42 protein-coding genes and 1 pseudogene are annotated in these 57671 nt (G+C 63.6%); 17 read left to right on the forward strand and 26 right to left on the reverse strand.

The window, feature by feature from the left end; translation table 11 throughout:
• The first annotated feature begins 114 nt into the window (after positions 1–114).
• Positions 115–1869 carry an NAD(P)/FAD-dependent oxidoreductase gene (locus RCO31_RS30565; protein WP_308972114.1) on the forward strand — a complete coding sequence of 585 codons (1755 nt, stop codon included), beginning with the start codon at positions 115–117 and terminating at the stop codon, positions 1867–1869.
• A 250-nt stretch (positions 1870–2119) separates the two neighbouring features.
• On the opposite strand, the gene RCO31_RS30570 is transcribed toward RCO31_RS30565, so the two are convergent.
• From RCO31_RS30570 to RCO31_RS30595, 6 genes are all read right to left on the reverse strand, one after another.
• Positions 2120–2965, reverse strand: coding sequence for a TIM barrel protein (locus tag RCO31_RS30570; RefSeq protein WP_308972115.1), 846 nt, complete (start codon positions 2963–2965; stop codon positions 2120–2122).
• Positions 2966–3018: 53 nt separating this feature from the next.
• On the reverse strand, positions 3019–4002 hold the full coding sequence (locus RCO31_RS30575; RefSeq protein ID WP_308972116.1) for a tripartite tricarboxylate transporter substrate binding protein: 984 nt from the start codon (positions 4000–4002) through the stop codon (positions 3019–3021).
• 44 nt (positions 4003–4046) lie between these two features.
• On the reverse strand, positions 4047–5543 hold the full coding sequence (locus tag RCO31_RS30580) for a tripartite tricarboxylate transporter permease (protein WP_308972118.1): 1497 nt from the start codon (positions 5541–5543) through the stop codon (positions 4047–4049).
• A gap of 13 nt (positions 5544–5556) precedes the next feature.
• Positions 5557–6042 (reverse strand): tripartite tricarboxylate transporter TctB family protein, encoded by a 486-nt coding sequence (locus tag RCO31_RS30585; protein WP_308972119.1) that lies wholly within the window; start codon positions 6040–6042, stop codon positions 5557–5559.
• Positions 6043–6266: 224 nt separating this feature from the next.
• Positions 6267–7241, reverse strand: coding sequence for a peptidyl-alpha-hydroxyglycine alpha-amidating lyase family protein (locus RCO31_RS30590; protein ID WP_308972120.1), 975 nt, complete (start codon positions 7239–7241; stop codon positions 6267–6269).
• 56 nt (positions 7242–7297) lie between these two features.
• A complete protein-coding gene (locus RCO31_RS30595) occupies positions 7298–8461 on the reverse strand; it encodes a CoA transferase (RefSeq protein ID WP_308972122.1) in 1164 nt (387 codons plus the stop codon).
• 236 nt (positions 8462–8697) lie between these two features.
• On the opposite strand from RCO31_RS30595, the gene RCO31_RS30600 reads away from it, so the two are divergent.
• Positions 8698–9567 carry an LssY C-terminal domain-containing protein gene (locus RCO31_RS30600; protein WP_308972123.1) on the forward strand — a complete coding sequence of 290 codons (870 nt, stop codon included), beginning with the start codon at positions 8698–8700 and terminating at the stop codon, positions 9565–9567.
• Between the two features lie 3 nt (positions 9568–9570).
• On the opposite strand, the gene RCO31_RS30605 is transcribed toward RCO31_RS30600, so the two are convergent.
• Positions 9571–10719 (reverse strand): FAD-dependent monooxygenase, encoded by a 1149-nt coding sequence (locus RCO31_RS30605; RefSeq protein ID WP_308972124.1) that lies wholly within the window; start codon positions 10717–10719, stop codon positions 9571–9573.
• Positions 10720–11002: 283 nt separating this feature from the next.
• Between RCO31_RS30605 and RCO31_RS30610 the strand changes: the two genes are divergently transcribed.
• The 4 genes from RCO31_RS30610 (at position 11003) to RCO31_RS30625 (ending at position 14430) form a co-directional block, all read left to right on the forward strand.
• On the forward strand, positions 11003–11986 hold the full coding sequence (locus tag RCO31_RS30610) for a tripartite tricarboxylate transporter substrate binding protein (RefSeq protein ID WP_308972125.1): 984 nt from the start codon (positions 11003–11005) through the stop codon (positions 11984–11986).
• 76 nt (positions 11987–12062) lie between these two features.
• A complete protein-coding gene (locus tag RCO31_RS30615) occupies positions 12063–12398 on the forward strand; it encodes a carboxymuconolactone decarboxylase family protein (protein WP_308972126.1) in 336 nt (111 codons plus the stop codon).
• Between the two features lie 27 nt (positions 12399–12425).
• Positions 12426–13373, forward strand: a complete 948-nt coding sequence (locus tag RCO31_RS30620) for an NAD(P)-dependent oxidoreductase (RefSeq protein ID WP_308972127.1) — start codon at positions 12426–12428, stop codon at positions 13371–13373.
• Between the two features lie 91 nt (positions 13374–13464).
• Positions 13465–14430, forward strand: coding sequence for a tripartite tricarboxylate transporter substrate-binding protein (locus RCO31_RS30625; protein ID WP_308972128.1), 966 nt, complete (start codon positions 13465–13467; stop codon positions 14428–14430).
• A gap of 207 nt (positions 14431–14637) precedes the next feature.
• Here RCO31_RS30625 and RCO31_RS30630 read toward each other — a convergent pair whose 3' ends face one another.
• The 5 genes from RCO31_RS30630 to RCO31_RS30650 all read right to left on the reverse strand — a co-directional run bounded on the left by RCO31_RS30630 (position 14638) and on the right by RCO31_RS30650 (position 19733).
• The gene (locus tag RCO31_RS30630) at positions 14638–15324 is read right to left on the reverse strand and encodes a cyclase family protein (RefSeq protein ID WP_308972129.1); all 687 of its coding nucleotides are present in this window, start codon (positions 15322–15324) and stop codon (positions 14638–14640) included.
• Between the two features lie 207 nt (positions 15325–15531).
• Positions 15532–16041 carry a nucleoside deaminase gene (locus tag RCO31_RS30635; RefSeq protein WP_308972130.1) on the reverse strand — a complete coding sequence of 170 codons (510 nt, stop codon included), beginning with the start codon at positions 16039–16041 and terminating at the stop codon, positions 15532–15534.
• A 152-nt stretch (positions 16042–16193) separates the two neighbouring features.
• Positions 16194–16985 (reverse strand): transporter, encoded by a 792-nt coding sequence (locus RCO31_RS30640; protein WP_308972131.1) that lies wholly within the window; start codon positions 16983–16985, stop codon positions 16194–16196.
• Between the two features lie 280 nt (positions 16986–17265).
• Complete coding sequence (locus RCO31_RS30645) at positions 17266–18627, reverse strand: LLM class flavin-dependent oxidoreductase (RefSeq protein WP_308972132.1); 1362 nt, start codon at positions 18625–18627, stop codon at positions 17266–17268.
• Between the two features lie 26 nt (positions 18628–18653).
• Positions 18654–19733, reverse strand: coding sequence for an LLM class flavin-dependent oxidoreductase (locus RCO31_RS30650; protein WP_308972133.1), 1080 nt, complete (start codon positions 19731–19733; stop codon positions 18654–18656).
• Between the two features lie 238 nt (positions 19734–19971).
• On the opposite strand from RCO31_RS30650, the gene RCO31_RS30655 reads away from it, so the two are divergent.
• The 5 genes from RCO31_RS30655 (at position 19972) to RCO31_RS30675 (ending at position 23645) form a co-directional block, all read left to right on the forward strand.
• Positions 19972–20202: a hypothetical protein gene (locus tag RCO31_RS30655; protein WP_308972134.1), complete on the forward strand. Its 231-nt coding sequence runs from the start codon at positions 19972–19974 to the stop codon at positions 20200–20202.
• 765 nt (positions 20203–20967) lie between these two features.
• On the forward strand, positions 20968–21105 hold the full coding sequence (locus RCO31_RS30660; RefSeq protein WP_374991555.1) for a DUF4089 domain-containing protein: 138 nt from the start codon (positions 20968–20970) through the stop codon (positions 21103–21105).
• Positions 21106–21109: 4 nt separating this feature from the next.
• Positions 21110–22501, forward strand: coding sequence for an AtzE family amidohydrolase (locus RCO31_RS30665; protein WP_308972136.1), 1392 nt, complete (start codon positions 21110–21112; stop codon positions 22499–22501).
• 8 nt (positions 22502–22509) lie between these two features.
• Positions 22510–22908, forward strand: a complete 399-nt coding sequence (hpxZ, locus tag RCO31_RS30670) for an oxalurate catabolism protein HpxZ (RefSeq protein ID WP_308972137.1) — start codon at positions 22510–22512, stop codon at positions 22906–22908.
• On the forward strand, positions 22905–23645 hold the full coding sequence (locus RCO31_RS30675) for a GntR family transcriptional regulator (protein WP_308972138.1): 741 nt from the start codon (positions 22905–22907) through the stop codon (positions 23643–23645). The genes hpxZ and RCO31_RS30675 overlap by 4 nt, the downstream gene beginning before the upstream one ends.
• Before the next feature lie 8 nt (positions 23646–23653).
• Here the strand turns inward: RCO31_RS30675 and RCO31_RS30680 are convergent, their stop codons facing one another.
• The 5 genes from RCO31_RS30680 to RCO31_RS30700 form a co-directional block, all read right to left on the reverse strand.
• Positions 23654–24526, reverse strand: coding sequence for a metallophosphoesterase (locus tag RCO31_RS30680; RefSeq protein ID WP_308972139.1), 873 nt, complete (start codon positions 24524–24526; stop codon positions 23654–23656).
• Between the two features lie 70 nt (positions 24527–24596).
• Positions 24597–25889, reverse strand: coding sequence for an extracellular solute-binding protein (locus RCO31_RS30685; RefSeq protein WP_308972140.1), 1293 nt, complete (start codon positions 25887–25889; stop codon positions 24597–24599).
• Positions 25890–25911: 22 nt separating this feature from the next.
• Positions 25912–26736 (reverse strand): carbohydrate ABC transporter permease, encoded by an 825-nt coding sequence (locus RCO31_RS30690; RefSeq protein ID WP_308972141.1) that lies wholly within the window; start codon positions 26734–26736, stop codon positions 25912–25914.
• A 27-nt stretch (positions 26737–26763) separates the two neighbouring features.
• Positions 26764–27711, reverse strand: a complete 948-nt coding sequence (locus tag RCO31_RS30695; RefSeq protein ID WP_308972142.1) for a sugar ABC transporter permease — start codon at positions 27709–27711, stop codon at positions 26764–26766.
• Positions 27704–28885, reverse strand: a complete 1182-nt coding sequence (locus RCO31_RS30700; RefSeq protein WP_308972143.1) for an ABC transporter ATP-binding protein — start codon at positions 28883–28885, stop codon at positions 27704–27706. Before RCO31_RS30700 ends, RCO31_RS30695 begins: the two co-directional genes overlap by 8 nt.
• A 136-nt stretch (positions 28886–29021) precedes the next feature.
• Here RCO31_RS30700 and RCO31_RS30705 point away from each other — a divergent pair, with 136 nt between their 5' ends.
• Together RCO31_RS30705 and RCO31_RS30710 are read left to right on the forward strand one after the other, a co-directional pair.
• Positions 29022–29768 carry an HAD hydrolase-like protein gene (locus tag RCO31_RS30705; RefSeq protein WP_308972144.1) on the forward strand — a complete coding sequence of 249 codons (747 nt, stop codon included), beginning with the start codon at positions 29022–29024 and terminating at the stop codon, positions 29766–29768.
• A gap of 3 nt (positions 29769–29771) precedes the next feature.
• Complete coding sequence (locus RCO31_RS30710) at positions 29772–30695, forward strand: MurR/RpiR family transcriptional regulator (protein ID WP_308972145.1); 924 nt, start codon at positions 29772–29774, stop codon at positions 30693–30695.
• Between the two features lie 179 nt (positions 30696–30874).
• On the opposite strand, the gene RCO31_RS30715 is transcribed toward RCO31_RS30710, so the two are convergent.
• The 6 genes and pseudogenes from RCO31_RS30715 to RCO31_RS30735 form a co-directional block, all read right to left on the reverse strand.
• On the reverse strand, positions 30875–37717 hold the full coding sequence (locus tag RCO31_RS30715; RefSeq protein WP_308972146.1) for a choice-of-anchor I family protein: 6843 nt from the start codon (positions 37715–37717) through the stop codon (positions 30875–30877).
• A 278-nt stretch (positions 37718–37995) separates the two neighbouring features.
• The gene (locus tag RCO31_RS30720; protein ID WP_308972147.1) at positions 37996–39339 is read right to left on the reverse strand and encodes an HlyD family type I secretion periplasmic adaptor subunit; all 1344 of its coding nucleotides are present in this window, start codon (positions 39337–39339) and stop codon (positions 37996–37998) included.
• A 12-nt stretch (positions 39340–39351) separates the two neighbouring features.
• Positions 39352–41046 (reverse strand): type I secretion system permease/ATPase, encoded by a 1695-nt coding sequence (locus tag RCO31_RS30725; RefSeq protein ID WP_308972148.1) that lies wholly within the window; start codon positions 41044–41046, stop codon positions 39352–39354.
• Positions 41047–41298: 252 nt separating this feature from the next.
• Positions 41299–41667, reverse strand: coding sequence for a response regulator (locus tag RCO31_RS34805; RefSeq protein ID WP_374991556.1), 369 nt, complete (start codon positions 41665–41667; stop codon positions 41299–41301).
• A 30-nt stretch (positions 41668–41697) separates the two neighbouring features.
• A pseudogene (locus tag RCO31_RS30730) lies at positions 41698–43176 on the reverse strand (sensor histidine kinase); the annotation flags it as partial.
• A gap of 26 nt (positions 43177–43202) precedes the next feature.
• Positions 43203–48953: a HAMP domain-containing protein gene (locus RCO31_RS30735; RefSeq protein ID WP_308972150.1), complete on the reverse strand. Its 5751-nt coding sequence runs from the start codon at positions 48951–48953 to the stop codon at positions 43203–43205.
• Here RCO31_RS30735 and RCO31_RS30740 point away from each other — a divergent pair.
• Positions 48952–49365, forward strand: coding sequence for a hypothetical protein (locus RCO31_RS30740; RefSeq protein WP_308972151.1), 414 nt, complete (start codon positions 48952–48954; stop codon positions 49363–49365). The two genes, RCO31_RS30735 and RCO31_RS30740, sit on opposite strands and share 2 nt — an antisense overlap.
• Positions 49366–49800: 435 nt before the next feature.
• Here the strand turns inward: RCO31_RS30740 and RCO31_RS30745 are convergent, their stop codons facing one another.
• Positions 49801–51144 carry an HlyD family type I secretion periplasmic adaptor subunit gene (locus tag RCO31_RS30745; RefSeq protein ID WP_308972152.1) on the reverse strand — a complete coding sequence of 448 codons (1344 nt, stop codon included), beginning with the start codon at positions 51142–51144 and terminating at the stop codon, positions 49801–49803.
• The gene (locus RCO31_RS30750) at positions 51141–52880 is read right to left on the reverse strand and encodes a type I secretion system permease/ATPase (RefSeq protein WP_308972153.1); all 1740 of its coding nucleotides are present in this window, start codon (positions 52878–52880) and stop codon (positions 51141–51143) included. Before RCO31_RS30750 ends, RCO31_RS30745 begins: the two co-directional genes overlap by 4 nt.
• A 168-nt stretch (positions 52881–53048) precedes the next feature.
• Between RCO31_RS30750 and RCO31_RS30755 the strand changes: the two genes are divergently transcribed.
• Genes RCO31_RS30755 through RCO31_RS30765 form a run of 3 tightly spaced genes read left to right on the forward strand, consistent with a single transcriptional unit; the run spans position 53049 to position 56307 of the window.
• The gene (locus tag RCO31_RS30755) at positions 53049–53651 is read left to right on the forward strand and encodes a FecR domain-containing protein (protein ID WP_308972154.1); all 603 of its coding nucleotides are present in this window, start codon (positions 53049–53051) and stop codon (positions 53649–53651) included.
• Between the two features lie 12 nt (positions 53652–53663).
• Complete coding sequence (locus RCO31_RS30760) at positions 53664–54368, forward strand: Crp/Fnr family transcriptional regulator (protein WP_308972155.1); 705 nt, start codon at positions 53664–53666, stop codon at positions 54366–54368.
• Positions 54361–56307, forward strand: a complete 1947-nt coding sequence (locus RCO31_RS30765; protein WP_308972156.1) for an adenylate/guanylate cyclase domain-containing protein — start codon at positions 54361–54363, stop codon at positions 56305–56307. The genes RCO31_RS30760 and RCO31_RS30765 overlap by 8 nt, the downstream gene beginning before the upstream one ends.
• A gap of 33 nt (positions 56308–56340) precedes the next feature.
• On the opposite strand, the gene RCO31_RS30770 is transcribed toward RCO31_RS30765, so the two are convergent.
• Positions 56341–57291: a histidine kinase dimerization/phosphoacceptor domain -containing protein gene (locus tag RCO31_RS30770; RefSeq protein ID WP_308972166.1), complete on the reverse strand. Its 951-nt coding sequence runs from the start codon at positions 57289–57291 to the stop codon at positions 56341–56343.
• Positions 57292–57671: the final 380 nt, after the last annotated feature.

The raw sequence follows: 57671 nt of genomic DNA on the forward strand, positions 1-57671 counted from the left end.
GTGTCGTTTATGGATCAGAAATTCGCACGATGGACTCGCGGCAACGATGGCGCGAATTTCTGATCCACGACACTAGTATGCCTTTAACAGGTTGAGACGGGAGGAAGCGACGGCATGGATACCCTGATCAGCGATGCCTCAGCCGAGGCGACAGCGGAAGCCTGGCTGGGCAACTTCGCGGCCGCCCTGACATCGGCCGACAGCGCCGCCATCGCCGCGCTTTTCGCGAAGGAGTGCTTCTGGCGCGATATCCTCGCCTTCACCTGGGATCTGCACACGACCGCAGGTGCCGCGACGATCGCCGAACGTCTGGCACCGACGCTGAAGGCCGCAGCACCACGCAACATTCAGCTTGCCGCAAGCCGCACGCCGCCGCGCACCGTCACGCGCGCGGGGACGAGCTGTCTCGAAGTTATCTTCACTTTCGAAACCGCGGTCGGGCCCTGCAACGGTGTCGTGCGCCTTGTCACCGAGGATGGCGAACCCCGCGCCTGGACGCTGATGACCGCGCTCGATGAAATCCGCGGCCACGAGGATCCGGCCAACGGCAGGCGCTGGCAGGATGTCGACTGGAAACGCAATTTCGGCGGCGAGAACTGGGCCGACCGCCGCCGGCAGTCGGCAGCCTTTGCGGACCGCGATCCCGCCGTGCTGGTGGTCGGCGCCGCGCAGGCGGGGCTGATGATCGCGGCGCGGCTTTCGCTGCTCGGCGTCGACACGCTGCTGATCGACCGCGAGCAGCGCCTGGGCGACTCCTGGCGCCGGCGCTATCACGCCCTCACCCTGCACAACGAGACGCGGGTGAACCATTTTCCCTACATGCCGTTCCCGCGCTCCTGGCCGGTGTTCATTCCGAAGGACATGCTGGCCAACTGGTTCGAGCTCTACAGCGAGGCGATGGAGCTCAATGTCTGGATCGGCACCGAGCTCGTCGCCGCCGACTATGACGAGGCGGCAAAGCGCTGGACCGTGAGGCTCAAACAGAAGGACGGCAGCGAGCGCATCATGCATCCGAGGCACGTCGTGCTCTGCAACGGCGTCAGCACGATCCCCAAGCGACCCAAACTGCCGGGCCTGGACGCGTTCAAGGGCGTCGTGAGCCATTCCGGTCAGCATGGCAGCGGCCTCGACTGGAAGGGCAAGCGCGCGCTGGTGCTGGGCACGGGCACGTCGGGCCACGACGTCGCGCAGGATCTGGCGGTTTCCGGTGCGCATGTTTCGATCATCCAGAACGGCCCAACGCTGATCGTCAGCCTCAAGGAGGCGCAGTCGCCCTATGCGCTGTACGATGAGGACATACCGTTCGAGGATTGCGACCTGCTCGCCATGTCGTTCCCCTTCCCGATCTACCGGCGGTCGCACCAGCAGATTACAAAGAGAAACGCCGAGGCCGACCGCGCACTGCTGGAAGGCCTGAAAAAGCGCGGCTTCAAGCTGACCTCCGGCCCGGACGGCACCGGCTGGCAGATCATGTATCAGAACCGCGGCGGCGGTTATTACTTCGACGCCGGCTGCTCGCAGATGATCGTCGACGGCCACGTCGGCCTGATCCAGTTCGAAGACATCGAAAGCTTCTGCGCCGAGGGCGTACGCCTGAAGAACGGCAGCGTGCAGCCGGCCGACCTGATCGTGCTGGCGACGGGCTATCTCGGCCAGAAGGAGTCCATGCGTCCCATCTTCGGCGACGCGATCACCGACCGCATCGGCTCGGTCTGGGGCTTCGACCAGGAGGGCGAGCTGGCCGGCATGTGGCGGCCGACGGGCCACCCCGGCCTCTGGTTCTTCGGCGGCGGGCTGGCGCAATGCCGGATCTTTTCCAAGGTGCTGGCTCTGCAGATCAAGGCGAGAGAACTCGGCGTGGCGCCTTAGCAAGGCGAGGCCAATCGCTCTGCGCAAGAGCTCGCCATACGCTCGGCATGTTCCCTCTCCCGGGGGAGAGGGTTAGGGTGAGGGCGTTCGGCAGTCGAGATGCGAAGACCCATACTTCAACACGCACAGCAGAAGACGGGTGTGTGGAATCTAGTACCGCACAATCGCCGCCTGTGCCCCCTCACCCCAACCCTCTCCCCAAACGGGGAGAGGGGGTGCGCCGAGTGCGTGGCTGCTCGTTGCGATAGCCTCAGGCAAGCCCGAAGGTCTCGACCGCGCGCCGCAGCGCGCGGACCGATCGCCGCGTGGTCGCAAGCGGCTCTGCGAAGGCATGCGTCTCGATGGTCAGGGTGACGGGCGACTCGTGGCCCGGCAGCGTCGCCGCCAAGAGCGGCGCGAGCGGGATCTCTCCCTCGCCAAACGCGACGAAACCGCGCGCCGCATCGGAATAGTCCTTGATGTGCAGGATGTCGGTGAAGGGTAGCAACCGCGCGAGATCGGCGGCCGATGGCGGCTTGGCCTTCCGATAGGCATTGGCGATGTCGGGCAGCGCCCTGAGACGCGGATGGCGATACGACGTCACCAGGGCCTCGAGTTCGGCGAAGCCTGCAATGTTGCACACGGCCTCGTTCTCGACATGCACTTTCATGTCGAACCTGTCCGCAAGCGCCAGCAGATCCTCGACGGGCTGGCGCAGGTCATCCAGCGCGAAGCCGTCATAGGTGAGATAGCTGAAGACGCGGAGATTGCGCGCGCCAAGGATCTCCGCGGCCTCAAAGGCCTGGATGTAGACCTCGCGCGGCGCGCGCTCGCCAAGATCGAAGGCGAACTGAACGTCGCCGGCGCGTGAGGTCTTGCCGGGCGGCGTCCATTTCAGCAGCGGCGTGCAGATGCACGACACCGAGAGCCCGGCGGCGCGCACGCGCTGCGCGGCATCGGCCAGCTCGCTGCGTGACAGCGCCAGCACGTTGCGGCCGTCGATGACGCGCAGATCGATCGTGCCGATGCCCTCCTCGCGCGCAAAGGCAAGCCCTTGATCGAGCGAGGGCGAGACTTCATCCGTGATCAGGCAGATCGTCAAATCCGAGCGGCGCATCGCGTCCTTTCCTTACATTCGGCGGTCTCCGAGACTGGGCTCAGCAGACGCCATCACATCGGCGGCCGGTTCTTGGCCCACTCGGTATACTTCTTTGCCTTGGCGTGCGTTTCGGCGAAGTACTTGTCGTATTCGTCGCCGACCATGATCTTGATGGCGAGGCCCTGCTCCTCGAGCTTCTTCACGTGCTCGGGATCTTCCATCGCCTTCTTGAGGACGTCGCGCAGCTTGGTCACGAGCGGCGCCGGCATCCCTTTCGGACCGGCGATCCCGCGTGTCGAGCTCGAGATCACGGTCGGAAAGCCGAGTTCTTTCATGGTCGGCACGTCGGGCAAGAATTTGGATCGCGTGTCATCCATCACCGCCAGCGCCCGCACCTCACCCGACTGCACCCGCTTGAAGATGCTGCCGACATTGTCGAACGCGACATCGACGTTGCCGGCCATGATCTCCTTGAACTGCGTGGCCCCGCCGTCCAGGTGCACAAGCCGGAATTTTGCGCCCGGTGCGGCTTCCTCGGTCATCAGGATCGCCAGGTGATCGTCCGACAGAATGCCGGTGGTGGCCGTGCGGATCGTTCCCGGCGATTTCTTGGCCGCGTCGATAAGGTCCTGCACGGTCTTGTAGGGGCTGTCGGCCCTGACCCAGATCGTTCCAGGATCCAGCACCTGGTTGATGATCGGTGTGAAGTCCTTCTCGGTGAAAATCGCCTTGCGCTCCGGATCGAGGATCACCGTGTTCGTCGCGGGCAGATTGATGACGCCGATGTAGTAGCCGTCGGGCCGTTGGCGCACCAGCTCCGTCCACCCGATCTGGCCACCGGCACCGCCGCGGTTGACGATCACGATCGGCTGCCCCACCGCCTTCTCGGCAATGGAGGCGACAATACGCGCGGCGACGTCGCTCGATCCTCCGGCCGGATAGGCGACCATCAGCTGGATCGGCTTGTTGGGAAAGTCCTGCTGCGCGCTGGCAGCTCCTGTCACCGCGGCAAGCATGATGGCCGCAACAGAGAGGCATTTCGTGAGTCTGGGCATTTCCTCATCCTCCTCTTATGCTTTGAAGTCTTCTGTTCGTCCGGTTAGCTGGTCGATGCCTCCTGGAGTTCGCGCGGCTGCAGCCGTAGCGCCGAGGCCACGAGCACGATCGCGGCCAGCACCAGCAGCGTGAGGCAGAGCGGGCGCGTCAAGAAAATGGAGAAGTCGCCCGCCGACATCTCCAGCGATGTTCTGAGGGACTTCTCGAGGAAAGGTCCGAGAATCAATCCCAGGACCAGCGGTGCGATCGGCATATCGATCCTGCGCATGCCATAGCCGATGATGCCGCAGACGATCATGACGCCGATATGGAACACGTTCTGCTCCAGGCTGTAGGCGCCGATCAAGCAAAACACGAGTGTGCCGGCGCACACGTAAGGATAAGGCAGATGCAGAATGCGCGCCCACAGGCCGACGAAAGGCAGGTTCAGAACCAGCAGCAGGATATTGCCGAGAAAGAAGCTCGCGATCACGGCCCAGACGAGATCCGGACGCTCCTGGAACAAGAACGGTCCCGGCGTGAGCCCGTTGACGATGAACGCGCCCATCAGCACGGCGATGGTCGGCGAGCTCGGAATGCCCAGCGTCAGCAACGGAATCATGGCGGCATTGGCGTAGGCGTTGTTGGCGCTCTCGGGCGCCGCCACGCCTTCAATGGCGCCGTGCCCGAAACGCTCCGGCGTCTTCGAGAGGCGCTTCTCGAAGACATACGCCACGAACGTCGGAATGATCGACCCGACACCCGGAATGAGCCCGAGGAAAAAGCCGATGCCCGTGCCGCGTCCGATGGCGCCGACGGAACGGCGCCACTCCGCGCGCGAGGGCAGCAATGACGCGAGGTCGGCCTTGATGATCTGACGACGTGGCTGCTGGATGCCAAGCAGGATCTCGGCGACGCCGAACAGGCCCATCACGACAGGGATGAAGCCGACGCCGTCATAGAGGCTCGGAATGCCGAGCGTGAAGCGCGGGGCTCCGCGCACGGGATCGATGCCGACCATGGCAATGAGAAGCCCGAGGATCGCCATGATGAGGCCGGCGAGCACCGAACCACCGCCGAGGCCGGTGATGAGGCACAGGCCAACCAGCATCAGCGCGAAGAATTCCGGCGGACCGAACTTCAATGCGATCTGCGCGAGCGGCGGCGCGACGATGATCAGCGCAATGGTCGCAACCATTCCGCCGACAAATGAGCCAATCGCTGCGATGCCGAGCGCGGTGCCGCCGCGGCCCTGTTTGGCCATCTCGTGCCCGTCGATACAGGTGATCACGGATGCCGCTTCACCCGGCACGTTGATCAGCACCGAGGTCACCGTGCCTCCATACATCGCGCCATAGTAGATGGCGGCAAGCATGATGAGGGCGCCGGTCGGATCGAGATTGAACGTCAGCGGTATCAGGATTGCGGTTCCGGCGGCAGGCCCGAGGCCGGGCAGCACGCCGATGAGCGTGCCGAGCATGCAGCCGACGAACGCAAAGGCGAGGTTCTGAAAGCTCAGCGCCGCCGTCAGACCTGCCATCAGATGCGCGAGCGTGTCCATTACGTGCCCTGTCTCACACCCCGAATGCGTCGATCGGCAACGGCACCTTGAGCCAGTGATAGAAGACGTGGAACACGCCGAAGCTGCCCGCGAGCGCCGTCAGCACGATTGCGACCGGTGACCGTGCGCCGAGAATGAGCAGCACCCCGATGATGAATGCCAGCATGGTCAGCCGATACCCGAGCGGCTCGAACAGCGCCGCCGCGGCCGCCAGAGCAATGACCACGCCGATGGCCCGCAGCGCATTCCGCCGGTCCAGTGCAAAACCGATAGCGCTGCTCTCGTCCGCTTTCGCCAGTGTCACTTGCACCAGCATCGCAGCGGAGAGGACGGCGCCGATGAGGCTGAGCCAGAACGGAAAGAAGCCGGGACCCGGACCCAAGGCATCTGTCAGCGAATAGCCAAGGGACGTCACCAGCGCAGGCACGAAGATGCCAAGGAGGCACAGGCAGGCGACTTGCCAGCCCCACTTAAGAGCCTTGCTGCCGCTGGTCGGCATGGCCTCCTCCCTCGCCGCCGGCTATCGAGCATTCTTGGATCGCGGCTCTGTCAGGTCGGCCGCTTGCTTGGCGCGTTGACACTCGTTCTAGCAGGCACTGTCGATCATCTCGCAAACCCGATGGGATTACCAGCCCCACACTCGGTACGGCCGCCGCTGTGCGCATTTGCCAGCCTGCATCAGAGCTGCGGCTCAGCTCATTCAACAGTGTCTCGCGCAGTCTTCTATTGCGGCTGCCGGACGAGTTTCCGCAGGCTGCGAAGGCCAGGTGGCGGCGGCTGATCGGGGTGTTCGCTTTTCCAGACCGTGAATGAGACTTCGCCGACATAGAGGTCGCCGTGGGAATCGATGGCGACACCATGCGGCGCCCTGAACGGATCCATCGCCGGGCCAAGCTGCGCATTATCGACCCGGCCCAGCAGCGTTCCGTCATGGGCCAGCACGCTCAGGCGGGGCCCGATGTTCGGAACATCCCTGTTGACGGGCATGCCGGGACCGAGTTCACCGACATAACACACCGGACGCTTGCCGCGGGTCATGCACAGTCCGCACGGACGATGCAGGTTGTTCCATTGGGTTTCGTAGCGGCCCGCGCCGTTGAACACTTGAATGCGATGGTTCTCGCGATCGGCCACATAGACCCAGCCGTCATCGTCGCAGGTGATGTTGTGCACGATGTTGAACTCACCCGGCCCGGTGCCGGGTGCGCCCCAGGACATGATGTGCCTGCCGTTCGGTGCGTATTTGTGAACGCGCGCATTGCCATAACCGTCGGAGACGAAGATGTCGCCTGACGGCGACAGTGCCGTGTGCGTGCAGCGGTTGAAGGGAAGGCCGCTCATATAGGGCGTGGGCTTGTCCGGAAGGCCGATCTCCAGCAGCACCTTGCCCTCGGGCGTGCACTGGCGCACCGTGTGATCGCCGTCATCGGTGCAGTAGAGCGTGTCGTCGGGACCGATATGCAGACCATGCGCGCGCTTGAACAGCCCCTCTCCCCACGACCGCAGGAACCGCCCTTCCCTGTCGAACACGATCATCGGATGCTCGCCGCGATTGAAGACGTAGACGCGGTCCTTGCTGTCGACCGCCACCGCGGCTGCGTCAGTCAGCGCCCAGCCGTCGGGCAACTTCCCCCAGTCCTTGTCCATGACGTAGCTGTAGGCGGTGCGGGTGGGCGCGTCGGTTTCGATGGATGCCATGGGTTTAGCCTTACTCCGGTGCGAGGGTTCGCTTTCGTCGCAGGTTGAGAGCTCACTCAGTTCTCAAGGCCGAGCTCGCGGTTGAGCTCATCCGTGTGCTGCCCGATCGTCGGCGCGTGCAATGCATCGGGGTATTCGATGCCATCGAAACGAACCGGCTGGCGCACCTCGATGTAGCCGCCTTCGGTCGGATGCTCGCGCTTCTTGAAGAAACCGCCGGCGTTCAGGTGCGGATCGTCCAGCACGTCGCCGATCTCGCTGGCCCGCATCGCCGGCACATGGGCCTCTTTCAGGATCTTCAGCCATTCCGCCGTGGTCTTCTCCGGCAGGATCGCTTCGGCCACCTCGTACATCTGCGTCATGTTCTTGCGCCGGGTCGGCTTGTCGATGAAGCGCTCCTCTTCAAGCACCTCCGGATGGCCGGCCGCCTTGAAGAAGCGCACCCATCGATCGTCCACATAGGGGGCGATCGAGATGTAGCCGTCCTTCGTCTTCATCGGCTGCCGCACCGGATCGAGCTGGCGCGCGTAACCCCATGTACCGGTCGGCGGCACAAACGTGGCGTCGCAAAGATGCTCGACCATGTTGAAGCTGGTGATCGACTCGAACATCGGCACTTCGACATGCTGGCCCTCGCCGTCCCGGTTCCGGGCGATCAGCGCGGCCATGGTCGCGTAGACGGCATGAAGGCCGGACACCTTGTCGGCAAACAGCATCGGCACGTAGCGGGGGCGTGGGTTGCCGTCGACGCGCGGCAGCAGCGACACCGCGCCCGATGCAGCCTGGATGACATCGTCATAGGCCTGCAGGCCGGCATACGGCCCGCCGAGCGCAAAGCCGGTGCAGTGAACATAGATGATATCCGGCCGGATCTCCTTCACGGCTTCATAGCCAAGCCCGAGACGATCGATCGCCTCCGGGCGGATGTTGTGAATGAAGACATCGCTGGTCTCGAGCAGCCGCCGCACCGCGCGCCTGCCCTTCTCGCTCTTCATGTCCCATGAGGCCGACCGCTTGCCGCGGTTCAGCCGCAGATAGACCGGCCCCATCATCGGCGTCTTCGGCGGCGTGCCGACGTTGCGAATGGAGTCACCTTCTTCCGGCTCGACCTTGATGACGTCGGCGCCGAGATCCGCGAGAATCTGCGTGCAGTACGGCCCAAAGACCACTGTCGACATGTCGGTGATGCGGACACCGGCCAGTGGAAGCTTCCTTGTCATTTCCTTCTCCGAAGTCTCGGGATTCATTGGCCCTTTTTGCCAGGGCTCGCTCGATTATGGTGTGGCACGCGACCATTCTTCGTCGAAGTGCTTTCCGTCGGAGGGCCACGATGCGAACGCTAGCGCCGAATGCGATATCGGTCTACGGCTTTGGGTCGTTATCGGACGACAGCACGCGAGGAACGCGGGTCGCGATCGCGACGTCGCCGGTGCGAAGTTAAGGATGTCGGCGTTCCATGAGCCTTCTCGCCCGCTGGATTCAACGCATCCTCACGTTCCTGATCGCCGCGGCGACACTGTGGATCATTGTCACCCAGGTGTACGATCGCATCGAGCAGCGGCTCCCTGTCTTCGCCGCGGTGTTGCTCACGTACGTCCTCGCCGCCTATGTGATCCTGCCACTCATCATTCATGCGAGCGTGGCTCTACTGCGCCGCAACCGCATTCCGAGAGTGACGCGTGCGGCGGACGGCCTTCCCGCGGATCCGGTCAATGTCATCCTGATCGGATCCCAGGAGCAGCTCCGGTCGGCATTCGCGGCGGCAGGATGGCAGGTCGCGGACGTGCTGACACTTCGCTCTGCGGCAAAGATGGTCGTCAGCTTCGTCCTCAACCGTTCCTATCCAACCGCCCCGTTCAGCGCGCTCTTTCTGTTCGGCCGCAGGCAGGACACCGGCTTCCAGGAGGACATAGGCGACAGCCCGCGCAAGCGACATCACGTCCGTTTCTGGGCAGCCGACACTGATCCCGAATCCGGAATCGGAGATCTCGCATACTGGACACGGAAGCGGCGCATCGATCCGACGACGTCGCACATCTGGATCGGCGCAGGCACAACCGATACCGGCTTCGGCCTGCAATCCATGACATGGCAACTGTCACATCGGGTGGACCGCCATGCCGATTCCGAGCGCGAGCATATCGCGGCCACGCTTCGTGCCGTCAACTGCATCACGGACGAACGCTATATCGACGCAGGCGAGCCGGTGGGAACCCACTTCATTACCGACGGCCGCATCTTCCGCGCCCGGCTCATTCCTCAGTCGGCGCGCTCGGTGCCAGGCCGAGAAGGTGTAACGACAGCGCGGCCAGAACCGCGAACATGACGTTTACGACGCGACCCCGGGTGCCGCTCCGCTCGCGGCAACGGGCGTCTGCCAGACATCGTATCCGTAGACCCATCCGGGATCGATCGCGCGCTTTCCCCACGTGTTTTCGCGGGACGTGAGCTGCAGGCGGGCGGTCCGTTCGAGCCGCGTCGCCTCGTAGCGCCGGAATGCCGCTTCAACGTCGTTCACGTTGTCCAGGCAGCGCGCGAGAATGGCGGCGTCCTCCAGTGCACTGGCGCCGCCCTGCGCCATGTAGGGCGTCATCGGATGACAAGCATCTCCAAGCAGGACGATCGGTCCGAACGCCCAGCGCGGAAGCGGGTCGCGTTCGAACAGCGCCCACTTGTGAACCTGAGGGCTCGCTGCCAACACGCGCTGGACGTCGTCGTGGAATCCAGCGAACGCCAGACGAACCTCCTCCATGTCGCCGGCCGCGGACCAGGATTCCACGTCCCAGGATGGATCCGGCACGCTGGTGACGAAGTAGGTCTCGTCACCCGACGCCGTCACTGGGTACGTCACGATGTGGCGATCAGGCCCCCACCACTTGGTGCAGTTATCAAGGGCGAAATCGCGCATCAGCGCGGTTGGAAAGACCGTCCGGTGTGCGACCCGGCCGGTAAACCTCGGCCTCTCCGGCCCCAGGAGAACCTCGCGAACGATCGAATGCACGCCATCAGCGCCGATCACGGCGTCGACGGTCGCACGTGTTTGGTCTGCGAAGCGAAGATCAATGCTCGCACCGTTGCGATCGAGGCCCGTCAGTTTCTTGTTGAACGCGATCAAGTGCGCCGGCACGGCAGAGAACAAGGCTGCATGCAGATCAGCACGATGCATGAGCAGATATGGCGCACCGTATCTGCTCTCCGCATCGGCAAAATTCAGTTCCGACAGACGCTCCCCCGTATCCCAGACACGATTGTCCCAGGACCGTGGTTGAAACGCGCGCTGCCGAAGGCCCTGCTCCAGCCCAAGCGAGCGCAGAACACGGATCGCATTCGGGCTCATCTGAATGCCCGCGCCAACGCGCTGAAACTGCGTGGCCTGCTCGTAGACCTCGACGTTGGCGCCGGCGCGGTGGAGAAATGCAGCGAGGGCCAGTCCGCCGATGCCGGCGCCGATGATCGCGATGGTTGGTTTCGCCGTCATGACGGATGTCCCCTGGGAGAGGCCTTCCGCGATCTTACTCAAATCTCTGCTTGCGCATAGCCGGCCAGCGTTCGCCGGCAAAATCGCTTTCCCCTTGTTCTGAACGGTGTCCTCGCCGATGATGGCTCCAACAAGACGAGGGAGGAGCGCCACGATGCCCGTGTTGCATGGGATACTAGTGCTCCGTTTCCGAAGCTCGCATCACTTCGCGGCACATTCCCGTGCGAACTTCGGAAACATGAGGAGCGCTAGCAACTTTATGTTTCCAGTGCGGTTTTCGAATTTGAAGTTCCTAATTGGCAGGAATTTCAAATTCACCGCACTAGTGGCCGCGCTGCTGCTGGCCGGCGTCCTGCCATCATGGGCACAAGCGTATCCGAGCCGTCCGATTCATCTGATTGTCGGGTTCGCTGCAGGCGGCTCGAATGACATCGTCGCGCGCATCGTCGGGCAGAAGGCCGGCGAACTGCTTGGCACGACGATCGTGATCGAAAATCGCGCCGGCGCGAACGGGGCGACCGCATCGGCGGCCGTCGCACGTGGAACTCCGGACGGTTACACACTGATCCTCGGCAGCGCGAGCCAGTTTGCGATCAGCCCGCACACACAACCCGACATGGGGATCGATCCGCTAAAAGACTTCGTGCCGATCGGCACGGTGGCGATGGCGCCGGAAGTCCTCGCCGTCAATCCGAACGTGAGCGCCAGGTCACTCGCTGAGCTTGTCGCGCTCGCCAAGAGCAAGGAGCTGTCGCTCGCCTCGTCCGGCGCTGGAGGCCTGCCGCATCTTTCGATCGAGCTGTTCCGCAAGCTCGGCGGAGAAGTGAATATCCTGCATGTACCCTACCGCGGCGGGGCGCCAGCCGCGACCGACACGGCGGCGGGGCATGTCCACGGGATCATCATGGACCTGCCGGTGCTGCAGCCGCTGATCGTCGACGGCAAGCTGCGCGCGATCGCGGTGACGAACAAGGTGCGCTCCGGGAGCCTGCCGGACGTGCCGACCTCGGTTGAGCAAGGCATGACCGGACTGGTGTCAGTGAACTGGTTCGCCGTCATGGCACCGGCCGGGACGTCCGAGGACATCGCGGACCGCGTGCAGCGCGCATTCACGTCGGCCGCGAAATCCCCCGACATCGTCGCGAAGCTCGCAGCGACCGGAATCGAACCGATGACGCAGGAGTCACGAGCGGAATTCGTGAAGTTTCTGCGCGACGAGAACGCGCGGTGGGGCGAGATCGCGCGCAACGCGGGCTTCACAAGGTAGCGCCGACAACGGACGACGCGACATCCGCCGGCGCTCTCAAGCGTCTCAGCCAGGTATCACAACAGGAGAGAAGATCATGGCAAAAGCACCTCCTTCCGCCAAGCGCGACCGCATCAAGAACTTCGTTCCGGCGCTCGTGCAGTACACCGACGACGTTGTTTACGGAGACCTCTGGGAACGGCCCGGACTGTCGAAGCGCGACCGCAGCCTGGTGACGGTCGCAGCGCTCATCGCGACATATCGGCCCGAACAGCTCACCTCACACCTCGATCGCGCGATCAAGAACGGCGTGACCCGGGAGGAGATCGCCGAGGTCATCACACATCTTGCATTCTATGCCGGCTGGCCTTCCGCCATGTCGGCGGCACAACTCGCCTATACGCAGCTGGTCGAGAACGAACAGGGCAAATAACCAACAAAAAAGGAAAGCGAGGACAGCATGACCAGTCAACAACGGGTCGGTTTCGTCGGACTCGGCACGATGGGCTCGCGCATGGCGGCCAACCTGCAGAAGGGAGGTTACCAGCTCATCGTCAACGATCTGCGCAAGGACACCGCGGATTCCTTGATTGCGGGAGGTGCCCTCTGGGCCGAAACGCCGCAAGCTGTTGCCGAACAGGCGAATGTATTCTTCACGTCGCTGCCTGAACCGGCCGACGTGGAAAATGCCGCGCTCGGACCGAAAGGACTTCTCGCCGGCGTGAAGCCAGGCTCCGCCTTCTTCGACCTGTCGACCAACTCACCGATCACAGTGAACAAGCTCGCGGCTGCATTCACCGAGAAGGGCGCGCATATGCTCGACGCGCCTGTGAGCGGAGGCCCGCGCGGCGCCGAGACACGCAAGATGGCGATTTGGGTCGGCGGCGACGAGCGTGTCTACAACGCGCACAAGTCCGTGCTGGACGCGATGGGCGATCAGGCCCGATACATCGGGCCGATCGGCACGGCGACGATCGCGAAGCTTGTGCACAACATGTCCGGCTACGCAATGGTATGCGCATACGCCGAGACCTTCAGCCTCGGCGTCAAGGCCGGCATGGACCCGCTCGACCTCTGGCAGGCAGTCCGGCAGGGCGCGGGCGGTCGCCGCCTCACCTTCGATGGCCTGCTCGATCAGTTTCTGCCGGGGAAATACGATCCGCCGTCATTCGCCTTGCGTCTCGCTCACAAGGACGTGGCGCTTGCAAACGGGCTCGGGCGAGAGCTCGGGATGCCGATGCGGATGTGTAACCTCGTTTTCGCAGAGATGACCGAAGCTTTGAACCGCGGTTGGGCCAATCGCGACTCGCGGTCCGTCATGCTGCTTCAACAGGAGCGCGCCGGCATCAACATTGCAGTCGAACCAGAGCGACTGCGCTCGGCAACGACCCCCGCGAAAGAAAGGTAAGCACCGGCACAGTGCCGGATCTTTCCCTTGTCTGGCGCGCCATCCTCGCCGATGATGGCCGCAACAAGACCATGTCAGGGAGAGCGCCACGATGCCCGTTGTGCATGGGATTCTCGCGGCCGTGCTGTTGCTGGCCGGCGTCGCGCCATCATGGGCGCAAACCTACCCACACCGGCAGGTGCGCGTTGTCGTCGGCTTTCCGGCCGGGGGGCCGACCGACATCATCGCGCGGCTCGTCGCGCAGAAACTCTCCGACAGCCTTGGTCAACAGTTCGTGGTCGAAAACATGGGCGGTGCCGGCGGCAACAATGCGGCCGGACATGTCGCGCGCGTCACGCCCGACGGCTATACGGTGATGGCAATCAGCACGGGCTTCATGGTGAACCCGAGCCTCTATGCCAAGGTGCCCTACGATCCGATCAAGGATTTTGCAGCCGTCAGCCTGGTGGCGGTTTCACCCAACGTCGTGGTGGTCAACCCGCAGGTCCCGGCGAAGACCCTGCCGGAGCTTGTGCAGCTGATCCGCAACAATCCTGGCAAGTACAGTTACGCAGGTCCCGGCATCGGTTCTACCCCGCATCTCGGCGCCGAGCTGTTTCGCCTGACCTACAAGCTCGACCTCGTTCACGTGCCTTTCACCGGCGCCACACCGGCCGTGCAGTCGACCGTCGGCGGCCACACGCCGATCGCCTTCACCGCACTGCCCTCCTCCTTCGCGGCGATCCAGAGCGGTCAGGTCCGCGCGATCGGCCTTGCGGCCGACAAGCGTGCGCCGGCCATTCCCGACGTCGCGACCTTCGCCGAACAGGGCGTGAAGGATCAGGAGGCCGACACGCTGACAGGAATTGTCGCGCCTGCCGGCACGCCGAAAGAGATCGTCGCGCTGCTCTCGCGCGAGATCGCCAAGGCCGCAGCGCAACCCGACGTCAGGGAGCGGCTCGCCGCATTGGGCTTCTCGCCGGTCGCCAACACCCCCGACGAGTTCACCGCCCGCATCAAAGTGGAGATGGAGAAATGGGGCAAGGTGGTGCGCGACGCCAATCTGAGAATCGAATGACCTGCACCGTCATTGCGAGCGAAGCGAAGCAATCCAGCTGCGCGCAAAGCGCGCCAATTCATAAGAGCGGTACCAGCACACGCTCTGTGGTCATATTTGGTGCGCCTGCCGGCGCACGCTGGATTGCTTCGCTTAGCTCGCAATGACGGAGGAAACTTCAGCCTTCGCTTATTGGTGAACGTCGGCAAACCAGCGGCAATCCAAACATTATAGCCCAAAAACAGCGACGGCGCGGATCGGCGAGCCGGTCCCGTCGCGCCACTTCATCGGCAGGCCGATGAAGGTGAACTGGCCCTGGCCGAGCAACGCTTCCAGATTGCACAGGCTCTCGATGTGGGTGATGTCGAGTTCGAGACAGGCCTTGTGAACGAGCGTGTTCACGGTGCCCTCAGGGCCGGGCCGCATCGAGTCGATGCCGAAATGCACGACGCCTTGCCTTGCCAACCATTCGGTGGCCGCGACATTCACGCCCGAATTGTCGGTCGCATATTCCTTGCGCGGGAACGTGCGCTCATGGTGGCCGGTGCAGAGCAGAACGGTGCCACCCTTCGGCACCACCAGGCCGGCTTTCTCGACCGCTCGTTCGAGGTCGGACGGCGCGATCTCGGCGCGCGGCGCGATGTGGCGCAGGTCCAGACAGATCCCCGGCACGATGCAATTCTCGAGCGGATACTCATTGATCGGCATGCCGGCCTTGCCGAAATGTCGTGGCGCGTCGATGTGGGTCCCGGCATGGTCCGGCATCGAGATGAACATCGACTGCATGCCATGCACATTGCCGGATTCGGCAAATGAGTCCTCGTGGCTCTTCCAGACACCGTGGATCACGGGCGGCTGCCCCGGATAGGTCGGCGTGCGATGGTAAAGCTCACGACTGAGATCAACGATTTTCACGTTTGGTCCACCCGCGTTGTTGGTGAATTGGTCAAGGTGTCCTTGTAGATGACGCCGTCTTTCATGATGATCTTGCAGCTATTGGCCGGATCGTCCGCCTTGGCTCGCTGAACCGATGAAGCTCTCCGCGCCAGAAAGCCTGCATTATAGGCCGAAGGTCGACCGGCGAAAGGCCCAAAGCCCAAATCGACCGATGCTTAGAGCCGCTCAGTTTGTAGCCCAGCTTTCGAGGATAGAGACCGCTTCGTCAGACCGGTGCTGTTCGGCAGGTTGCTGTCGATCCTGTATCAGCTTGCCCGCTTCGGAACGGACGAATTCAACGTCGATCGGATGACGTTTGGAGACAGGCAGGTCGCCGATGACTGCTCCGGCGGCATCCATTCCGGCCGCGTAATAGAGTTTCGAAATGCCCGCAATCGCCATCGTGGCAACGCACATCGCACACGGTTCACATGATGAATAGAGATCGCACCCGGAAAGGTCGACGCATTCCAACCGCCGGCACGCATCCCTGATCGCCTCGGTCTCGCCGTGGGAGGTCGGGTCATGGTTGGCTTTGGAGTGATTGACGCCTTCGCCGACGATCTCGCCATTTCGGACCACGAGGGCTCCAAAAGGCTCGGTCCCCGGTTTCGAAAGTGCGAGGGCCGAAAGCGCGAGGGCCCTTTGCATAAACTTGTCTTCGTACATGGCAGGCTCCTTGGCGGCTTCCGGCAAAAATCCGTCGTATCTCCAGTGCCGGACCAGATGAGTTTTTTTGCGCCGGACTCAAAGTTAAGAGCCTCGATGCTTTCGCGAAACCGCACATCCACGTGATGACAAGCAGACCTATGCATGCGCGCTCGCGGCCGATGGATAACCAAACCCTGTCATTTGAAGATGAAACTGATGCTGACAAGAGCGCCGAAACCGTGTGGACCGCTGTCGGGCGACGCCGCCCAGTAGCGGACGCCGGCCGCGAGACTAACCGGTTGCTTGCCGAGCGTGGTCAGCTTCGACACCTGCGCGAGAATCGGCACCGACCACTCCCCCGCGACCCAATCGTAGGTCGATTGCGTGTTCAACGTATAGGTCCATCCGCCTGACGCTGCGTAAGCGACAAACGGCTGCAGGAACGTATTGCTCACATCGCTACGTCCGGCATCACCCGCATACGACCAGATGTGATTGGTGAGAATCCCGACGGTCCACGGCCCCGTCTGTTGCAGGGCAACAAGTGTCGGCCCCGCACCCCATTGACCAGTCGTCAGCAGCGGATCAGTCCCTGTGCGATATTGCAGAGCTGGCCCGATTCCCCATGTAAAACCGTTCACGGTCTGCGGCACGAAGAAGAAGCTTTGCAACGTATCGCCCAGGCCGAACTGCGATCCAGCCCTTGGGAGGACGTTGTTCTGGCCGATGATTGGGACAATCGTGCGCACCACCAGGGTCAGATTGTCATTCAGCTTGAACGGTATGACGGGTTGCAGATTCGTTGTGGCCCGCCAACCGTCGCGCGCCGGGCCGATCCGGAAGTCGAAATTGGTCTGGATCGGGACGACCGTCAGCGAGGCGATCGGGTTAGAGAGTTGCTTCTGGATGTCGTCCTCCTGAGCGAATGCCGTTGACGTCGTGAACGACACCAGAATCGCAAGCAGGAGGTTGACGAGACGCAAGCGCATGATTGCCCCCATCCCCGACTCGAGAACACGAAAGATGATGTCCGGCTGGGATGGGCCGGTCAATCAATCGATCAGCTTCCTCGCGAGCACGAAGTCGCAGAAGGCCTCGACCCATTCGTTCGCGCCAAGCGCGCGCAAAACCAGCGAGCCCTTCGGCCGGAGAGAGCACGGGGGCGACGACGCGTGTCTGATGCACGCCGGGCTGTTCGACAATTGCAAACGCTTGTCGTTGCCATAGCCGTTCGGAGAACGGCTTCGCCTCGCTCGCCAATGACAGCACCTACTCCGCCGCCATCCCTCTCCGCGTCGCGACCGGATGCGGCGGTCGCTTCAGGCCGAGATTGTCGCGGAAGGTCTTGCCCGCATACTCGGCCTGCGCAAGGCCGCGGCGCTGCAGCTCCGGGATGAGCAGGCTCAGCGTGTCCTCCAGCCCCTTGGGATAGATCGGCGAACGAAGCAGGAAGCCGTCGGCGACCTCGCTCTCGAACAGGTCCTGCAGCTCGTCGGCGATGGTCGAAGGGCTGCCGACCATAAACTGGTGGCCGTAGGTCTCGGTATACTGGATCGCAAGCTCACGGAAATTCAGATGGTCGCGCTCAGCCACGTCCATCATCAGTTCGAGCCGGGACCACACCGGCTGGCTGCGCAATGAATCCGGCAGCGGCTTGTCCAGCGGCAGATGCGAGAGATCGGTGCCGGCGAGCGACGACATGTATTGCACGGCGAATTCGATATCGATCAGCGAGCGCAGGTACGCGCGCTTCTCCCTCGCTTCGGCGTCCGTCGGCGCAACGACGATCATCGCGCCGGGCAGGATCGCGAGTTCATCGGGAGAACGGCCATACTTCGCCATGCGCCCCTTGACGTCCTGGTAGAAGGCGCGACCCTGGACCTTGTCCGGCTGGGCGGTGAACAGGGCGTCGCCGGTTTCGGCGGCGAGCTCCTTGCCCCGCTCGGACGCGCCCGCAACGAACATCACCGGATAGCCTTGCGGGCATCGCTCGACGTTCAGCGGACCGCGCACGCTAAAGTTCTCGGACTTGTGGTTGAGGATGTGCATCTTCGACGGATCGAGAAAACGCCCCGCCTTCTGGTCGCGCAGAAACGCATCGTCCTCCCAGGAATCCCACAGCCCTTTGACGATGCGCACGAATTCCTCGGCGCGGCTGTAACGATCGCCCTTGTCCGGATGCGCGTCATGGCCGTAGTTCTGCGCCGAGGTCGGATTGCCGGTGGTGACGATGTTCCAGCTGGCGCGGCCGGCGCTCAGGTGATCGAGCGAGGCGAACACGCGCGCCACCGTATAGGGATCACTGTAGGTGGTGGACATCGAACCGACCAGGCCGATGTGCTTCGTCCCCGGGATCATCGCCGCCAGCATCGTGGTCGGCTCAAGGTAGTAGTCCTGGGCGGCGTGCTCCAGCAGATAGGGGTAATTCAGGTAGGTGACGGTGGGTGAATCGGCGAGAAACAGGAAATGCAGCCTCGCCTGCTCGGAAATTCCGGCGATGTGGGTGTAGTAATCGAGCCCGGACGCGCCTTTCAACGTCTCGACCGAAACGTCCCGATGCCGCCAGCCGGCGATGCAGCCGGGCAGTCCGCGCACGACGGCGCCGAGGATCATTTTGCGCTGACGTGACATATCAATCTCCGGGGTTAGGGCTTCGACTAGGCTGCCAGCCGCCCGGGATTCCGCTCAACCAGCAGCGGGCGGATCAGGCGGCCGAAGCGCTCGGCCTCCTCGTCATGCAGATAGCCCGACAGGCAGAACGAGTGGCAGCCGGCGTCGATGAACTGCTGCAGGGTCGCGGCGCATTGCTGCGGATCGCCGACCACGGCGATGCCCGCGCCCGGCCGCACCCTCGTGATGCCCGTCCACAGATGCGGCATGATCAGGTCGCCATACTCCCGGGCCAGTTCCTGCACGCGCTGGTTCGCAACCGAGCGCGTATAGAGCGTCTTGATCTCGGTCTTCTGCTTGTCGCTCGCATCCTTCACCAGCGTTTCGGCGGCTTCCCACGCATCCGCCTCGCGTTCGCGGCAGATCACCTGCAGCCGCATGCCGAAGCCGATGTCGTCGGCGCGGCCGTGCGCCTTCGCAAGATTACGGATCTCGACGATGTTCTGAGCAATCCGTTCCGGCGTATCACCCCAGAACAGATGCACATCGGAATGCTTTGCGGAGAGCTCCCACGCCTGTCGAGAGCCGCCGCCGAGATAGAACTTCGGATATGGCCGCTGCAGGATGCGCGGACGGATCTGCGCCTTGGTCAACTTGTGGAACCTGCCGTCGAAATCGACTGCGCCGCTGTGGGTCCACAGCGTCTTGAGGATCGTGACCTCCTCTTCCATCAGGTCGTAGCGCTCTTCCTTGGCGTAGCGGATGCCCTCGCCCTCGACCTCGCTCTCGTTCTGGCCGGCGATCAAATTGACGCAGATGCGGCCACCCGACATCTGGTCAAAGGTCGAGATCATCTTCGCCAGCAGCACCGGATTGATGTAGCCCGGCCGCGCAGCGATCAGCGGCTTGATCTTCGAGGACCGCGCGGCCATGAACGCGCCGGTAATCCAGGCCTCCCAGCAGACGGTGCCGACAGGGATCAGCAGATATTCGAAGGCCGCCGCTTCGGCCGCCCGCACGACGCGGTCGCAGAGCTCCGGCGAGCCGGGGATTTGAGCGGGCGACAGGCCGTAAGCCGTCGTGTCGCCGTGCGTCGGCAAATACCAACCGAATTCGAGCGGGCGCATTCGTCGCCTCCCTTGGCTGTCATTTGCGCGCAACGACAGTCAGCGACCATAGCTGCTTCGCCGTCCCCGTCGCAAACGTCACCTGTGCGTGATGAGGATTGAACCGGACCGGGTGGTCTGGCGACTAATCTCGCGAAGGGCGTCGCTGACCGGCTGCATCTTCAGGAATTTTGCAGGAAAAGCCGACCGGACCAGCCGCGATCCCGCGGCGACCGGTGCTTATCGAAGAGCCTCAAAGATGATGAACGACGACATGAACGATCTCGCGCCGGCGCTGTTGGTGGCCGTCATCGTCGCCTTCGGCCTCGTCGCATTCGAGTTCCGCTCGGCCTACCTCTCGCTGCCGACCCATGCGACAGAGGTGAAGGCCAGGAAAATCAAGGTCGAGAAGGCGACAGTTGAGAAGCCGAAGGCCGGCGAAACCAACCCGAAACTGGCGATGAACGACCGCCTTCACGGGGTTCGTTGAATTTTACCTGCGCGACGCCCCCGAGCGGCGCAGTCTTGACCGCCATTGCGGGGCAAGACCGTTCTTTCGAACGGCCAACCCCGCAATAACGGTAGCTTTTGGCACGAGCTATCGCCCTCAGCCGTCGACAGAGCCGGCGACCATCCAGTCTTCCAGCTCGAGATCGTCCTCCGCCGGACATATCGCCCAGCATCGCAGCCGCCTGAAAGCCTGTGCCGGCTGCAAAACGGATGTGAACGAAACGTGCCGCGACGAGCGGCCGTTCGGCGAAAGGCTCCTTACGCCCTTGGCGTTGTCCATGGGATCACAGTCCTAATACGGTCAGATTTCACGATGGGACGGGCCGAGGCCCTGACCCCAACTCCAGAACTTCAGGGGCCCTCTGTCCAGATCGAAAACTGTGGTTCCAGGCAGCTATTTCCCTTGACGCCGCTTGACAGTTGGGCCGTGCCTCTGTCTGCTATTTGCCTATTATTTAGGCAAATTGGCACTCGTTGCATGCAATTCGCCATTGTCGACTTCACAAGCCATGCTCGCGGGTGTTCCGCCGAAATCGATGGCCTTTCAAAGGACTAGAGTCCCCTGCCCGGCTTGCCGGGACCCGTGGCACGATCCTTGCGAATTCGTTAACGGGCCGATCTCGCAAGACAATGCAACGACGCCGTCCCGCGCCGAAACCTTGCTGATCGTCTCCGAGACAAGGAACGCCTCATGACCACCGATAATGCCGATGCACTGATGAACGCCGTCGCCGCAGGCGCGCACATGTTGGACCTCACACTCGATCCAGCATGGCTGCCGTCCGTGCGCGCCAATCTTGAAGTGTCACTGCGCCTCGGCAAGCTCGTCGACGAATTTCCCCTGCCCGACGATCATGAACCGGCCAGCCACTTCAAAGCCTGAGAGCATGGCCATCACCCAGCTGACAGCGACGGAGATCGCAGGAGCGGTCGCAAGCGGCCGCTTGAGCGCCTCGACGGTCATCGCAGACGCGCTCGCGCGCATCGGCGAACGCAATCCCGCCCTCAACGCCTTCACCGATGTCACGGCCGAGCGTGCAATCAGCCGCGCCGAGACCGTCGACGCCGCGATCGCAAGCAAGAAACCCGTTGGCCCGCTCGCCGGCGTGCCGTTCGCGGTCAAGAACCTGTTCGACATCCAGGGCCTGCCAACGCGCGCCGGATCGAAGATCAACCGGGAACTCGCGCCTGCCACACGCGATGCCGTGCTGATCGAACGGCTGGAGGCTGCGGGCGCCATTCTGGTCGGGGCGCTGAACATGGGCGAATACGCCTATGATTTCACCGGCGAGAATGTGCACGACGGCCCCTCCCGCAATCCGCACGACCTGACGCGCATGACCGGCGGCTCATCGGGCGGCTCAGGCGGCGCGGTCGCAGGTGACCTCGTGCCGCTGTCGCTCGGCTCCGACACCAACGGCTCGATCCGCGTGCCGGCGTCGTTCTGCGGCGTGTTCGGGCTGAAGCCTACCTATGGCCGGCTGCCGCGGACCGGCTCGTTTCCGTTCGTGTTTTCGCTCGACCACCTCGGACCGCTGGCGCGCTCCCCGCGCGACCTCGCGCTCTGCTACGACGCCATGCAGGGTTTCGACGCAGGCGACGGCGCCTGCGTCGAGCGTCCGGCTGAGCCGGTGACACAACAGTTGAGCAAAGGCCTCAGCGGGCTTCGTGTCGGCGTCGCCGGCGGATACTTCCGCAAGGGACTTTCGAGCGAAGGCGCCGAGGCGGTTGCGCGGGTCGCGAAAGCGCTCGGCCCCCACCGGGAGCTCGAGCTGCCCGAAGTCGCACGGGCGCGCGCCGCCGCCTATGTCATCAGCACCACCGAAGGCGGATCGCTGCATCTCGACCGGCTGCGCAAGCGTCCGCAGGATTTCGATCCGGCGACCCGCGACCGGCTGATCGCAGGCGCGATGGTGCCCGCGCCGCTCGTGGATAAGGCGCAGAAATTCCGTCGCTGGTATCGGGCGCGAATGCTGGAGCTGTTCCAGTCGGTCGACGCGATCATCGCCCCCGCGACGCCCTGCGTCGCCCCAAAGCTCGGCGAGCAGACCTTGACCCTCGATGGCGTGGCGATGCCGTTGCGAGCCAATGTCGGCGTCTACACCCAGCCGATCTCGTTCATCGGACTTCCCGTCGTCGCCGTTCCGGTGCCGCTATCGCCGCTGCCGATCGGCGTGCAGATCATCGCAGCACCTTGGCGCGAGGATGTCGTGCTCAGGCTGGCGCAACACCTCGCTGAGACGGGGATAGCCGCCGCTCCACGTCCGCCGAGCCGTTGAGACCGCCCATGCAGATCAATCTTCCCGATGTCGTCGCCGAAGTCAGCGCTGCGTTCGCGCGCTACGAGAAGGCTCTGGTGACGAATGATACCGTGGTGCTGGACGAGCTGTTTCGGACTGCCGATGAGACCGTGCGCTTCGGCATTGCCGAGAACCTGTTCGGCATCGAGGCGATCCGCGCCTTTCGCAGCCAGCGCCCGGCGATCAATCTGGCGCGCGAGGTCATCCGCACCAACATCACGACCTATGGCCGGGACTTCGCGACCACGGCAATCACATTCCACCGGGAGTCGGCGCCCGGCAAAGTCGGGCGCCAGATGCAGTCCTGGGTCCGCTTTCCGGAAGGCTGGCGCATCGTCGCGGCTCACGTCAGCGTCATCCCGACGCCCGCCGACGAACGCCAATGACGACGGATACGACCAGCTACGCGCCCGGCAAGGCGGCAACGCCGGAGGAGCGCAAGGCCTGGTCATCGACGTCGGCGGGACGCGTTGTGACCGCGCGCAAGATCACCCGCGCTGAGGAACTGCGGCTGATACTTGCCGACGAGATCGTCAGTGGCCAGCTCGCACCCGGCGCACCGCTCGACGAGAGCGAGCTCGCGCGCCGCTTTCGGGTGTCGCGCACGCCGGTCCGCGAGGCTCTGCGGCAGCTGGTCGCAAGCGGCCTGGTCGATGCACGCGCCCATCGCGGGGCGATCGTCGCTCATCCAGACCCGGAGCGTCTGGCGGGCATGTTCGAGGCGATGGCCGAGCTTGAAGCCCTTTGCGCAGGCATGGCCGCCGAACGCATGACGGTTTCGGAGCGGCACGCGCTGCAATCGCTGCACGACCAGCTTCGCGCCATCAGCTATCTCGGGGATCCGCAACGTTTCCACGAGGTCACTGAAGCGTTCCATAATGCAATCTACGCTGGCGCACGCAACGCCTATCTGGCGGAGCTCGCGCTCGCCACTCGCAAGCGCGTGCAACCGTTTCGCCGCGCGCAATTTCGCAATATCGGGCGCCTGGCCAAATCGCATGCCGAACACAACCGCGTCGTGCTGGCCGTCATGCAGGGCGACCGAGCCGCGGCGAGCGCCGGCATGCGCGCGCATATCGATACCGTGCGCAGGGAATACGCGACCTATGCGGGGAAGGCTTGAAAGCCGCCCTATGCGTTGCTCGCGAACTTCGCGGTCGGGTCGACCTTCATGTCCGAGAACGCATTCAGTACCGGCCGCCACTGCGGTTTGACCTTCGGCCACGGCAAGGTCACCGAAACACGATCGAGCCCGCGGACGGTCCAACGGAATTCATCGCCGTCGATCTCGATAACGGCCGTGCTGGCCGCAGGCTCGCCAGTGGTGAAGGTCTCGGTCAGCGATTGCAAGGTCAGGTGCGCAGTGCCGTCGACCATGGTTAGCGTGTTCCAGTGCACATGGCCTGCGAGTGCGATCAAAGGACACGGCGCCCTTGCCATCACGCTCCGGATTTCGGCATTCTCCGCATAGGTGGCGTGGCCCGGATTGCGTTCGAAGTAATAGTTTCCGGTCTGCGCATGGCCCGACAGTGGCACATGGCTGATGAGCAGCGTCGGGCGGTCGTCGTCGTTCAGCACCTTTTCCAGAGCATCGAGATCGCCATCCTTGAGAAACAGCCCGCGCTCGGCGGTCAGCGAGACGTCCGGCTGCCAGAACACAAGGCGATGCTCGCCGATGATAGCCGACCGCGTATGCATCGGCGCATCGAGGATCACTGCATTCTGATCCGCGGACAGTAGCGCCAGATCGTGATTGCCGATCACGTGATGTCGCGGCTTGTTGCCGAGACGGTGGAAACCATTCGCCACCTGCCGTTGCAGCGCCACGTCACGCTCGGCGGTTTCGTCCGAGATGCGATCGCCGAGATCAATCACAGCGTCGAAACTTCCGGCGTTGACGCCGTCAATGAAGTCGTCCAGCAGGCCGAGCGCCGCCGTGCCGCGCTTAGTGAACGTGTCGCGGCCATGGTGGATGTCGGCAACGACGGCGATGCGAGTGACCATCATAATCTCCGGATCGATGCGGCGCCGACCGGCGCCGCATTCATGAACTTATTCAACCGCGTGGAGCGTCTCAACCCTGACGCTTCGGCAGCATCGCCTGCACGGACTTGCCCATGCTGGCGAGTGTTGCATCCGGCTCGCCGCGCTTGGCGACCACCGTCTGAATGTGATCGTTGATCACATCGGTAATGCGCAGCGCGTTCTGGCCCGGGAACGCGTACCAGCCGGTGATCACGTCCTGCTGCTTGATCGAGACAAGGTGGTTCGGGTTGTCGCGATAGAATTTCGCCAGCAGGTCCTCCCGCTCGGCCGGGATCGTCGTCGCCGGCATATAACCGGTCGCGTTCACCATCATCGTCGCGCCGATCGGACCGCAGGCGAACTTGATGAACTCCCAGGCAGCCTTCTGCTTGGCAGCATCCTTGGTGAACATCATCGCGACGTTGCCGCCGGCCGGCAGCCGCGCGTTCGGCGACGACAGCGGGAAGCGCCCGCAAACCAGGCGGAAACGGCCACCGATCTCGCGATTGTAGCGCGTGAGCTGCGCCGTCGATTGCATGGAGATGCCCATGCGGCCGCCGAACATATCCTGGAACATGGTGTCCGGCTTGATGTCGGGCATCTTCGCCTCGTCCACCATGCGCCGCAGCAGTCGGATCGACGTCACACCCGGCTCCTCGGTGAAGGCGGCCTTGGTCTCGGTCGGATCGAGCATCGAGCCGCCGTGCGACAACACCAGCGCCTGCCAGGACCAGTTTCCGGTGATGGTCCAGTCGAAGAACATCCCTGTCCGATTCTTGGCCGGATCGTGAACGGCGGCAGCAAACTTCAGCACGTCGTCCCAGGTGGACGGCAGCTTGTCCGGATCCCCGCCCACAGCCTTGATGAGATCGGCATTGTAATAAAGGATCGGCGTCGAGAGCGAAAAACCGATGCCGGTCTGCTTGCCGGCCACCTGGCCGAGTGACAGCAGCGAGGACGAGAAGCCGAGTTCCTTCGTCTGCGGATCGGCATCCATGAACGGCTTCAGATCGACCGGAATGTTGCGCTCTTCCAGGGTGCGCTGGCGGTTCAGACCGTGAAAAGCCACGTCGGGAAGGTTGTTGGTGATCACGTCGCGCAGATTGCGCTGCAGGATCGCCTCGTAGTCGAGTTCCGGCGCCCGCAAGGTCACCTTGACCCCCGGATTCTTCGCCATGAAGTCGCGCGCGATGCTCTCCTGCAGCTCCTTGAACAGCACCGGCGTCGAGTACTGGACGCTGATCTCGGTCTCTGCCGATTGTGCGCGCAGGTAGGACGGCATTGCCAGCGCGCCACCGACGGCGGCCGCACCCTTGAGCATGTTGCGACGTGTGACTTTCATGGTGGATATCTCCAGTTGGACCTTACTTGACGGCGCTCATGGTGACGCCGTCGATGAACCAGCGTTGTGCAAACAGAAATGCGAGGATCAGCGGCGCGTTGATGCTGACAGCCGCAGCCATCAGCACGCCGTAATTGGTGCCGGCTTCGGCATTAGAGAAAAAGCTGACGCCGAGCGGTGGGGTCGCAAGATGCTCGGACTGGATCACGATCAGCGGCCAGAAGAACTCGTTCCAGTTCCAGATCAGCGACAGGATTCCAAACGACACCATGGCGGGAACGGCCATCGGCAGCATGATGCGCCAGACGATCGCGAATTCGGACAGCCCGTCCAGCCGCGCGGCATGCAACAGATCATCCGGCACGGTCCGGAAGAATTGCCGCATCAGAAAGATGCCGAACACCGAGATCGTCGACGGCAGGATGATGGCCGCATAGGTATCAAGCAGACCGAGCTGCCAGATGCCGATGTAGAGTGGAATCGCCGTTACCTGCGGCGGGATCAGAAGGCCGAGCAGCACGAACACAAAGGTCGTCTCCCGGCCGCACCAGCGCAGTTTCGCCAGCGCATAGGCGCACGGAACGGCGATCAACGCCTGAAAGAAGAAGATCGCGGCGCCGACAATGACACCGTTAAGCAGGTAGCGCGCGAGCGGCTGCTTGGTGAAGGCCTCCGCATAGTTCTGGTGCGCGTACCAGACATCGGGCAGCAGCTTGAAGGTCGGCGCGAACACCTCGCCGGGGCTTTTCAGGCTGATCGCGACCATCATCGCAAACGGCGCCAGCATCACCACTGCGCCTGCCCCCAGCACCACGTGCCGTAGCGCGCCCTTGAGCAACGTTGGCATGAGAGGCTTGGTGGAGCGCATCACTGGTCAACCGTAGTGGGCACGGCGCTCCAGGACTTTCTCCTGAAGCAGGGTCACGGCCAGGACGAAAGCGAGGAAGACGCAGGTAATCGCCGCCGCATAGGCCGAGCGCAGGAAGGAGAAGCCCTCCTGATACATCTGATACAGCAGCACGCTGGTCGACTTGTTCGGCCCCCCATCGGTGAGGACCGCAACCGTATCGAAGATCTGAAACGAGCGGATCGCACTGATCGTCACGACGAAGACAAACGCAGGCCCCAGCATCGGCCAGGTGACGCGGCGGAAGCGCTCCCATGCGCCGTCGGCGCCATCCACCGCGGCGGCTTCATAGAGGTCACGCGGCACACTCTTCAGCCCGGCGAGAAACAGCACCATGTTCAGGCCGAGATTCTGCCAGATGCCGATGACGCCGAGCGCGTAGAGCGCCGTATTCGGATCCTTAAGCCAGTCGGCGGTCGGCAGCCCGATCGCCGAAAGCACCTGGTTGACCACGCCAACGGTTGGATGAAATGCAAACTGGAACACCAGCGCCATCGCCAGCAGCGTCGAAGTGACCGGCAGGAAGAACACGGCGCGATAGAAGCCGCGCAGGCTGGTGCCGGCCTCGATCAACAGCGCTGCGCCGAGCCCCAACAGCACCGACAGCGGCACCACGAAGGCGACGTAGGCGAGTGTGTTGTACAGCGACATCCAGAAGGCCGCATCGCCGGCCATCTCCGCATAGTTGGCGAGCCCCACAAAGGCGATGGTTGGCGCACCAAACGTCCAGTCGGTCAGCGACAGCGCAATCACCGCGAACGCCGGGCCGAGCAGCAATAGCCACATCGCAATGATCGCCGGACCAGCCAGTGTCCACCCTGCGAGGCGCTCAGAGAAAGTCACAGTCCGGACCCGCCGCGGAGGCGCGGGGAAATCCGTTGCAGCCGCGACAGCGCCGGCCCCCAGACTAACCATGGGCCAGCTCGGCGAGCCGTACCGGCTGAGATGCGCGGCGGCGCTCAAGGCGTCGCCCTTGCGCGTCGAACACTGACACCGCACGCGCAACAGTGGTGAGCACAACGGCTTGCTGCAGCGACAGCGAGCCAATGCTCGCGGGATCGACACGCACGATCAACGGTGCGCCAAGTCCGTCGATTGCCACATGAACCAGCGTCTCCGAACCAAGCCGTTCGATGTTGCAGACCGAGCCCGCCAATGGCGGTGTTCGCTCGCGCGTCTCGGCCGCCCCAAGCGCCAGCGCCTCGGGACGAATCGCCACCTGGACCTCAGTGCCTGCCTCCGCGCTCACTTCGACCGGCCAGACACGCCCGCCGACCTCGACCGCGCCATCGCTGCGGACGTGAGCAGGCAGCACATTGATCTCGGGCGTGCCGACAAAACGCGCCACGTCCAAAGTCGCGGGTTGATCGTAAATCTCCTGCGGTGGCGCAACCTGCAGCAACCGTCCGCCCATCATCACTGCGACCCGGTCGGACATGGTCATGGCTTCCGCCTGATCATGGGTGACGTAGATGAAAGTTACGCCGAGCCGGCGGTGCAGGTCGGCAATTTCGGCACGGGCATGCACACGCAGCTTTGCGTCGAGATTGGAGAGCGGTTCATCCATCAGAAAGGCTTGTGGATGGCGCACCATGGCCCGACCGAGCGCCACGCGCTGACGCTGGCCGCCGGAAAGCTGCGCCGGCCTTCGCTCCAGCAATTGCGAGATGCCGAGAATGCGCGCTACCGCATCGGTTTCCGCCGCGATCGATCGACGCCGCTCAGCCGTACCCGGCAGGATGCGGCCGATGAAGGGGAGCCGCTGCCAGGTGTTCATACGCCGCATGACCAGCGGCAGAGCGATGTTCTCGGCGACGGTCATGTACGGATAAAGCGCGTAGCTCTGGAACACCATCGCCACATCGCGCGCCTTCGGCGGCAGGTGATCGACAGGCCGCTCGCCGATCAACACGTCGCCGTCATCGTGCTGTTCAAGGCCGGCGATGATACGCAGCAGCGTGCTCTTGCCGCAGCCGGACGGGCCCACCAACGTCAAAAACTCACCGTCGGCGATATCGAGCGAGACACCGTGCAGGATCTGCGTGTCGCGAAAGGCCTTTCGAATCTCGCGCAGCCGAACCGATGCCATCGCCGTCTCTCCTGTCCGCGTGGGACGTTAAGCACCGCTCCATGACAGGGATATGAAAGTCTCAGAAACTCTTCAATTTGACACTGAGACAATTTCAAGTGCTTATTGGGGAGATTTCAGATTCGCGAGACACAACTTGCAGCGACATCGACCATCGAACGCATACCTCATCGATCTCGACGGGACCTTGATCCGCGGCGGCGCCCCACTTCCCTTTGCGGCACCGCTGCTCGATAGCCTGAATGAGCGTTTCGTCGTGCTATCCAACGACGCCGAGCACATGCCCGAACAACTGTCGCGATCGCTGCGCGCGATGAACCTGCATGTTCCGCCGGAGCGGATCGTGCTGGCCGGCGCGACTGCAGTCGATCTGGTGGCGCGTGAAATGCCGGGCGCACGGGTCATGCTGCTGGCGAGCACGGTACTGCGCACCTATGCGCGGCGTCTCGGCATCGAACTCGTCGAATCGGGCGGCGACGTGGTGCTGCTCGGCCGCGACCGTCAGTTCAACTTTACGAGGCTGGCCGCCGCCGCCAATGCGGTGCGCGATGGCGCGGAGCTGATCATTGCCAATCCCGACCGGACGCATCCCGGCAAGGACGGCGCCGTCGTTCCCGAAACGGGCGCCCTGCTTAACGCCATTCTCGCCTGTACCGGCGAGGTCGCCTATCGCATCATCGGCAAACCCGAGACACCGATGTTCTGGAAGGCACTGGCGCTGCTTGGGGCGCAAGCGACCGACACGGTGATGATCGGCGACAACGTCGAAACCGACGGCCGCGGCGCGCTACGCGCGGGCATCGCGTTCGTTCATATCGACGACTGGGTAGCGCAGCCGGGATCGTCAAAACCGACCACGGAACAAGTTCTGGCAGGCGGGTGAACCATGGCACGCACCTCGCGCCCACGAAATGCTCAAGCCGCGCGCCCCTCTGTTCGCGTGGTCGACGACGCTCACGCCGCGGGGCCGGACGGCGTCCGCGACCGGCTGCAAGCCATCCGGCCACAGCTCGCACCGACCGCGCAACGGATTGCCGACTATATCCTCAAGCATGCGGCTGACGTGGTGCACATGTCAGTCACCGAGGTTGCTGAGCAGGCCGGCGCCAGCGAAGGCAGCGTGGTCGGGCTATGCCAACAGATCGGCGCCCGCGGCTTCCAACAACTGAAGATCGCGCTGGTGCGCGATCTGGTGCAACCGGTCCAGTTCATCCACGAAGACGTCGCACGCAACGACGACGTTGGCACGGTCGCAGCAAAAGTCTTCCACAGCGGCATGCAGGCGATGCAGGACACGCTGAAAGTGCTGGATACCCAGGCCCTGGGGAAGGCCGTGAAGGCAATCCTTGCCGCCAGGCGCGTCGAAATCTACGGCGTCGGCAGCGCAGCACCGATCGCCGAGGATGCAAATTATCGTCTGCTTCGCATCGGCATCGAATCGAAATCCGTGATCGACTCGCATGTGCAGGCGATCTCAGCCTCGCTGACCGGTCCGCGCGTCGCCGTGCTGACGGTCTCGCATTCCGGCAGCACGCATGAAACTCTGACGGCAACCCGACTCGCGAAAGAAGCCGGTGCCACGACGATCTGTATCACCAACTACGGCCGGTCGCCGCTCTTGGCGCACACCGACATCGTGTTGCATACGATGGCCCGCGAGACCCAATTCCGCACCGAGGCGATGACGAGCCGGATCGCCCAACTCGCAATCGTCGATGCCCTGATCGCCTGCCTCGCGCTCGCCACCTACGACCGCGCGGTCGACACCATCGCGAAGACCTTCGAGGTTCTGGCCGACAAGCGGTATTGACGGCGCGCCGGCTTCCGTCAGGCGCACCGCCCGCTACACGTGCTCCCGTCATTGCGAGGCATAGCCGTTCGAAAGAACGGCGTCGCTTCGCTCGCCTGTGGCAACGAAGCAATCCAGCGCGAGCGTTTGCCGCAGATTCAGACTGGATTGCTTCGCTGCGCTCGCAATGACGCTGTTCGTTACGCGATCGGGTCCTGCACGACGATCAGGTGGTCCGCCAGCACGCCATTACTGATGTTGCCATTGACCATCGCCAGCGCCTGGAAGCCATCGCCGCCCCCGTCGATGTCGATCTGGATCTGGGTTTGATCTGCGACCACCTGCGTGCGCAGGAAGCCGGAGCCGATCAGATCGAACGCGTCGTCGCCGGCGAAGTTCTCGAACATGGTCGCGGACAGAACGATCTGGTCCTGAGCGCTGCCAGCGACGCGGAAGTCGGTGATCGTGTCGATGCCGTCTCCCGCACTGTTGAATCCGAACTGATCGATGCCTGCACCGCCCGTGAGCGTGTCGTCACCGGCGCCGCCGACCAGCAGATCGTCGTCGCCGTGACCCAGGAGCACGTCATTGCCGGCACCGCCGAACAGCACGTCGTTGCCGGCGTCACCTCGCAGCGTATCGTCACCTGCCCCGCCGAGAATCTGATCGTCGCCCTTGCCGCCGTCGAGCATATCGTTGTCGTCACCGCCGTCGAGCAGGTCGTCGCCGTCCTTACCGAACAGCGTGTCGTTGCCGACACTGCCCAGTAGCTGGTCGTCGCCGATACCGCCGTCGAGCTTGTCGTCTCCCTCGCCGCCGGCAAGCCGATCGTCACCGTCGCCGCCGCGGAGCTGGTCATCGCCGGCAGCGCCCGAAAGCTCGTCGTCATCGATGCCGCCGTCGAGCGTATCGCTGCCGTCGCCCCCATCGAGGAGGTCGTCGCCGTCACCGCCAATCAGCGTGTCATTGCCGGCCTCGCCGAACAGGCGATCGTTGCCGCCCCTGCCCTCAAGCCGATCGCCGCCAGCGCCGCCGTGCAACTCGTTTGCGACGATGTTGCCGATCAGCCGATCCGCGGCGGAGCCGCCGAGGATGTTCTCGACATTGACGATGCTGTCCGAACCGAAGGTGGCCGTACCATCGGCGAGCGTGAGTGTGATCGGACGGCTCGACGCGCTGAAGTCGATCGCGTCGATGCCGGCGCCGCCATCGAACTTGTCAGCACCGTCGCTCGCGTGGTCCGTCACCAGGAACACGTCGTTGCCGTCGTTGCCACGCAGGCGGTCGTCGCCCTTGCCACCGATGATCGTGTCGGCACCGGCGTCGCCGAAGACGAAATCGTCGCCGTCGCCGCCTTCGAGCCGGTCGTCACCATCTCCGCCTTCCAGCACGTCATCACCGGCGCCGCCGAGCACGACGTCGTTGCCGGCGAGGCTGCGGACGCGATCGTCGCCGTCTTTCGCGTCGATCGTATCGCCAGCCAACGTCCCCTCGAGGTCGTCGTCCTCGTCGGTACCGGCGAGCGGCGCGGAGTCGTCCACCGTATCTTCGCGGAAGTTAAGATTCTGGACGCGCGTGTCACCGGACGTTGGCGTGTCGGCTTGTTCGTAGGCCGTCTCCGGCGTGCTGTGGAACTCCTGCAGATACTCCGCAAACGCCTGCTGCTCGCCGAGCGCGTTGGTCGGAACGTTCTCAGGTGCGGTGAAATCGAGATCCTCCGAGACCGGCGCCGACAGGGTCCCGTCGTCGAGCAGATAGCGGAAATTCTCCCCATTCGCCTTCACAGGATAGCCATCGCCGCCGTTGGCGGTGAAATTCAGCGTCACGACGCTGATCAATGAAGGGGCCCCGGAGACCACGACACCGTCGTCCACGATCAGCGCAATAACCTGGTCATTCTCATCGACCAGCGCCACGTCGCGGATCCGCGAGCCGGGCGTGGTACCATTGTTTCCCGGAAGGTCCGGATCGAACGAGAAGCGGATGCCGCCGATCTGCGGGAAACCACCATTGTTCGCCGAAAGCCCCGCCCCCCAGTTGAGGATGTTGAGCAACTCCTGCGGCGTGGTGTCGAACACCATCAGGCGGTTGTTGAACCGGAGCGCGTTCTCGATGTCGAGCTGCGAGATCGCGCCCGCCGGCTTGTTGGCATCGGGATTCTCGGCCGGCGGCAGCTTGTCGATCTCGCCGGTGACCGGATCAGGCTCGGACAGCGTGCCGATCTGCGCGCGGATCCCGCCGCCATTCTTGAGCGAGACGAGGAACGGCGCGTCGTCAAGCGCCTGGTCCGCCGCGAATGCATTCGCATCCGCGGTGATATTGCCCAAATTGGTCTCCTGGTTGCGGATGATCGCCCGCTCGCCCTCGAGGTATACGTTCGTGAAACCAAAGACGTTGCCGTCCTTGATGTTGATCACGTCCTCGACTGCCTGGGTGAGTTTTTCGACCTTGTCGCCCTTGGTTCCGTCCGCAAACGCCGTATCGTCGAGGTTGTCGACCGTGGTCTCCCAGGCTTCAGCGACATTCTCGGCAGTCGCGGCGTGCGCGCCGTTGATCGACTGGTTCGCAGTCAGGCTGTCCATAATGATGTTGCCGTTGGCGTCGAAGTCGACCACCAGCCGGCCGAGGTAGGTGAACTCGCCATCCGTGTTGACGATCAGCGTGTTGTTGCCGTCCGCGCCCTGGGTGACGATCGGATAGGGTCCCTCCGCGACCGCCTCGTGACCGGGGAAATCCACCAGTTCATCGTTCGCATCGGCAAGTCGCGTATTTGAGCCGGCCGACAGGATGATATCGACGCCACGCAGCAGCGTCGCGAGCTGCTGTTCGTTGGCGATGTTCTGCAGATGCGACTGCACGATGATCTTGTTGACGCCTTCAGCGATCAGCTCGTCGATCGCCGGCTGCAACTGCTGCGCCAGCAGCGCCATGTCGTCAACTTCGCCATTGGCGCCGGACCCCGTCGGGAACCCTTCCACCTCGGTGCCGCTAGGCGAAGAGATCGACTCAAGCAGTTGCGTGGTTGCACCGACGAGGCCGATTTTCTCACCGCCTTCGGTGATCACCGCCGACGGCGCGATCCGACCGACCAGCGTGTTTGCTTCCGGCACGAGCGTGCCCGTACCGCCGTCCAGCGTGTCGGTGAAGCGCGGGTTGAGATCGGCATCACCGGAGAAATCCAGGTTCGACGACAGGTAGACAAAGTCCGCACCGACCCATCCCGGTACGCTGTCCGGCATGAACGCGTCGCGCAATACACGCGAGCCGAGATCGAATTCGTGATTGCCGATGGTCGAGGCTTCGACACCGAGCGAGTTCAGGATCGCAATATCGACCGCACCGATCGGGACGTTCGCGTTGGCGGCGATGGTGGAGCCCGTCACCTCGTTGAGAGTCGGGATCACCGACAAATCGGTGCCGGCTGCAAGGAACGGCCCTGGAAGGAAGTTGTCACCACCCGACAAAATCAGCGTATTGGCGAAGTCGTCGTCGTAGGCGTCGACCAGCGCCGCAAGGTTGGGAGCGGTGTCCGAGGCGAGCAGACCGGCCTCGGCATCGGAGAGATGCAAGAGCTGCAGAGTGAATGTTTCGTCCACGGCTGGTATCTCCAGGCTTGTTATCAGGGGATCATGGTCGCTTGTCTGATCGGCGAACTCGGCGTTGATGCGCACCACGTCGAATTCCGCGCCGTCCTGCAGGCTGTCGCTCACCAGCAGATGATCGAGCGTCTGCGCGTTGCCTTCGAAGACGTAGTCATACTGCTCGTCTTCCGGCAGCGTTGCCGAAAGGTCATGCAGCACCGACGTTCCGCCGGGTGTGTAGGTCGCGGTCGCATCGAACGGGTCTTCGCCGGGCACGTCATAGTTGGTGACCGAGGCCTCCCCGCGAATAACTGACAGCGGCTGTTCGAACTCGAAGTCGTTGAGGTCGCCGGCGACGACGACACGCGCATCGGCGTCAGCAGCGAGCAAACCGTCGACGAAGCTGTTGACGGCCTGTGCTTGTGCGGCGCGCTGCACTTCGCCTGCGGCGAACGGCGACGGATCAGAGCCGTAGAGCGCGCCGCTGCCCCCCTTTGATGTGAAGTGATTGTTGATGACCGTGACTTCCTCGCCGTTGAATTCGAACGTCGCCGCGAGCGGCACGCGCGAATCGAAGAACGGGTTGTCCGGATTGGTCTGCTGGTCGCTGTTGCCGGCCGGGTCTGTGATCGCATCGCCGTTGGCGGCGATAGTGCGCAGCGAGCCCTCGACGAAATCGACACGATCGGTGCGGTAGACGAAGGCTGTGCGGATGTTGCCGCCGCCCTCGCCACCGTTCGTGTCGTCGCCGATGAACGGGTTATCGAGGAATGCGTATTCCACACCTTCAGGAGCCGCTTCGTTCAGTGCATCGACCAACATCTGCAGAGTGACGTCGGCCGCGGTCACGGTCGAGCCGGCTTCATTGCCGGGGCCGTCGTTGTCCTGCACCTCCTGCAGCGTAACGACGTCCGGCGCGCGCAGGTTGTTGATGATCTCCTCGGCGATAACGTCGAAGCGGGCTGCCCCGTCGTTCGGATCGAGGTTCTCGGCGTTGTAGCTTGCGACCGTCAGCCGGTCAGCGGTGCCTTCCAGCGCGGTCGTCTCCTTCGTGAGCATCCCCGGCTGCTCCACCGCGAAGGCCTCCGTCGCGACCACCTGGTAGTTGCCGAAGTCGTAGTTGACGATGCCCGTGACGTCGGCGAGCTGCGCCCCGACACTCGCGTCAGGCGTGATGAAGCCAGCCAGAACGCCGTTATCGTCGTCGATCTGCAGCCGCTCCGGATTGAAATCACCGCCGGCAACGTCGATGTTGCCGAAATCCGGCGCGCCGCCCTCGATCTGCAATGCCCCACGGCCATTAAGTTCCGAACCATTGACGCCGTTGGCACGGTCCGTGTCGTTGTCGATCACCGTGTAGATCTCGCCGAAGTCGTTGCTCGGCCCAACGACCACCGCCTCGCGCACTGTCACCCGCATGCCCTCGAGGCTCTCATAGAAAGCCGACGCATCCTCGAAGCTATCGGATGGCGGAAGCAGGCCGTCATCGCCGCCGATCAGCGTTGCCGCAACCGCCGGTCCCGCACCCAGCACATTGATCGTGCCGCCCGCAGAGGCCCTGGCATCGATCTCCGTGGTGGAGAAAGAGCCCGGCGCCGCGCCGTTTACCGTGAACTCATCGACGATACCCGTGACGCTGACAAGCTGGCCGACCACAAGTCCCGGAGGCGGACCGGCATTGGTGAAAACGAAGATCGCGTCCGAGGTCGACGCATTGCCGTCGCCGTTGGGATCCTGGATGTAGAAACCGCGGCTGCCATTGGTGTCGATCGCCGTCACGACGCCGAGCGTCGTGACCGTCTGGCCTTCAAGGGCCGACGTGTGGCCGCTACCCTGGATCGTCGGGATCGAGGTGACCGCCGCATAGACAGTGGTGGAATTGCCGACTTCGTTGGCGGTGACGACCAGCGGCACGCTCATCGGGCTGTCGGCAGCGCTGATGCTGATCACCGTTTCCGGCGCATTGTCCGCGGGCACCGGCGTGTCGGCGGAGAACGGCGCCGGCGGCTCGTAACTGACAAACGAGGCGTTAGCCGGATCGGTGACGTCATATACCATCACGCCGCCGGCGCGCTCCAGCGTCACGAACGCGTAGAGGCGGCCATTGATCGCCTGAACGGCGATACCTTCCGGCTCGGGGCCCTTGTTGTCCGAGCGGCTGTCGAACGAGTCTTCGGTGTTCTCACCATTAAAATTGGTCGAAGCGTCCGGCAGGTTGCCGAGGATCTTCTCGAACTCGCCGCCAGTCTCTCGCACCTTGGTGATGGTGCCGTCGTCGTTCTGCCGGAAGATCGAAATGCCGCGGCCGCCATAGGTGACGATCTGGTCGATATCGCCGTCACCGTCGGTGTCGCCCTGGTGGTTGATGACGTTCAATCGACCGATATCGTCGTCGTCCTTCAGATCGGCCTCGTTCGGGAACGTCGCGTCGTCGAGATCATAGGACTCGTCATTCAACCGCACTTCTTCCGTGTCGAACACGACACGAGCGTCGCCCTCGTTGGCAGTCACGAAATAGGTGGCACCGGCCGCGGTGAAGCTCGCGATCGCATCAGGCTGCAGCAGGGAGAACACTGGATGGTTCTCAACCTGGATGCTGCCGGCGCTATCCGCACCGTCCTCGTCCGAACCATCGAACTCGTTGCCGACGAGCGAGCGGTCGATCATGCCAAGTGGCAGGATCGACAGCGGCTGGCTGGCCGAAGGATCTGTCAGGTCGATCACCGCAACGGCGTTGACTTCTTGCAGGGTAACGTAGGCGCGCGTGCCGTTCGGCGAGACGGCGATGTATTCGGGCTCAATGTCATTTGCAGCCGATTGACCCGGGAACAGCGCCAGGCCTGCCTGATCGAGCGCAGCCTCACTGCCGTTCAGCGCGGCGAAGGAAATGGTGTTGGCCACGGTCGCAGCGGCCGCGCCGCCGGCCAGGCTGATGATGCTCACCGTGCCAGCGGGATTGTTGCTCTCCGAGGCAGGCTCGGCCTCGTTGGCCACCAGGATACGGCTGCCGTCGGGTGTGAATGTCAGCATATCCGGCAGCACACCGACTTCGACGGTGGACTGCAACGCGCCCGCGGCGTTGAACAAGGCGACATGCCCGGTCTCACCTGGTGTCGCATTGCCGTACGCGACGGCGACCACACCGTTCTTGATCGCGACCGAGTTGGCGCCACCGAATTCCGGCAAGGCCGAAAGGTCAATCTCGCCGGTCTTGGTAAGCGCACCGGTTGCGCCGATGTGGACGATCTCAATCTTGTCGCCGGTTGCGTTCAGGATATAGAGTTGATCCGAAGAAGGATCGAACGAAACCACTTCGGCATTGCCATCAGTGGCAGCGAACGAGCCGAGCCGCACCAGCTCGATCGCATTGGTCGCTGTCGGAGTTCCGGCCTGGCCCTGGAGTGATGACGCCTCGTCGAGGACAACGATACTTGAAGCGATAGAGCCAGGTCCGGGCGCCATTTCAAAATCTCCGATGCTGTCAGAAATCGGCGCGCGGAAAAGCACGCCGCGAATGATCGCGGCCTGCGCGGGCAGCCGCGCAATGCCATATTGTTGGACGGTTGATGACCTTCGGAACGAAGGCCGCGGTGGGACTCTAACTTAACCCGCGTTAACTTTTAGGGTCGGTCTCTGACATCCAAGTGACAGTGTACACTCTGGCGGCATGGACGCACCTTCACGGCGATCTTTCCCGAAAAAAGTTCATTCGCCGGAATAAATCGACGCCTGTCGCGCGGTCATTCTTCGCGCATAGCCTTGGCAAGGCTGTCCTCGATCGGACGCAGCAGGTAGCGCAACATCGATCGCTCTGAGGTCTTGATGAAGGCCTCGGCCGGCATGCCGGGCGTCAACAGCTTGCGGTGGGCGGGTGGCAACTGCTGCGGATCAAGCAGCAGCTTGACGCGGTAATATTGCTGTTGCGTCGCCCGATCTGTCAGCCTGTCCGGCGACATGTACAGCACTTTCGAATCGAGGACCGGCGTCGTGCGCTGATTGAGTGCCGACAGGCGAACCGTGGCAGGGCGACCGACTTCGATCGCATCAATGTCGGTGAGCTGGAGCTTCGCCTCGATCACCAGGTCGACCCCTTGCGGCAGCACCTCAGCAATCACCTGTCCGGGCGTGATCACCGCGCCGAGCGTGTTGACATTGAGGCGGACGATCGTACCGGCCGCGGGCGCTGTGACGACGATGCGCGAGAGCACGTTCTCGTAGCCGACGATCTGTTCGAGCGTGTCGGCGATACGGTTGCGAATCTCCGATATCCGCGCACCCGCCTCGGTGCGGCGGTCGTGCCACAGTTTCTCCATCTGCTGCATCAGTTCGGCATTCGACTGCTTTGCCTTGCCAATCGAAGCCGCCAGCGCTTCGGCTCGGCCCTCGAGGTCGGCTTCCGCACGCTGCAGCGCAAGCAGCCGATCCTTGCGGGCGAGCCCCATTCCGAACAGATAGTTGACGTCCTTCAGCTCTTCCTGGACAAGCGGGATCTGCTTCAGGATCGCTTCACGCTGCGCTTTCAGGCCGGTGGTTTCCTCCTCCAATCCTGCAAGACGCTGCGCGAGAATACTGATCTCATTGCGGAAACGCTGTTTGCGCAGCGTATACTCCGCAGTCTTGGCGTTCAGAAACTCCTCGACCGGAGGGCTCAGCTCGGCGCGCTGAATGTCGGCGGTGAGGACAATGTTGTCCTGATCGAACATCTCCGCCTGCTGTACCGCGGCGTCGACCCGCAACGTCGACAGCAGATTTCGCGCCCGGTTGAGATTGGCTTGCACCAGTGTGGGGTCGAGCGAGATGAGCGGCTGCCCCGCTTCGACGCTGTCGCCCTCGCGAACGTGGATGGTCTGGACGATACCGCCCTCCAGATGCTGGATCGTCTGGTTCTCGCCACTGGCGGCGATGTTTCCTTGCGCCATCACGGACCCCGCGATCGGCGCCGTCGCGGCCCATGCAAGGAAGCCGCCGAGGCCAACGCCGGCAACCAATAACGTCAGCAGCACAGGAACAAGCAGCGAGGTCCTGACACGGCTCGACCAGAGCTGAGGATTCGCCTGCGCTATTGCTTGAGAACCGGCGTACATGGCTTTGTCTCGTCAGGCTTGTGCCGCGCGGGCGACATCTGCGCTCCGCACCGCAGGCGACACACGCGCGAGCGCTTCCTCGCGGCTCTGCGATGCGGCTATCTGCCCGTCACGCATGAACAGGACCCGGTCTACCGACTGCAGAACGCCGGCACGTTGAGAAACCACGATGACAGTCGTCCCGCCCCGCTTCAGTTGGGCGATCGTGCGATTGAGCGCAGCCTCGCCTTCGGTATCGAGATGCGCATTGGGTTCATCCAGCACCACCACCCGGGGACGCCGGAAGACCGCGCGCGCCAGCGCGATCCGTTGTCGTTGGCCGCCGGACAGCGGCAGTCCGCCCGGGCCGACCCGCGTGTCGAAGCCATCGGGCAGCTTCTTCACAAGGTCCATGACCCCTGCGAGGTCAGCCGCGGCCATGATCTCCTCCGCCGTCGCAGTGTCGTCGAGACGGGCGATGTTGCGGGCGATCGAATAGGGCAGCAGTTCGACATCCTGCGGCAGATAACCGACATGCCGTCCGCGCTCGTCCGGCTCCCAGTTTTCGACGTCAGAACCGTCGAGACGGATCCTGCCGTGCGACGGCTGCAATGCACCGGCCGCGAGCCTGGCGAAGGTTGATTTGCCGGCGCCCGATGGCCCGACGATACAGACCGCCTCGCCCGCTTCGATCGTGAGCACAATTCCCTTGACGGTCGGTTCGGCTGCGCCTTCAGGAACATAGATGATCTTCTCGAAGGCCAGATGGCCCGTTGGGGCCGGAAGGCGCGTGCGTGGCGGGTCGTTGCCTTTGACACGCAAGACTTGGTCGATGCGGCGCAGGCTGGATAGCGACTGCAACAGCCCCTTCCAGCCGCCGATCAGATTATCCACCGGCGCAAGAGCGCGCGCCGCCACTAGGGAGGTGGCAAAGATCATGCCCGCGGTGATCTCCTGCCGCAGCGTCAGGAAAGCGCCAAGGCCGAGAATTCCAAGTTGCACGATCAGCCGGATCGATCGCGACATGCCGGAGAACACCGCGTTGGCGCGCGTTGCACGGTCCTGCGCATTCAAGGCGTCGGCGGTCTTCTCGCCCCAGGCCGCGATTGCTGCCCGGGCCATGCCCATCGCGCGCAGTGCCTCGCCGCTGCGGGCGAAAGCGACGACCAGGTTGCCGGCCGTCGCCGCGGCATCGCCGCTCTTTCGCTGTGGGCCGCTCAGCGCCCACTGGTTCATCAGCGTCAGCATGAGCAGGATCACGATGCCGCCCAGCACCAGCGCGCCCAGCATCGGATGAATCATGAAGACGATCAGAAGGAACAAGGGCGCGAACGGCGCGTCGAGCAAGGCAGAGAAAACCGGGCTGGCGAGGAAAGAGCGCACCTGTGCCAGGTCACGGATCTGGCCGGTCGCATCCTGCGCCTGACCGCCGGCCTTGAGCGAGGCGACCAGGAGCTTCTCGCCAACGTCGATTTCCAGTCGCGTGCCGACGCGCTGTACCACGACCTGGCGAATGGCTTCGATCGCTCCAAGCACGATCAGGATCGCAACAGCGATCAGTGTCAGATAGCCAAGTGTCGAGAGGCTGGCGGACGTGAGAACGCGGTCATAGACCTGCAGCATGTAGAGCGGCAGCACCAGCGCCAGCAGATTCAGAATAAACGTCAACACGGCGACGACCGACAGCCCGTTGACGATCCCACGGCCGATGACGTTGCGAGAAATCATACTGGACTTCGCCCCCAAACGAATTTGGGACGAAGTTCAACGATCTCGGCATGACACTGTGATGAAGGCGGCCGATAATGATGGGATCAAATAAGCAACGTTGCTGGCACCATCTCGGCGCCATCCCCGCAACAGCGGGGATCCAGTAACCTCAAGCACGTGCGATAGAATCGAAGCGCAGCGGCGTACTGGATGCGCGCCTTCGCGGGAGATTCGGCATATCATCTCGTACTGGGGAATGGAACCAACGGCTCACCGCACTGCGGCGGACTTCTGCCGGGCCTCTTGCGGCCGAAATTGCTCGCGCAGGACGCTTTCGAGCGCATCCTTGACGACCGGCTTGTTCAGCACCGGGCAGTCAGGAAAACGGGATCTGATGGTGTCCGACTCGTAGCCGGTGGTGAACACGATCGGAATTCCGCGCTTCTGCAGCGATTCCGCCAGATCGTAAGTCATCTCACCATTGAGGTTGAGGTCGAGGACGGCGAGATCGATCGCCTGCGTTTCAACACCCTCGATCGCCTCGGAAAGACGGCCGTAAGGACCAATGACCTCGTAGCCGAACGACTTGAGCGATTCCTGCAGGTCGAGCGCGACCAGCATTTCGTCCTCGACAACCATCACCGACGGCACGGCTTGATTGGTGCGCCTCTCACTCGGCAACGCCGCAGTCCTGGCCTTGGGTGGCTCGCTGCTGGCGAACGCGTCCCTCAAGGGGATGCGAATCAGGCAATCGAGTCCTTCCGGCTTCCAGTCGAAGTTGACCTTACCGCCCTGCTGCTGCTCGATGCCGGCAACGATGGCTGAGGTTCCAAACCCACGCCGCTGAGGCGGCGAGACGGCAGGGCCTCCGAGCTCCGTCCACTGAATGACGAGTTCCTGCCCGTCGAGATGCCAGTTGACGTTGAGCGATCCCGCATCGGTCGACAACGCGCCGTATTTGGCCGTGTTCGTCACAAGCTCATGCAGCGTCAACGCCAGCGTCTGCGCGGTGCTGGAATCCAAAAGGACATCCGGCCCTTCGACGGTGATCCTGGCATTATTGTCGAGGTTGAACGGCGCCAGCTCATCGCGCAGGAGACCGGCGAAATCCGCGCCTTCCCAGCGCGACTGCGACAGGATCGAATGCACGCGCGAGAGCGCCAGAATCCGCCCCTCCACCGCGGCGACGAATTCCTCCATCGTCTGTGCCCGCGTCAGCCGCACCAGCGCCTGAACCAGGGCCAGCGCATTCTTGGCCCGGTGGTCGACCTCCCGCGCGAGCAGCGACTGGCGATCCTCGTCCGCTTTGCGATCGGAAATATCGAGAATGACGCCACTGATCTGAGTGGTGCCGGCCCCCTCGTTCCTGGTCGAGGCGGCACTGCCGATACACCACCTGATCTTGCCGTCGGGCCTGCGGATTCTGAATTCGATGTGGTGAGCCTCGCCGCCTTGCATCAGCTGGCTCATCACCTCATCGAGCTTCGGCCAGTCGTCGGGCTGGATCAGCGGCCGGGTGTTTACCATCGTCGGCGTGAATGTTGCCTGGTCGACGCCGAAGATGCGATGCATGCCGGCGTCCCAATGGTATTTCTCCGAGGCGCTGTCCCAATGCCACGATCCCATCTGCGCCGCGGCCAACGCGAGGCTGCGCCGGCGTTCGCTCTCCAGGAGTCGCTGGGTCGAGGCCTCGAGCGCCGCGGTACGTTCGCGCACGCGCTGCTCGAGCTCGGAATTCAGCTGCTCGAGCTGCCGCGTCTTGCGATAGAGTTCGCTGAAGATCCTCACCTTGGCGCGCAATACTTCCGGCACGACCGGCACCGGCACGTAGTCGACGGCGCCCATCTCGTAGCCGCGCAGGCGATCGATGTCGGACAGATGGATCGCCGAGATGAAGATCATCGCGATCTTGCGGTAGCGCGGATGCTCGCGGATCATCGCCGCGAGCTCGAAGCCATCCAGCTCCGGCATGTTGACGTCGAGCAGAATGACGGCCACTTCCATCCGCAGCAGGCACTCCAGCGCCTCGCGGCCCGAGCGGGCCGTGACGAGGTTCTCGCCGAGCGGGCCGAGGATCGCCTCATAGCTCAGAAGCTTGCCCGGCTGATCGTCGACCAGCAGGATGTTGACCTTGTCGGCTTCCGTCATGGCCTGTCTTCCGCCATCGGGCCCCCTCAACGATGCAGCCACATGCGCAGCGCCGCCAGCAGCTGCTCGGTGTTGACGGGCTTGGCGAGATAGTCCGACGCGCCGGCGTCGAGACACTTTTCCCGGTCGCCCTTCATCGCCTTGGCCGTCAGTGCGACGATCGGCAGACGCCGAAACGCCTGGTTCTGCCGTATGGCCGTGATCGTCTGATAGCCGTCCATCTCTGGCATCATGATATCCATCAGCACGATGGCGACGTTCTCGGTCGCTTCCAGAAGCTCGATTGCTTCGCGGCCCGTCGTCGCAGTCAACACTTTCATGCCCCGCCGCTCGAGCACGCTGCTGAGCGCGAAGATATTGCGCGCATCATCGTCGACCAGCAGCACCGTGCGGCCGACAAGGTCTTCGTCGGAAGAATTCAGACGTTCCAACATTTTTTGTTTTTCGGGTGGCAAATCCGTAACCACGCGGTGGAGAAACAATGACGTCTCGTCCAAGAGCCGCTCCGGCGACTCGACGCCCTTGACGACAATGCTCCGCGCCATCCTCGACAGCGTCGCATCCTCCTGCGCAGAGAGCTCCCTCCCCGTGAACACCACCACCGGCACGTCGGCCAGCGCCACATCCGACCGCATCTCCTCGAGCACCTCGAAGCCGGACATATCGGGAAGCCTGAGGTCGAGCACGAGGCAATCGACCGGGTTGCTCCGCATCGCCGAAAGCGCACCTGCGCCGGTGTCCACCGCCTCGATCTCAATGTCGTCGTGTCCCAGCAACGCGGCGATGCTCATCCGCTCAGCCGGATTGTCCTCGACGATCAGCAGGCGTCGGCGCTTCTGCACCGAGTAGTCCCGGATGCGCTCGATCGCATCCTCCACCCCATCGCTCGTCGCCGGCTTGTTGATGAAGGAAAAAGCACCGCGCGCGAGCGCATGCTGCCGATCCTCGTCCAGGGTGACGACCTGCACCGGTATGTGCCGGGTCAGCGGATTCTGCTTGAGCTGGCTCAGCACAGTCCAGCCGAGCATGTCGGGCAGGAACACATCGAGCGACACCGCCGATGGCTGGAACTGTTTGGCAAGATGCAGCGCGTCGATGCCCTTGGTCGCGATGAGAACCTTGAAGCCCTTCTTGTGGGCGAGATCGGCGAGGATCTTTGCATAATGGACGTCATCCTCGACGATCAGGAGAATCTGGTCTCCCGCCTCGATCGCGTTACGATCGTCTGCGACCTGCTCGGCCGGCCTGTTCATGACATCGTTGGCATCGACGATGGGGCGCGAGCGCTTCGGCGCACGCTGCTGGTCCGCGACCTGCAGATCGGATGCGCCCACATACTTCACGGGCAGATAGAGCGTGAAGGCGCTGCCCTGGCCGGGCGTGCTGCGCAGGTGGATTTCGCCCCCCAGGAGCGACGCCAGCTCGCGGCTGATGGCGAGACCAAGGCCAGTGCCACCGTACTTCCGGCTGGTCGAGGCATCGGCCTGCTGGAACGCCTCGAAGATAATCCGTTGCTTGTCGAGCGGAATGCCGATGCCCGAGTCCGAAACCTCGAACGCGATCGCGGCGCCCTCGTTGTCCAGCACGGGATGGCGAGCGTTCCAGCCGCCGGTCACCTGCGAAACCGACAACTTGATCCCACCCTGGGCCGTGAACTTGAAAGCGTTCGACAACAGGTTTTTCAGCACCTGCTGAAGACGCTTGGAGTCCGTCGTCATGGTGCGGGCGACGCCGGGCCCGATGTTGACCTCGAACGACAGGCCGCGCGTATCGGCCTCATGGCGGAATGGCCGCGCAATCGATTCGAGCATGCCGCCGACCACGATCTCTTCGGCATCGACGGTGACAGTGCCCGACTCGATCTTCGACAGGTCGAGAATGTCGGTGATCAGGTTCAGCAGGTCTGTTCCCGCTCCGTGGATCGTGCGCGCGAATTCGACCTGCTTGGCAGTCAGGTTGCCCTCAGGATTATCGGTGAGCTGCTGACCGAGGATCAGGATGCTGTTCAGCGGCGTCCGCAGCTCGTGGCTCATGTTGGCGAGGAACTCAGACTTGTACTTCGAGGTCAGCGCAAGCTCGCTGGCCTTTTCTTCCAGCTCGCCGCGCGCCTGCTCGATTTCCTGGTTCTTGCGCTCGACCTCGACATTGCGCTCGGCAAGCTGCTGCGCCTTCTGCTCGAGCTGATCGTTGGTGTCCTGCAATTCGCGCTTCTGCGCCTGCAGCTCCTGCGCCAGGTTTTGCGACTGCTTGAGCAGCGCCTCGGTCTGCATCGTGACTTCGATCGAGTTCAGGACGATGCCGATCGAGGACGTGAGCTGCTCGAGGAAGGTGATCTGCAACGGCGTGAAGGCCTTGACCGACGCAAGCTCGATCACTGCCTTGAGCCGGTTTTCGAACACCACCGGCAGCACCACCACGTTCTGCGGGACCACCTTGAACAGCGCGGAGCCGATCGGCACGGCGTAAGCCGGCAACTCTTCGATCAGCACGCGACGCCTGTCGCGGGCACACTGGCCGACGAGACCCTGGCCGAGCCTGATCCTTTCGGGATGCCCGAGTCCACCGTCGTCGGCGTGCGCGGACATCAACCTGAGCGTCTGCGCGTCGTCGCCTTCCATCTGGTAGATCACACCGAGCTGCGCCTCGACCAGCTCGGTCATCTCGTTCAACAACAGGCGGCCGACCGTCGTCAGATCGCGCTGGCCCTGCAGCATGCTGGTGACGCGCGCGAGGTTGGTCTTCAGCCAGTCCTGTTCGGTGTTGCGTTCGGTGGTCAGCCGAAGGTTGCCAATCATCGTATTGATGTTGTCCTTCAGCTCGGCCACCTCGCCCCGCGCGTTGACCTGAATCGACCGCGTCATGTCGCCCTTGGTCACCGCGGTCGCGACCTCGGCAATGGCGCGCACCTGGTTGGTCAGGTTTGCCGCGAGCAGGTTCACGTTGCCAGTAAGGTCCTTCCAGGTGCCGGCGGCGCCCGGCACCATGGCCTGGCCGCCGAGCCGGCCCTCCACGCCGACCTCGCGCGCCACGGTGGTCACCTGCGCGGCGAAGGTCGCGAGCGTGCCGGTCATGTTGTTGATGGTGTCGGCAAGAGCTGCGACCTCGCCCTTTGACTTCACAGTCAGGCTCTGCTTCAGGTCGCCGTCGGCGACGGCGGTCACGACCTTGACAATGCCGCGCACCTGTTCGGTCAGGTTGGCGGCCATGAAGTTGACGGTGTCGGTCAGGTCCTTCCATGTGCCGGCGACGCCTGGCACCTGGGCCTGGCCGCCGAGCTTGCCTTCCGTTCCGACTTCGCGCGCGACGCGCGTGACTTCCGAGGCGAAGCCGTTCAGCTGATCGACCATCGTGTTGATGGTGTTCTTCAGCTCCAGAATTTCGCCCTTCACGTCCACCGTGATCTTGCGCGACAGGTCGCCGCGCGCCACCGCTGTCGTCACCTCGGCGATGTTGCGAACCTGCGTCGTCAGGTTCGCCGCCAGCAGGTTGACGTTGTCGGTCAGGTCCTTCCAGGTGCCGGCGGCGCCCGGCACCACTGCCTGGCCGCCGAGCCGGCCGTCGGTACCGACTTCGCGCGCCACGCGCGTCACTTCGGCTGCGAACGAGCGAAGCTGTTCCGTCGTCGTGTTCAGCGTCTCCTTCAAAAGCAGCAGTTCGCCGCGCACGTCGACCGTAATCTTCTTGGACAGGTCGCCGCCGGCGATCCCCGTCACGACTTCGGCGATGTTGCGGACCTGCGCGGTCAGGTTCGACGCCATGAAATTGACGTTGTCGGTGAGGTCCTTCCAGGTGCCGGCGACGCCCGGCACCTGAGCCTGACCGCCGAGCTTGCCTTCGGTGCCGACCTCGCGCGCCACACGTGTCACCTCGCCGGCGAATGCGTTGAGCTGATCCACCATCGTGTTGATGGTGTTTTTCAGCTCCAGGATTTCGCCGCGCACGTCGACGGTGATCTTGCGCGACAGGTCGCCCTGCGCCACCGCCGTCGTCACCTCGGCGATGTTACGCACCTGATTGGTCAGGTTCGACGCCATCGAGTTGACGTTGTCGGTAAGATCCTTCCAGGTGCCGGCGACGCCCGACACCTGCGCCTGACCGCCGAGCTTGCCTTCGGTGCCAACCTCGCGCGCCACGCGCGTCACCTCGCCGGCAAAGCCGTTCAGCTGATCGACCATCGTGTTGATGGTGTTCTTCAGCTCCAGGATCTCGCCGCGCACGTCCACGGTAATCTTGCGTGACAGGTCGCCCTGCGCCACCGCCGTCGTCACCTCGGCGATGTTGCGGACCTGACCCGTCAGGTTCGACGCCATCGAGTTGACGTTGTCGGTGAGGTCCTTCCAGGTGCCGGCGACGCCCGACACCTGCGCCTGGCCGCCGAGCTTGCCTTCGGTGCCGACCTCGCGCGCCACGCGCGTCACTTCGCCGGCAAATGCGTTGAGCTGGTCGACCATCGTGTTGATGGTTTCCTTCAACTGCAAGATTTCGCCAGAGACGTTCACCGTGATCTTCTTGGACAGGTCGCCTCCCGCGATGGCGGTCGCGACGTCGGCGATATTGCGAACCTGCGCGGTCAGGTTGCTCGCCATGAAGTTGACGTTGTCGGTGAGATCCTTCCACGTGCCGGCAACGCCCGACACCTGCGCCTGGCCGCCGAGCTTGCCTTCGGTGCCGACTTCGCGCGCCACACGCGTCACCTCCGACGCGAACGCGTTCAGCTGGTCCACCATGGTGTTGATGGTATCCTTGAGCTCGGCAATTTCGCCGCGCACATCAACGGTGATCTTGCGCGACAGGTCGCCGCGCGCCACAGCGGTGGTCACCTGCGCAATGTTGCGCACCTGCGCGGTCAGATTGCCGCACATGGCGTTGACCGAGTCGGTCAGGTCCTTCCACGTCCCGGCGACGCCGGGCACCACCGCCTGGCCGCCGAGCCGGCCGTCGGTGCCGACTTCGCGCGCCACACGCGTCACCTCCGACGCGAACGAACGCAGCTGATCAACCATCGTATTGATGGCTTCCTTGAGCTGGAGGATTTCGCCGCGCACGTCGACGGTGATCTTTTTCGACAGGTCGCCGTTGGCGACCGCGATCGTCACCTCGGCGATGTTTCTGACCTGCCCGGTCAGGTTGTTGGCCATCGAGTTGACGCTCTCGGTGAGATCGCGCCAGACGCCCGTCACCTCAGAGACCTGTGCCTGACCGCCGAGCTTGCCCTCGGTGCCGACCTCACGCGCCACGCGCGTCACTTCCGAGGTGAACACGCCCAGTTGCTTGATCATCGTGTTGACGATGTTGGCCGAGCGCAGGAACTCGCCCTTCAGCGGCCGACCATCGACGTCGAGCGGCACCGTCTGCAGCAGGTCGCCGCGCGCCACCGCGGTCACGGCCCGGGTCACCTCGGTGGTCGGCCAGAGCAGGTCGTCGATCAGGCCGTTGACCGAGACCTCCATGTCACCCCACGAGCCGCCGGCGAGCCCGAACTTGACGCGCTGCCGGGTCTTGCCCTCGCGGCCGACCGACTGGCCGACACGGCGAAGCTGGTCCGCCATCTGCTGGTTGGCTGCGGCGATGTCGTTGAAGACGTCGGCTATCTTTCCCTCAAGCCCTGCATCAGCGCTGTTCATCCGAACTGAAAAATCGCCATTCTTCATGGCCTGCAGGGCATGAAGAAGCGCCGGCAGCGGATAGGTCTCCGCCCCGGCATCGCGCCGCACACCGCGACCGTTTGCTGAAGCCTTCGCGCTTGGTGAAGCCTTCGAGGCGGTGGAATTCGGCATGGCGGATCCTCAAACGGTGATGCAACGCGGCGAACGTCCCTCGCGTCCGCTCTCGTTCGGTCAGCTGTCGAATTTTGACTGGCGCCGCCTTCCGATCTGGACGCTCCCGATCGACATTGCTGCATCCGATGCGGAACTTCAAATCGGCATTGAGAGTGCCCCGCCCCCGAAATTCGCCCGATCGTGCGGCACGTTCTCAAGCGAACTTCGGAAGCAAGGGCCGCCAGGCGAGTCAGGGAACAACTCCTCTAAAGTCGGCTGTGGGCGATCAGAAAAGGGGCCAAAACATGGCTTGAACGCACTGGTTGCGCTTTGGTTCCGCCGCAAGAATAATAAGGAAATCCGGGCGTTGCGGGGATCAGGGCCGGTCCGCTTTTCGCTTTGCAGCGATCCCAGATGTCTGATCGTCTGACGTGTCGAAGCTGTTCGCCTTCGCGTCGAAGTTGTCCGCCAAGTGCCGCAGTCGTTCCGCAGCGACCTCGTCCTGCGTGACACTGACCATTTTGCGCAGCGTCGTTGCCTGACGCTTGAAGTAATCCCTGCCGATCATCCCAACGACCCGTGCCCCCAGGCCTCTGAACTCTACTCAAGTGCTTGATCGATATGACGCTCCTGACGGCCATTCGTTCCAAACCGGATGTGCAAAAGTAGACTCAAGGCCTGTTACCCAGGGAACAGCGGGCCAAGCCGACCGGTGGCAAGGTGCATGCATCGATGCGTTGACGTCCCACAACGCCGATGACTGGGCCGCCGGAGCGATCCGCTTCGGCGGCTCATTTTGTTTGGCGATGGCGAGAGTGACTGAGCAGTGAGCAGTCTGAAGGGCTTCACGCTCGCCATTCGTCCCTCACCGCTCGCGGAACGTCCGCGAAATCTGATCGGTGAGCGGCTTCAAGAGATAGCTCAGGATCGTGCGTTCACGGGTCTGCAGGTGAAGCTCGGCCGGCAGTCCGGATATGATGCGCTGGTCGGGAAGCTTTTCCATTTCGCCGGACTTCAGTTCGACGCGGGCGCGGAAATACGGGGCCGCCTGCTGCCGCTGATCCTGCTCGAGATCGGCGGAAACGAAGATCACCCGTCCGACAAGCTCAGGCGTGCTGCGCTGATCGAACGACGAAAACCGGATCAAGGCATCCTGGCCAACGCTGACCTGGTCGATGAAAGCGGGCTCGATCCGGCTTTCGACCAGCAGCTTTTCGTTTTCGGGGACGATCTGCATCACGGTCTCGCCCGGCGCGACGACGCCGCCGATCGTGAAGACGCTCATCTGATGAATCGTGCCGGTGATCGGCGCTCGAATTTCGATCCGCTGCAGCTTGGCCTCGGCCGCCAGCCGCCGCTCCTGCAGATCGGCGATCTTTTCGGACGCGTCGCGCAGATCGCGCGTCACCTCGTTCAGGCGTTCCTTGCCGACTTGCGCGATCTGTACGTTGATCTCGCTGATGCGGCCCCGCGCCCGCGCGACCTCCGCCTTGAGCTCGCCTGCACGCCCGTCGAGCTGCGCAAGATTGAGCCGCTGCGGATTGATGCGTGAGAGCTGGGTCAGGCCCTGCTTCAGCAATGCTTCCAGTCCGACCAGCTCATCGCGCACCACGGCGGCCTGGGCCTCGACCGCCTTCTGCTGCGCCGTCAGGCCTTCGATTTCCTGCCCGATCTGATCGATGCGCTCGCGAAGCTGCGAGATTTCACCGTCACGGGCGCGCTTTCTCGCGGCAAACAGCTCTTTTTCGATGCTGATGATGCCCGCAGAGTCCGTATCGATGCCGGCATCAACCGGCGGCGGCGGAAAGTCGATAACTGGCGCGTCGTCACGTTCGGCGATGAGACGCGCGGCGCGAACCTGCTGGCCATAGAGCTGCACCATGACCACGCCGCGTTCCGCGCGCGCCTGCGTTTCATTCATCCGCACCAGAAGATCGCCGACCGAGACCTTCTGACCGTTGTGCACGAGAATGGCGGCCACGCTGCCGCCGTCCTGATGCTGGATGCGGCGGATATTGCCTTCGACCACCATGTTGCCGGGCGCGATCACCGCGCCGCGAATTTCGACGGCCGCCGCATAGCCGAGAATGCCGATCAGAAAAATCGCGGTGACGAGGTAGCCTGCAATCAGCCGCCGCCCGAGCTCGTGGCCGATCTTTGCGTCCTGCGCCTGCACCGCCGCCATCTCCGGCGTCATCCGCGCGGTCATGCGCGCGTTCCCGCCGTAATGCCGCCGGAACGACCGGCAATTTCCGGATTGACCACGGCGCGCTTGAGGATCTCGTCCCGCGCGCCGAACATGGATTGCATTCCGTCGCGCACGAACAGAACTTGGTCGACTTCGGCGAGCGCGCTTGGGCGGTGCGCCATGACGACGACGATGCCGCCGCGCTGGCGCACCGCACGGATCGCCTTACCGAGCGCGACTTCACCTTCCGCATCGAGGTTCGAATTCGGCTCGTCGAGCACGACCAGGAACGGATCGTTGTAGAGCGCGCGTGCGAGGCCGACGCGCTGGCGCTGCCCCGCCGACAGCGCCACCGCGGTGTCGCTGATCGTCGTGTCGAAACCTTCGGGCAGCTTCAGAATCATCTGCGTCGCGCCCGCCATCTGTGCCGCGGCAACGACGGCGGCATCTTCCCGGTCAGGCGAGAATCGCGCGATGTTGTCTGCCACCGTACCGTCGAACAGCTCGACCGACTGTGGAAGATAGCCGACCAGCTTGCCGAGATCGTCAGGGTGCCACTGGTCCTGCGTCGCTCCGTCGAGCCGCAACTCGCCGCGCACGATCGGCCAGACGCCGACCAGTCCGCGCGCCAGCGTCGACTTCCCGGCGCCGCTCGGTCCGATCACTGCTGCCGCCTGCCCCGCCTTCAGCCTGAAATTGACGCCAGCGAGCGTCGGCGCGCGTGCGCCATGCGGCGCTATCGCCACGTTGACGAGCGAGACCTCCCGGTTGGGAGGCGGCAGCGACGTGCGCATCGCCTCCGGCTCGACCGCAAGATTGGCCAGACGCGCCCGCGCGTCGCGATACTGCAGGAACGGCCGCCATTGCCCGACCACCTGCTCGATCGGCTGCAGCGCACGTGCGGCAATCACCGACGCCGCCAGCATCACGCCCGGCGTGGCAACCTGTTCGATCACGAGATAGGCGCCGGCGGCGAGCAGCACCGACTGCAGAAGGATCCGGAAGCCCTTGGTGAATGCGGCGATCCGTCCGGCTGCGTCCGCGCCCCGCATCTGCGCCATCAATGTTGAAAGATGCGCCTCCATCCAGCGCGACCGGATGGCACTGAGCATGCCCAGCGCCCGCAAGGTTTCGGCGTTTCGCCGCCCGCCTTCGATCCAGGCGTTGCGGCGCGATGCATGATCGGTGGCCTGGCGGATCGGCTCCTTCGAAACATAATACCCCCAGACCGTCAGGCCGATCAGAATGGCGGCGCCGGCGAGCGCGAGGCTGCCCAGCAACGGATGCAACAGAAAGCAGATCGCGACGTAAAGCGGCATCCATGGCAAATCGAACAGCGCGATCGGCCCTGGCCCACCAAGGAATGTTCGCACGACGTCGAGGTCGCGGATAGGCTGCTGGCCGTCGCCGCTCGTTCGCCGCAGCAAATGCTGCCCGATCACGCCGTTGAACACGTGCTCGCGCAGTGAGCGATCGAGTGCAAGGCCGATCCGGATCAGGATGCTCGCGCGGAACTGATCGAGCAACGCCATCAACACAAGCAGTAGCGCCGTTACTCCAAGCAGCGCCACCAGCGTCTGCTGACTGCGGCTGGTCAGCACCCGGTCGTAGACCTGCAGCATGAAGATGGGGCTAACGAGCAGCAGGAGGTTGATGATCGCGCTGAAGATGGCGACGCTGACGAGCGCCCGACCGTTGGCTCGCAAGGCAACCTGGACGGGGTCAACCGATGTGCGCGGACGCGGCAGGACGGCCATATTCCCCCTATTCAGGTGACGTCGTGAGTTTGCCCCCAAACCAGACTCAGCGAGTTTCGCTGTCCCCAACTAACAGGGGACTCTATGCTCTGCAACCGCAGGATGCGGGAGGGCTTGGCTGCCTACCCTGGCATATGCAATTCTCGACGTGAAACCGGAACAAGAACCATGCAAGGCATCGATCGCCGCATCGTCCTCGCCGCTCTCGCCGTCACCGGCCTGATGCCTCGCGCCGCATTCGCTCAGGCGGACGGCGTTGCCGGCAAAGTCGACGAGGCCATCGGACTCGTCACCGCCGAAGGCAGGAACCGGCAGCGACCGCTTGTACCGCAGGAGACCGTGTTCGTGGGCGAGACAATCGCCACCGGCAACGCCTCGAAGGCCGGCATGAGGCTCGGCGTGGAAACAGTGCTCCGGCTTGGCGAGCTGGCGCGAGTCAGGATCGACCGCTACCTCGTCAACGCGGGCGGAACGATCCAGCTGAACGCCGGACCGCTGCTGCTCGATAAACCGAAGACATCGCCGCCGGTGAATATCCGCTCGCCATTCGGCCTGATCAGCGTGCGCGGCACGCGCCTGTTCGCGGGACCGAGCCGCGGCGTGTTCGGGGTGTTTGTCGTCAACGGCGCCGTGACTGTGCGGAGCGGCGGCAGAACGGTTCGGGTCGAGGAAGGCTTCGGCACCGACGTCTCGAGGCCCGGCGCGGCGCCGACGGCACCGACACGCTGGGGCGAGGAACGCATTCGCCTTGCGCTGGCGAGCGTCTCGTAGGCTGAGCTTGCCGTGACGCCCGCGCCCGATCAACTGGCGTCGCTGCTCGCGCAAACCGAGCTCTTCTGCAAACTTCCCGCCACCTCCGTCGCCCAGATCGCCGGCCGGTTTCACACCGTCAAGTTCAGACGCGGCCAGATCGTCTATGAGCGCGGCGATGCCGGCAACGTCCTTCACCTGATTGGAAGCGGTCGCATCCGCTTCTCGGTCGTGTCGGTGGATGGGCGCGAACTGAGCGTCCGGATTGCGAAAGCGGGAGACGTTATCGGCGAGATCGCCGTGCTGGACCGGCAGCCGCGAACGGCGACGGCGGTGGCACTCACTGATGTGACCGCGCATTCGCTCTCGCGCACGGATTTCGACCGTCTCATGCTGCAAGAACCACAGCTTGCCCGGAACGCCATCGACTTTCTCTGCCAGCGGCTGCGCGACACCACCGAGCAACTGGAGCTGATTGCGCTCTATCCGGTCGAAGTGCGCCTCGCGCGCTTCCTCCTGATCGCGCTGAAGGGCCAGAGCAGCACGAGCGGCAAGCGGATTCCGCTCGAGCTCGGGTTTTCACAAGGGGAGCTCGCGCAGCTGCTCGGCGCCAGCCGGCCCAAGGTCAACATCGCGCTGGGCATTCTCGAAGAGGCCGGCGCGATCGGCCGCACCTCGGATCGCCTGTTTTGTGATCCCGCCATCCTCGCGCGGATCGCCGAAAAGACCGATGCCTAACCCGCAGCTCGCTATACGGACGCCGCTGCTCGGCGGACTGCTCGCGACCGCGGTTCTCACCGCCGCCCTGCTTCTCGCGCCGCAGGAAATCTTGAATCGCGCAATCGAGCCGATCAGGGATATCATTTTGCGCACGGCGGCGGCCTTCATGAACAAGCCGCCGCCGGCAACACGCGTGGTCGTTGTCGACATCGACTCCCGGAGCCTCGATGAGGTCGCCCAGTGGCCATGGCCGCGCGAGCTGGTTGCGCAGCTCGTGGACCGGATCTCAGCGGCGGAGCCGTCGGTTGTTGCGATCGACATCCTGTTCGAGCACGCCGATGCGCATTCCCCGGCCGCGCTGGCCCGACAACTCGGCGCGCGTCTCGGCCGAAACGACCTCACGGCGCTTGCAGAAACGCTGCCCGACGGGGACAAGCGCCTCAGCGCCGCTTTCCGGACGGCGGCCGTCGTACTCGGCTTTGTGCTCGACCCAGCCTCACGCGGCAGCGTACCGGCACCACCGATCATTGCACGCGGCCAGGTGGACCTCTCCGACATCTGGCGCAGCGCCGGCGTCATCGGCCCGCCGGACGAGCTGGTGCAGGCCGCCCGCGGCATCGGCGCACTCGCCTTGCCGGGCGACGCGAGCGCCATCGTCCGTCGCGTTCCCTTGCTTGTCGCCGCGGGCGGGCAACCATATCCCGGCCTCGCACTCGAAAGCGTTCGGGTTCTTGCCGGCGCTTCGAGCTATATCGTCGACGGACCGACCGAGACCATCCAGGTCGGCGACCGGCAATTTGCACTTGCGCCCGACGCCATGCTGCGGCTCGCGCCGGTCGTAGCGACGGAACGCAATCTGCCGATCGTTTCGGCTGCGGACATCATGACGGACCGCTTCGATCGGGCGGCCCTCGCCAAATCGGTCGTCATGATCGGCGGCTCTGCCCCCGAACTCGGCGGCCTGCGTCCGACGTCATTCGACCCGGTCACCCCCTCGGTGCTCGTGCATGCGGACGCATTCCAGCAGCTCATGCGCAATTATGTTCCGCGCCAGCCGCCGTTCGCGCCAGCAATCCAGCTCGGAGGCGTGCTGATCGCAGCGCTTCTGGCGCTGTGGGCAGCGCTTCGGCTCCGGCCGCTTGCGGCGGCCATCACCGTCGCCGCGCTGGCTGCCATCATCTGGGGCGCCTGCATCGCACTTGCCGGCAAGCCGCAGCTCCTGGTCGATCCGCTGCTGCCGACAACTGCGGCCTTCGTCGTGTTCGCCGTGGTATCGACGCTCCACTTCGCCATCACCCAGCAGCGCGAGGCGCGCGTGCGGCAGCGCTTCGAGCAGCACCTGGCGCCGCAGGTCGTCAGCCTGATCGTGTCCGACCCGAACCTGGTGAAGCTCAGTGGCGAGCGGCGCGAGATTACTGCGCTGTTCACCGATATCGAAGGCTTCACGACGATGACGGACAGGCTGGGCGCCGAGGAGCTCGTATCGCTGCTCGATCGCTACTTCGAAGGCGTGACCGCCATCGTCATGAAACATGGCGGCATGATCGACAAGCTCGTCGGCGATGCCGTGCACGCATTCTTTAATGCCCCGCTGGATCAGGCGGAGCATTGGCGACACGCCATCGAATGCGGCATCGAGATACGACAATGGACCGAGGCATTCCGCATACGGCCGGAGAACATCGCCTCGGCGATGGGCAAGACGCGAATCGGAATCGAAACCGGAGACGCGGTGGTCGGCGACGTCGGCATCCGAGCGAAGCTCGACTACACCGCTCACGGCAACGCGATCAATATCGCAGCACGCCTGGAGGCGGCGAACAAAGAGCTCGGATCGACCATCTGCATCGGCGCTGGCGCCGCGACCCGCTACGGCCTCGAGCATTTGAAGCCGCTCGGTAAGGTGCAGCTTCGCGGCCTGAACATGGAGATGGCGGTCTACGAGCCGAAGGAGTGAAGCACGCCCGCCCGCGCAGTCTGGACGAACGTCTCAGTCGCGCTCGAAGGTTAGCTTCACCGTGGTGCCTTCGTTGCCGGCATATTCGACGGTGCCGCGAAGGTTGGCGGCCAGGCTGTTGATGATGCTCCGACCGAGCGACGATCCGAGCGCCTCCTCGCCCGAGGCGATCCCTATCCCATTGTCGGAGATGATCATTTCGCACGGATTGACGAGATGGTTGATGCGAACCGCGATCCGGCCGCCGGTCTGCTTGAAAGCGTGCTTCAGCGAATTGGTGACGATTTCGGCCGTCAGCAGCGATAGAAGGATCAGACGCTCCGGACCCAGCATGAGCGAGGACGGCTCGACCTCGATGGCCACATCATTCCGGCCTTCGGCGCGGACCAGCTCATCGCACAGCACCAGAAGATGGGTGGTGACGGGCTTCTCGCTCGCCGAGGGATCATACAAACGCCGATGAATAGTCCCCAGAAGCTCGAGACGACGTTGCGCGGCAAGAAGCGACTCCGCCTTCGACCGCTCGGTCGTTCGTTCGAGCTGCAGAACGCTTGCGACCAGCTGCATGTTGTTGGCGACACGATGCTGCAGCTCGCTGAACATCGCATTGCTCTTCTCGCGTTCAACCCAGAGCTTGTCGGCTGTCCGGTGCAAGAAATGCATGAAGGCGAGCACAAACACCGATGCGGCCGTAAAGATGCCGAAGGGAACGAGAAAATTTGGCGCGTCATAACCGAGAAACATCGGCCGCGACGAGAAGACGAAATAGACAGCAAGCTCGCTCAGCAGCATGACCAATAAGCCCGGCCACGCACCGACCAGATAGCCCGCGACAATGACGGCCGGATAGAACGTGATGAACGGAATGCCGCTGTCCGGCAGCACCATGCGCAGGCCGAGAGCAACGGCAAAAATTCCGAGCGCGATCAGCATGCTGAGCAGGCGATCGTGGCGAAGCCTGTAAAGACGACGTGTCAGATCCATCACGAGTCGAACGACACTCCCCGCCCCATTGTAATTTCCGCCGAGGCGCCGAACAGTCCCTTGGGGAAACACGATTACCGGTAATATTTCCTACACCATATCGCGCCGCGATGGACCTTCGTCGTCGGCAATGATCAACAGGGGCCGGGCGCGCCTGATGGCAGGAGCCAGGACGATCAGGCATGTCGGAGCGCGGTTAAGCGGCGCACCGCAATACCGAAAAATGCGTGAGAATGCGCATGGCTTACCCGGCCGGAATGATTTGTCGCAAATCCTGCACACACCTGCCGGCGAAGCCCGGGGCCGGCCCGCCAAATCCTGTCAGGGAAAGGATATTTCGCCGCCGCCGATCCTGGCTGGGTGACGGAATCTTCGCGCGG

Origin of the sequence: Bradyrhizobium sp. LHD-71 (assembly GCF_031157255.1) — a bacterium.
Lineage (GTDB): Bacteria > Pseudomonadota > Alphaproteobacteria > Rhizobiales > Xanthobacteraceae > P52-10.

Excerpts from the sequence above, each read along its gene's own strand:
- RCO31_RS30565 (WP_308972114.1), top strand. The coding sequence starts at position 115 with ATGGATACCCTGATCAGCGATGCCTCAGCCGAGGCGACAGCGGAAGCC.
- RCO31_RS30570 (WP_308972115.1), bottom strand. The coding sequence starts at position 2,965 with ATGCGCCGCTCGGATTTGACGATCTGCCTGATCACGGATGAAGTCTCG.
- RCO31_RS30575 (WP_308972116.1), bottom strand. The coding sequence starts at position 4,002 with ATGCCCAGACTCACGAAATGCCTCTCTGTTGCGGCCATCATGCTTGCC.
- RCO31_RS30580 (WP_308972118.1), bottom strand. The coding sequence starts at position 5,543 with ATGGACACGCTCGCGCATCTGATGGCAGGTCTGACGGCGGCGCTGAGC.
- RCO31_RS30585 (WP_308972119.1), bottom strand. The coding sequence starts at position 6,042 with ATGCCGACCAGCGGCAGCAAGGCTCTTAAGTGGGGCTGGCAAGTCGCC.
- RCO31_RS30590 (WP_308972120.1), bottom strand. The coding sequence starts at position 7,241 with ATGGCATCCATCGAAACCGACGCGCCCACCCGCACCGCCTACAGCTAC.
- RCO31_RS30595 (WP_308972122.1), bottom strand. The coding sequence starts at position 8,461 with ATGACAAGGAAGCTTCCACTGGCCGGTGTCCGCATCACCGACATGTCG.
- RCO31_RS30600 (WP_308972123.1), top strand. The coding sequence starts at position 8,698 with ATGAGCCTTCTCGCCCGCTGGATTCAACGCATCCTCACGTTCCTGATC.
- RCO31_RS30605 (WP_308972124.1), bottom strand. The coding sequence starts at position 10,719 with ATGACGGCGAAACCAACCATCGCGATCATCGGCGCCGGCATCGGCGGA.
- RCO31_RS30615 (WP_308972126.1), top strand. The coding sequence starts at position 12,063 with ATGGCAAAAGCACCTCCTTCCGCCAAGCGCGACCGCATCAAGAACTTC.
- RCO31_RS30620 (WP_308972127.1), top strand. The coding sequence starts at position 12,426 with ATGACCAGTCAACAACGGGTCGGTTTCGTCGGACTCGGCACGATGGGC.
- RCO31_RS30625 (WP_308972128.1), top strand. The coding sequence starts at position 13,465 with ATGCCCGTTGTGCATGGGATTCTCGCGGCCGTGCTGTTGCTGGCCGGC.
- RCO31_RS30640 (WP_308972131.1), bottom strand. The coding sequence starts at position 16,985 with ATGCGCTTGCGTCTCGTCAACCTCCTGCTTGCGATTCTGGTGTCGTTC.
- RCO31_RS30645 (WP_308972132.1), bottom strand. The coding sequence starts at position 18,627 with ATGTCACGTCAGCGCAAAATGATCCTCGGCGCCGTCGTGCGCGGACTG.
- RCO31_RS30650 (WP_308972133.1), bottom strand. The coding sequence starts at position 19,733 with ATGCGCCCGCTCGAATTCGGTTGGTATTTGCCGACGCACGGCGACACG.
- RCO31_RS30655 (WP_308972134.1), top strand. The coding sequence starts at position 19,972 with ATGATGAACGACGACATGAACGATCTCGCGCCGGCGCTGTTGGTGGCC.
- RCO31_RS30660 (WP_374991555.1), top strand. The coding sequence starts at position 20,968 with ATGTTGGACCTCACACTCGATCCAGCATGGCTGCCGTCCGTGCGCGCC.
- RCO31_RS30665 (WP_308972136.1), top strand. The coding sequence starts at position 21,110 with ATGGCCATCACCCAGCTGACAGCGACGGAGATCGCAGGAGCGGTCGCA.
- hpxZ (WP_308972137.1), top strand. The coding sequence starts at position 22,510 with ATGCAGATCAATCTTCCCGATGTCGTCGCCGAAGTCAGCGCTGCGTTC.
- RCO31_RS30675 (WP_308972138.1), top strand. The coding sequence starts at position 22,905 with ATGACGACGGATACGACCAGCTACGCGCCCGGCAAGGCGGCAACGCCG.
- RCO31_RS30680 (WP_308972139.1), bottom strand. The coding sequence starts at position 24,526 with ATGGTCACTCGCATCGCCGTCGTTGCCGACATCCACCATGGCCGCGAC.
- RCO31_RS30685 (WP_308972140.1), bottom strand. The coding sequence starts at position 25,889 with ATGAAAGTCACACGTCGCAACATGCTCAAGGGTGCGGCCGCCGTCGGT.
- RCO31_RS30690 (WP_308972141.1), bottom strand. The coding sequence starts at position 26,736 with ATGCCAACGTTGCTCAAGGGCGCGCTACGGCACGTGGTGCTGGGGGCA.
- RCO31_RS30695 (WP_308972142.1), bottom strand. The coding sequence starts at position 27,711 with ATGGTTAGTCTGGGGGCCGGCGCTGTCGCGGCTGCAACGGATTTCCCC.
- RCO31_RS30700 (WP_308972143.1), bottom strand. The coding sequence starts at position 28,885 with ATGGCATCGGTTCGGCTGCGCGAGATTCGAAAGGCCTTTCGCGACACG.
- RCO31_RS30710 (WP_308972145.1), top strand. The coding sequence starts at position 29,772 with ATGGCACGCACCTCGCGCCCACGAAATGCTCAAGCCGCGCGCCCCTCT.
- RCO31_RS30715 (WP_308972146.1), bottom strand. The coding sequence starts at position 37,717 with ATGGCGCCCGGACCTGGCTCTATCGCTTCAAGTATCGTTGTCCTCGAC.
- RCO31_RS30720 (WP_308972147.1), bottom strand. The coding sequence starts at position 39,339 with ATGTACGCCGGTTCTCAAGCAATAGCGCAGGCGAATCCTCAGCTCTGG.
- RCO31_RS30725 (WP_308972148.1), bottom strand. The coding sequence starts at position 41,046 with ATGATTTCTCGCAACGTCATCGGCCGTGGGATCGTCAACGGGCTGTCG.
- RCO31_RS34805 (WP_374991556.1), bottom strand. The coding sequence starts at position 41,667 with ATGGTTGTCGAGGACGAAATGCTGGTCGCGCTCGACCTGCAGGAATCG.
- RCO31_RS30740 (WP_308972151.1), top strand. The coding sequence starts at position 48,952 with ATGGCGGATCCTCAAACGGTGATGCAACGCGGCGAACGTCCCTCGCGT.
- RCO31_RS30735 (WP_308972150.1), bottom strand. The coding sequence starts at position 48,953 with ATGCCGAATTCCACCGCCTCGAAGGCTTCACCAAGCGCGAAGGCTTCA.
- RCO31_RS30745 (WP_308972152.1), bottom strand. The coding sequence starts at position 51,144 with ATGACCGCGCGGATGACGCCGGAGATGGCGGCGGTGCAGGCGCAGGAC.
- RCO31_RS30750 (WP_308972153.1), bottom strand. The coding sequence starts at position 52,880 with ATGGCCGTCCTGCCGCGTCCGCGCACATCGGTTGACCCCGTCCAGGTT.
- RCO31_RS30755 (WP_308972154.1), top strand. The coding sequence starts at position 53,049 with ATGCAAGGCATCGATCGCCGCATCGTCCTCGCCGCTCTCGCCGTCACC.
- RCO31_RS30765 (WP_308972156.1), top strand. The coding sequence starts at position 54,361 with ATGCCTAACCCGCAGCTCGCTATACGGACGCCGCTGCTCGGCGGACTG.
- RCO31_RS30770 (WP_308972166.1), bottom strand. The coding sequence starts at position 57,291 with ATGGATCTGACACGTCGTCTTTACAGGCTTCGCCACGATCGCCTGCTC.